This is a genomic window from Nonomuraea sp. B208 (assembly GCF_057536035.1).
On the sequence record NZ_BAAJOU010000019.1, the window covers coordinates 223,947 to 274,728 of the forward strand.

General features: G+C 74.1%; 54 protein-coding genes (1 of these 54 running past the window's edge). 26 read left to right on the top strand and 28 right to left on the bottom strand.

Translation table 11 applies throughout. The features are described from left to right. On the top strand, positions 1-7 hold the 3' portion of the coding sequence (locus AC27IY_RS14930; protein WP_487178290.1) for an L-talarate/galactarate dehydratase. It extends 1,121 nt beyond the left edge of the window; the window shows 7 of its 1,128 coding nt (coding positions 1,122-1,128); the start codon falls outside the window, past its left edge; its stop codon occupies positions 5-7. Further along, positions 4-672: a FadR/GntR family transcriptional regulator gene (locus tag AC27IY_RS14935; protein ID WP_487178291.1), complete on the top strand. Its 669-nt coding sequence runs from the start codon at positions 4-6 to the stop codon at positions 670-672. Before AC27IY_RS14930 ends, AC27IY_RS14935 begins: the two co-directional genes overlap by 4 nt. 13 nt (positions 673-685) lie before the next feature. On the opposite strand, the gene AC27IY_RS14940 is transcribed toward AC27IY_RS14935, so the two are convergent. From AC27IY_RS14940 to AC27IY_RS14965, 6 genes are read right to left on the bottom strand one after another with little or no spacing between them, the layout of a single operon-like run. Next, positions 686-1,687 (bottom strand): N-acetylglucosamine kinase, encoded by a 1,002-nt coding sequence (locus AC27IY_RS14940; RefSeq protein WP_487178292.1) that lies wholly within the window; start codon positions 1,685-1,687, stop codon positions 686-688. Beyond that, positions 1,684-2,955 (bottom strand): family 4 glycosyl hydrolase, encoded by a 1,272-nt coding sequence (locus AC27IY_RS14945; RefSeq protein ID WP_487178293.1) that lies wholly within the window; start codon positions 2,953-2,955, stop codon positions 1,684-1,686. Before AC27IY_RS14945 ends, AC27IY_RS14940 begins: the two co-directional genes overlap by 4 nt. Further along, positions 2,952-3,785, bottom strand: coding sequence for a carbohydrate ABC transporter permease (locus tag AC27IY_RS14950; RefSeq protein ID WP_364456061.1), 834 nt, complete (start codon positions 3,783-3,785; stop codon positions 2,952-2,954). The genes AC27IY_RS14945 and AC27IY_RS14950 overlap by 4 nt, the downstream gene beginning before the upstream one ends. Further along, positions 3,782-4,726, bottom strand: a complete 945-nt coding sequence (locus tag AC27IY_RS14955; protein WP_487178295.1) for a carbohydrate ABC transporter permease — start codon at positions 4,724-4,726, stop codon at positions 3,782-3,784. Before AC27IY_RS14955 ends, AC27IY_RS14950 begins: the two co-directional genes overlap by 4 nt. Before the next feature lie 2 nt (positions 4,727-4,728). Next, on the bottom strand, positions 4,729-6,069 hold the full coding sequence (locus AC27IY_RS14960) for an ABC transporter substrate-binding protein (RefSeq protein WP_487178296.1): 1,341 nt from the start codon (positions 6,067-6,069) through the stop codon (positions 4,729-4,731). 34 nt (positions 6,070-6,103) lie between these two features. Beyond that, a complete protein-coding gene (locus AC27IY_RS14965) occupies positions 6,104-7,324 on the bottom strand; it encodes an ROK family transcriptional regulator (protein WP_487178297.1) in 1,221 nt (406 codons plus the stop codon). A 172-nt stretch (positions 7,325-7,496) separates the two neighbouring features. Between AC27IY_RS14965 and AC27IY_RS14970 the strand changes: the two genes are divergently transcribed. The 4 genes from AC27IY_RS14970 (at position 7,497) to AC27IY_RS14985 (ending at position 13,519) form a co-directional block, all read left to right on the top strand. Beyond that, complete coding sequence (locus AC27IY_RS14970; protein WP_423447315.1) at positions 7,497-9,848, top strand: HelD family protein; 2,352 nt, start codon at positions 7,497-7,499, stop codon at positions 9,846-9,848. A 527-nt stretch (positions 9,849-10,375) separates the two neighbouring features. After that, positions 10,376-12,133 carry an apolipoprotein N-acyltransferase gene (gene lnt, locus AC27IY_RS14975; protein WP_487178298.1) on the top strand — a complete coding sequence of 586 codons (1,758 nt, stop codon included), beginning with the start codon at positions 10,376-10,378 and terminating at the stop codon, positions 12,131-12,133. After that, positions 12,126-12,890 (top strand): polyprenol monophosphomannose synthase, encoded by a 765-nt coding sequence (locus AC27IY_RS14980; RefSeq protein WP_487178299.1) that lies wholly within the window; start codon positions 12,126-12,128, stop codon positions 12,888-12,890. The genes lnt and AC27IY_RS14980 overlap by 8 nt, the downstream gene beginning before the upstream one ends. Before the next feature lie 92 nt (positions 12,891-12,982). After that, positions 12,983-13,519 carry an FxsA family protein gene (locus AC27IY_RS14985; protein WP_423471624.1) on the top strand — a complete coding sequence of 179 codons (537 nt, stop codon included), beginning with the start codon at positions 12,983-12,985 and terminating at the stop codon, positions 13,517-13,519. A 56-nt stretch (positions 13,520-13,575) separates the two neighbouring features. Here AC27IY_RS14985 and AC27IY_RS14990 read toward each other — a convergent pair whose 3' ends face one another. The 9 genes from AC27IY_RS14990 to AC27IY_RS15030 all read right to left on the bottom strand — a co-directional run bounded on the left by AC27IY_RS14990 (position 13,576) and on the right by AC27IY_RS15030 (position 21,145). Beyond that, positions 13,576-13,920 (bottom strand): RNA polymerase-binding protein RbpA, encoded by a 345-nt coding sequence (locus AC27IY_RS14990; RefSeq protein ID WP_091084968.1) that lies wholly within the window; start codon positions 13,918-13,920, stop codon positions 13,576-13,578. 125 nt (positions 13,921-14,045) lie between these two features. Continuing rightward, a complete protein-coding gene (locus AC27IY_RS14995; protein ID WP_487178300.1) occupies positions 14,046-14,666 on the bottom strand; it encodes a hypothetical protein in 621 nt (206 codons plus the stop codon). A gap of 116 nt (positions 14,667-14,782) precedes the next feature. Next, positions 14,783-16,216 carry an MFS transporter gene (locus AC27IY_RS15000; protein WP_344206247.1) on the bottom strand — a complete coding sequence of 478 codons (1,434 nt, stop codon included), beginning with the start codon at positions 16,214-16,216 and terminating at the stop codon, positions 14,783-14,785. Between the two features lie 64 nt (positions 16,217-16,280). Then, positions 16,281-17,078, bottom strand: a complete 798-nt coding sequence (locus tag AC27IY_RS15005) for a glycerophosphodiester phosphodiesterase family protein (RefSeq protein WP_344206446.1) — start codon at positions 17,076-17,078, stop codon at positions 16,281-16,283. Positions 17,079-17,117: 39 nt separating this feature from the next. Then, on the bottom strand, positions 17,118-17,657 hold the full coding sequence (locus AC27IY_RS15010; protein ID WP_423447305.1) for a TrmH family RNA methyltransferase: 540 nt from the start codon (positions 17,655-17,657) through the stop codon (positions 17,118-17,120). Further along, positions 17,654-18,244, bottom strand: a complete 591-nt coding sequence (locus AC27IY_RS15015) for a class I SAM-dependent methyltransferase (RefSeq protein ID WP_423471620.1) — start codon at positions 18,242-18,244, stop codon at positions 17,654-17,656. Before AC27IY_RS15015 ends, AC27IY_RS15010 begins: the two co-directional genes overlap by 4 nt. Before the next feature lie 11 nt (positions 18,245-18,255). Beyond that, positions 18,256-19,203: a VWA domain-containing protein gene (locus AC27IY_RS15020; protein WP_364456038.1), complete on the bottom strand. Its 948-nt coding sequence runs from the start codon at positions 19,201-19,203 to the stop codon at positions 18,256-18,258. Further along, positions 19,200-20,147, bottom strand: a complete 948-nt coding sequence (locus tag AC27IY_RS15025) for a DUF58 domain-containing protein (protein ID WP_423471618.1) — start codon at positions 20,145-20,147, stop codon at positions 19,200-19,202. Before AC27IY_RS15025 ends, AC27IY_RS15020 begins: the two co-directional genes overlap by 4 nt. Beyond that, the gene (locus AC27IY_RS15030; RefSeq protein WP_423447301.1) at positions 20,144-21,145 is read right to left on the bottom strand and encodes an AAA family ATPase; all 1,002 of its coding nucleotides are present in this window, start codon (positions 21,143-21,145) and stop codon (positions 20,144-20,146) included. The genes AC27IY_RS15025 and AC27IY_RS15030 overlap by 4 nt, the downstream gene beginning before the upstream one ends. A gap of 55 nt (positions 21,146-21,200) precedes the next feature. Between AC27IY_RS15030 and AC27IY_RS15035 the strand changes: the two genes are divergently transcribed. From AC27IY_RS15035 to AC27IY_RS15100, 14 genes are all read left to right on the top strand, one after another. Continuing rightward, positions 21,201-21,971: a hypothetical protein gene (locus AC27IY_RS15035; RefSeq protein ID WP_364456035.1), complete on the top strand. Its 771-nt coding sequence runs from the start codon at positions 21,201-21,203 to the stop codon at positions 21,969-21,971. Between the two features lie 52 nt (positions 21,972-22,023). Continuing rightward, complete coding sequence (locus AC27IY_RS15040) at positions 22,024-22,884, top strand: DUF2268 domain-containing putative Zn-dependent protease (protein ID WP_487178301.1); 861 nt, start codon at positions 22,024-22,026, stop codon at positions 22,882-22,884. 171 nt (positions 22,885-23,055) lie between these two features. Further along, complete coding sequence (locus tag AC27IY_RS15045; RefSeq protein WP_423447298.1) at positions 23,056-23,619, top strand: ClpP family protease; 564 nt, start codon at positions 23,056-23,058, stop codon at positions 23,617-23,619. A gap of 2 nt (positions 23,620-23,621) precedes the next feature. Then, positions 23,622-24,239, top strand: coding sequence for an ATP-dependent Clp protease proteolytic subunit (locus AC27IY_RS15050; protein ID WP_423447296.1), 618 nt, complete (start codon positions 23,622-23,624; stop codon positions 24,237-24,239). A 127-nt stretch (positions 24,240-24,366) separates the two neighbouring features. Beyond that, on the top strand, positions 24,367-25,383 hold the full coding sequence (locus AC27IY_RS15055) for an Lrp/AsnC family transcriptional regulator (protein ID WP_344206262.1): 1,017 nt from the start codon (positions 24,367-24,369) through the stop codon (positions 25,381-25,383). Further along, the gene (locus tag AC27IY_RS15060) at positions 25,380-26,312 is read left to right on the top strand and encodes a polysaccharide deacetylase family protein (protein WP_487178302.1); all 933 of its coding nucleotides are present in this window, start codon (positions 25,380-25,382) and stop codon (positions 26,310-26,312) included. Before AC27IY_RS15055 ends, AC27IY_RS15060 begins: the two co-directional genes overlap by 4 nt. Further along, positions 26,309-27,604, top strand: a complete 1,296-nt coding sequence (locus AC27IY_RS15065; RefSeq protein ID WP_423471613.1) for an MFS transporter — start codon at positions 26,309-26,311, stop codon at positions 27,602-27,604. Before AC27IY_RS15060 ends, AC27IY_RS15065 begins: the two co-directional genes overlap by 4 nt. Then, positions 27,601-28,371, top strand: a complete 771-nt coding sequence (locus AC27IY_RS15070) for an SDR family NAD(P)-dependent oxidoreductase (protein WP_423471611.1) — start codon at positions 27,601-27,603, stop codon at positions 28,369-28,371. Before AC27IY_RS15065 ends, AC27IY_RS15070 begins: the two co-directional genes overlap by 4 nt. Further along, positions 28,368-29,363, top strand: coding sequence for a ketopantoate reductase family protein (locus tag AC27IY_RS15075; RefSeq protein ID WP_423447290.1), 996 nt, complete (start codon positions 28,368-28,370; stop codon positions 29,361-29,363). Before AC27IY_RS15070 ends, AC27IY_RS15075 begins: the two co-directional genes overlap by 4 nt. Continuing rightward, positions 29,363-30,592 carry a M20 family metallopeptidase gene (locus AC27IY_RS15080; RefSeq protein ID WP_423471609.1) on the top strand — a complete coding sequence of 410 codons (1,230 nt, stop codon included), beginning with the start codon at positions 29,363-29,365 and terminating at the stop codon, positions 30,590-30,592. Before AC27IY_RS15075 ends, AC27IY_RS15080 begins: the two co-directional genes overlap by 1 nt. Positions 30,593-30,685: 93 nt before the next feature. Then, entirely contained in the window at positions 30,686-31,450 is a 765-nt protein-coding gene (locus AC27IY_RS15085) for a sulfite exporter TauE/SafE family protein (RefSeq protein ID WP_423471607.1), read from the top strand. Between the two features lie 44 nt (positions 31,451-31,494). Then, positions 31,495-32,469 (top strand): helix-turn-helix transcriptional regulator, encoded by a 975-nt coding sequence (locus AC27IY_RS15090; RefSeq protein WP_344206273.1) that lies wholly within the window; start codon positions 31,495-31,497, stop codon positions 32,467-32,469. Between the two features lie 60 nt (positions 32,470-32,529). Further along, entirely contained in the window at positions 32,530-33,141 is a 612-nt protein-coding gene (locus AC27IY_RS15095; protein WP_449954039.1) for a LysE family translocator, read from the top strand. A gap of 27 nt (positions 33,142-33,168) precedes the next feature. Then, positions 33,169-33,381 (top strand): hypothetical protein, encoded by a 213-nt coding sequence (locus tag AC27IY_RS15100; RefSeq protein WP_329578318.1) that lies wholly within the window; start codon positions 33,169-33,171, stop codon positions 33,379-33,381. Between the two features lie 22 nt (positions 33,382-33,403). On the opposite strand, the gene AC27IY_RS15105 is transcribed toward AC27IY_RS15100, so the two are convergent. The 8 genes from AC27IY_RS15105 to AC27IY_RS15140 all read right to left on the bottom strand — a co-directional run bounded on the left by AC27IY_RS15105 (position 33,404) and on the right by AC27IY_RS15140 (position 41,896). Then, positions 33,404-35,542 (bottom strand): peptidase domain-containing ABC transporter, encoded by a 2,139-nt coding sequence (locus tag AC27IY_RS15105; protein WP_487178303.1) that lies wholly within the window; start codon positions 35,540-35,542, stop codon positions 33,404-33,406. Next, positions 35,539-35,952 carry a hypothetical protein gene (locus tag AC27IY_RS15110; protein WP_487178304.1) on the bottom strand — a complete coding sequence of 138 codons (414 nt, stop codon included), beginning with the start codon at positions 35,950-35,952 and terminating at the stop codon, positions 35,539-35,541. Before AC27IY_RS15110 ends, AC27IY_RS15105 begins: the two co-directional genes overlap by 4 nt. Continuing rightward, positions 35,937-36,932 carry a TIGR04500 family putative peptide maturation system protein gene (locus AC27IY_RS15115; RefSeq protein WP_487178305.1) on the bottom strand — a complete coding sequence of 332 codons (996 nt, stop codon included), beginning with the start codon at positions 36,930-36,932 and terminating at the stop codon, positions 35,937-35,939. Before AC27IY_RS15115 ends, AC27IY_RS15110 begins: the two co-directional genes overlap by 16 nt. Then, positions 36,929-37,918 (bottom strand): MvdC/MvdD family ATP grasp protein, encoded by a 990-nt coding sequence (locus AC27IY_RS15120; RefSeq protein ID WP_449954031.1) that lies wholly within the window; start codon positions 37,916-37,918, stop codon positions 36,929-36,931. The genes AC27IY_RS15115 and AC27IY_RS15120 overlap by 4 nt, the downstream gene beginning before the upstream one ends. 102 nt (positions 37,919-38,020) lie before the next feature. Continuing rightward, positions 38,021-38,170: a putative ATP-grasp target RiPP gene (locus AC27IY_RS15125; protein ID WP_344206282.1), complete on the bottom strand. Its 150-nt coding sequence runs from the start codon at positions 38,168-38,170 to the stop codon at positions 38,021-38,023. Positions 38,171-38,294: 124 nt separating this feature from the next. Then, complete coding sequence (locus AC27IY_RS15130; protein ID WP_487178306.1) at positions 38,295-39,260, bottom strand: GlxA family transcriptional regulator; 966 nt, start codon at positions 39,258-39,260, stop codon at positions 38,295-38,297. Between the two features lie 9 nt (positions 39,261-39,269). Beyond that, the gene (locus tag AC27IY_RS15135) at positions 39,270-39,719 is read right to left on the bottom strand and encodes a hypothetical protein (RefSeq protein ID WP_487178307.1); all 450 of its coding nucleotides are present in this window, start codon (positions 39,717-39,719) and stop codon (positions 39,270-39,272) included. Between the two features lie 47 nt (positions 39,720-39,766). Next, positions 39,767-41,896: an MMPL family transporter gene (locus AC27IY_RS15140; protein WP_487178308.1), complete on the bottom strand. Its 2,130-nt coding sequence runs from the start codon at positions 41,894-41,896 to the stop codon at positions 39,767-39,769. Positions 41,897-41,972: 76 nt separating this feature from the next. Between AC27IY_RS15140 and AC27IY_RS15145 the strand changes: the two genes are divergently transcribed. Then, the gene (locus AC27IY_RS15145; RefSeq protein ID WP_344206289.1) at positions 41,973-42,449 is read left to right on the top strand and encodes a MarR family winged helix-turn-helix transcriptional regulator; all 477 of its coding nucleotides are present in this window, start codon (positions 41,973-41,975) and stop codon (positions 42,447-42,449) included. Positions 42,450-42,513: 64 nt separating this feature from the next. Here AC27IY_RS15145 and AC27IY_RS15150 read toward each other — a convergent pair whose 3' ends face one another. Both AC27IY_RS15150 and AC27IY_RS15155 read right to left on the bottom strand, forming a co-directional pair. Beyond that, on the bottom strand, positions 42,514-43,002 hold the full coding sequence (locus AC27IY_RS15150; RefSeq protein WP_364455993.1) for a hypothetical protein: 489 nt from the start codon (positions 43,000-43,002) through the stop codon (positions 42,514-42,516). A gap of 143 nt (positions 43,003-43,145) precedes the next feature. Further along, a complete protein-coding gene (locus AC27IY_RS15155; protein WP_487178309.1) occupies positions 43,146-43,937 on the bottom strand; it encodes a DUF1206 domain-containing protein in 792 nt (263 codons plus the stop codon). A 214-nt stretch (positions 43,938-44,151) separates the two neighbouring features. Between AC27IY_RS15155 and AC27IY_RS15160 the strand changes: the two genes are divergently transcribed. Further along, positions 44,152-44,619 carry a hypothetical protein gene (locus AC27IY_RS15160; protein ID WP_364455989.1) on the top strand — a complete coding sequence of 156 codons (468 nt, stop codon included), beginning with the start codon at positions 44,152-44,154 and terminating at the stop codon, positions 44,617-44,619. 7 nt (positions 44,620-44,626) lie between these two features. Here the strand turns inward: AC27IY_RS15160 and AC27IY_RS15165 are convergent, their stop codons facing one another. Beyond that, positions 44,627-46,357: an SDR family oxidoreductase gene (locus AC27IY_RS15165; RefSeq protein WP_487178310.1), complete on the bottom strand. Its 1,731-nt coding sequence runs from the start codon at positions 46,355-46,357 to the stop codon at positions 44,627-44,629. A 2-nt stretch (positions 46,358-46,359) separates the two neighbouring features. Further along, a complete protein-coding gene (locus AC27IY_RS15170; protein WP_449954012.1) occupies positions 46,360-46,932 on the bottom strand; it encodes a TetR/AcrR family transcriptional regulator in 573 nt (190 codons plus the stop codon). Positions 46,933-46,993: 61 nt separating this feature from the next. On the opposite strand from AC27IY_RS15170, the gene AC27IY_RS15175 reads away from it, so the two are divergent. Next, entirely contained in the window at positions 46,994-47,875 is an 882-nt protein-coding gene (locus AC27IY_RS15175) for an MBL fold metallo-hydrolase (RefSeq protein WP_487178311.1), read from the top strand. Between the two features lie 28 nt (positions 47,876-47,903). After that, positions 47,904-49,166 (top strand): NAD(P)/FAD-dependent oxidoreductase, encoded by a 1,263-nt coding sequence (locus AC27IY_RS15180; RefSeq protein ID WP_487178312.1) that lies wholly within the window; start codon positions 47,904-47,906, stop codon positions 49,164-49,166. Between the two features lie 15 nt (positions 49,167-49,181). Here the strand turns inward: AC27IY_RS15180 and AC27IY_RS15185 are convergent, their stop codons facing one another. Continuing rightward, positions 49,182-50,033, bottom strand: coding sequence for a hypothetical protein (locus AC27IY_RS15185; protein WP_487178313.1), 852 nt, complete (start codon positions 50,031-50,033; stop codon positions 49,182-49,184). 41 nt (positions 50,034-50,074) lie between these two features. Between AC27IY_RS15185 and AC27IY_RS15190 the strand changes: the two genes are divergently transcribed. Both AC27IY_RS15190 and AC27IY_RS15195 read left to right on the top strand, forming a co-directional pair. Continuing rightward, positions 50,075-50,368, top strand: a complete 294-nt coding sequence (locus AC27IY_RS15190; RefSeq protein WP_487178314.1) for a hypothetical protein — start codon at positions 50,075-50,077, stop codon at positions 50,366-50,368. A gap of 216 nt (positions 50,369-50,584) precedes the next feature. Continuing rightward, positions 50,585-50,782, top strand: a 198-nt coding sequence (locus tag AC27IY_RS15195; protein ID WP_487178315.1) for a hypothetical protein, incomplete at its 3' end; no start/stop codon positions are given.

The window sequence follows — 50,782 nt, forward strand, 5'->3', positions numbered from 1 at the left end:
GCCGTGACCAGCCGTACCCAGCAGCTCGTCGACACCCTGACGGCGCGCATCAGGGAGGGCGTGATCCGGCCGGGGGAGCGGTTGCCGACCGAGAACGAGCTGATCAGCGCCCACGGGGTGAGCAGGACCGTCGTCCGCGAGGCCGTCGCCAGGCTCAAGGCCGCCGGGCTGGTCGAGACCCAGCACGGGCGCGGCAGCTTCGTGCTGGCCCTGCCGAGCGCGACCGGCTTCGACCCGGCCCCGGCACGGACCCGGCAGGAGGTGCTCGACCTGCTGGACTTCCGGATGGGGATCGAGACGGAGTCGGCCGCGCTCGCCGCCGCCCGGCGTACGGAGGCGGCGCTGACGGGGCTGCGCGAGGCCCTGGACGCCTTCGCGGCGGCGGCGGGCAACCCCGGGGCGGCGGTCCACGCCGACCACCTGTTCCACCTGCGGATCGCCCTCGCCACCGGCAACCGGTACTACGCCGACCTGCTCGGCTCGCTCGGGCCCGCGATGATCGTCGTGCCGCGTGACCGGCTCGACCCCGGCCCGGCCGCCTTCGCCAGGATCGTCGCCGAGCACGACGACATCCACGCCGCCATCGAGCGGGGGGACGCCGAGGCCGCGCGGGCGGCCGTCCGCGTCCACCTGGCCAACAGCCGCGCCCGCCTCCTCCGCGACCCCCCGTGAGTCCCGCGGGTCCTCAGGACACGGCCTGGGCGGCGCCGGGGGGATCAGGGAGGGACGAGTGCCGGTAGTGGCCCCTGAGGCGGGCACCGGCCGCCTCAGGGGCGCCCAGCCGGTCCAGGCCGAGCAGCGCCGCGCCCAGCACCGGAGGCTCCTCCGCCACCACCGGGACCGCGAGCGGCATCCGCAGCGCGAACTCGCTCTCCAGCAGGGACGTCAGCAGCGGGTCCCGCGCCGTCAGCAGGCCGCCGCCCAGCACCACCTCGGCCGGCGTGCCCAGCAGGCCGAGCCGGCGCAGGCACACCTCCGCCATCAGCGCCACCTCCTCGGCCTGCCGCCGCACCAGCGCCGTGGCCACCCCGTCCCCGGCCGCCGCCGAGGCGAACACGCCGGGCGCCAGCTCGTGCAGCCGCCCGTCGTCCAGCCGGCCGGTGTGCAGCGCGAGGACCACCTCCGTCACCGTCCCCGTCCCGAAGTGCGCGGTGACCAGCCCGGCGAGGAGGGTCGGGACGCCGCGGCCGTCCTCGGCGCGCACGGCGTGCCACAGGACCTCCTCGCCGAGGTCGAGCCCGCCGCCCCAGTCCCCGCTGATCCGGCCGAGCGCGGGGAACCTGGCCACCGCGCCCCCGGGGGAGACGCCGACGGCGTTGATGCCCGCCCCGCACACCACCGCCACGCCCCACGGCGCGGACGCCCCCGCCCGCAGCAGCGCGAACGTGTCGTTGCGCACCACCACGTCCCCGCCCAGGCCCCGCGCGGCGAACTCCCGCGCCAGCGCCTCCTCCTCCTCGGGCAGGTCCGCCCCGGCCAGGCACGCCGACACCTGGTCGAACCGCCCCCCGCCACCGGGGAGGGCGGCGACGGCCGCCGTGACGACGTCCACGGCGGCGGCGACGCCGTCCCGCTGCGGCGCGAACGCCCCCGCCCGCGCCTCGGCCAGCACCCGGCCGTCCTCCGACACCACGGCGACGTCCGTCTTGCTGTTGCCGCCGTCCACGGCCAGGACGAGCCGCTTCACGCGTCCACCGGCCCGCGCGCCCACGGCAGGTGCACGCGGCCCGCCTCCAGCAGCAGCGCCGTCAGCTCCTCCGCGAGCTCGTCCTGCCCGACCAGCGGGTGGGCGAGCAGCGCGTCCCGCACCCGGTCCGCGCCGCCGCGCACGGCCGCCTCCAGGGCCAGCGTCTCGTACGCCGACACGTGCCCGATCAGCCCCGCGTACAGGGGCTCGACAGGCGGCACCGGCAGCGGCCGCGCGCCCGACGCCCCGACGACCGCGGGCACCTCGACGACCGCCTCGTCCGGCAGGAACGGCAGCGTGCCGCCGTTGCGCACGTTCACCACCTGCACGTCCCGCCGGTCGCCGAGCAGGGACGCGATGAGCGCCACCGCCGCCTCCGAGTAGAACGCCCCGCCCCGCCCGGCCAGCAGCTCCGGCTTGGTCACCACGGCCGGGTCGGCGTACAGCTCCAGCAGCCGCTCCTCCAGCGCCGCCACCTCCGAGGCCCGCGACGGCCCGGTCCGCTGCTCGCGCACCACCTCGTCGTGGGCGTAGAAGTAACGCAGGTAGTACGACGGCACCGCGCCGAGCCTGGCCAGCAGCCCCGGCCGCAGACCCACAATGGCGGCGAGTTCCGCGCCGTGCCGCTCCAGCAGCGCGGGCAGCACGTCCTCCCCGTCCAGGAACACCGCGCGCTCCCACGACAGGTGGTTGAGCCCCACGTGCCCGAGCGACACCCGCGCGGGATCGGCCCCCAGCCACGCGGCGAAACGGCGCTGGAACCCGATCGCCACGTTGCACAGCCCGATCGCCCGGTGCCCCGCGTCCAGCAGCGCCCGGGTGACGATGCCGACCGGGTTCGTGAAGTCCACGATCCAGGCGTCCGGGGCGTGCTTGCGTACGGTCTCGGCGATCGACAGCACCACCGGGACCGTGCGCAGTGCCTTGGCCAGCCCGCCCGCGCCCGTCGTCTCCTGCCCGACGCAGCCGCACCGCCCCGGCACCGTCTCGTCCAGCTCGCGGGCCGCCTGACCGCCCACCCTGAGCTGGAACAGCACCACCGCGGCCCCCGCCACGCCCTCGGCGGCCGAGGACGCGGCCAGCACCCGCGCCGGATGCCCGGCGTGCGCGAGCATCCGCCGCGCCATCCCCGCCACCAGCTCCAGCCGGCGCGGGTCCGGATCGATCAGCGCGAGCTCCGACACCGGCAGCTCCTCGCGCAGCCGGGCGAACCCGTCCACCAGCTCCGGCGTGTACGTCGAGCCGCCCCCGACCACGGCGACCTTCACCCTTTCACCCCCGTCAAGGTCACGCCCTCGATGAACACCCGCTGGGCCAGGAAGAACAGCACGATCACCGGCGCGGTCACCAGCAGCGTGGCCGCCATGGTGAGGTTCCACTGCACGCTGTGGAACGCCTTGAAGGTCGCAAGACCCAGCGACAGCGTCAGATGGTCCTGCTGCACGCCGGCGTACAGCAGCGGACCGTAGTAGTCGTTCCAGCAGTAGAAGAACTGGAACAGCGCGACCGCCGCCACCGCGGGCCGCGCCATCGGCAGCACCACCCGCACCAGCGTGCGCAGGTCCGAGCAGCCGTCCACCTTCGCCGCGTCGGTGTAGTCGCGCGGGATCGTGACCAGGAACTGACGCAGCAGGAAGATGGAGAACGCGTCGCCGAGCAGCATCGGCAGGATCAGCGGCCACAGGCTGTCGGTCAGCCCCAGCCGCGCCCACACCAGGTAGATCGGCACCGCGACGACCTGCGGCGGCAGCATCATCGCCGCGACCACCACGAGGAACGCCGCCCGCCGCCCCCGGAAGCGGAACCTGGCCAGCGCGTAGGCCACCGGCACCGACGACACCACGGTGAACAGCGTGCCGAGCGCCGCGTACAGCAGCGTGTTGCCCGCCCACCGCAGCAGCAGCGACCGGTCGAAGACCTCGGCGAAGTTCGCCCAGTTCCAGCTCCGCGGCCACAGGTCGCTGGTCAGCGCCTGCTCGTCGGTCATCAGCGCGGTGAGCGCCATGAACGCCACCGGCGCGAGGAACATCAGCGCCAGCGCGACCGCGAAGGCGTGCGTGGCGACCCACAGCAGCACCCGCCGCCTCCGGGCGCTCACGACGCCTCCTCGGCCCGGCGGAACTGCCGCAGGAGCACCAACGTGAAGATCATCGAGACGGCGAACAGCAGCAGCGCCAGCACGCAGGCGTACCCCATCGAGTAGTCGCGGAAGCCCACCTGGAACAGCCACTGCGGCAGCGTGAGCAGCGACTCCTCCGGATAGCCGGGCGAGAACGAGCTGCCGGGCGAGTCGGTCGCGCCCGAGGCGACCCTGGAGGCGATCATCGCCTGCGAGAAGTGCTGCAGGGCGTAGATGACGTTCGTGACCAGGGCGAACATCAGCACCGGCGCGATCGTCGGCAGCGTCACGCTGCGGAACTGCCGCCAGGCTCCGGCGCCGTCGATGGCCGCGGCCTCGTACAGATGCCTGGGCACGTCCAGCAGCGCCGCCAGGAAGATCACCATGAGCTGGCCGCAGCCCCACAGCGACAGCAGCGTCAGGCTCGGCTTGGACCAGTCGGGATCGCCGAACCAGTCAGGACCCCGCACCCCCACGAGGGACAGCAGGTGGTCCACCGGGCCGGTGCCGGGGTTCAGCAGGAAGACGAACGTGATCGTGCCCGCCGTCATCGGCACCAGCGACGGCAGGTAGAACACCGTGCGCAGCAGCCCCGCCCCGGCCTTGAGCCGGACCACGAGCTGGGCGAGCGCCAGCGAGAACAGCACCGTCGCCGGCACCATCACGGCCACCAGCCACAGCGTGTTGCGCGCCGAGACGCCCACCCGGGGATCGCGCAGCAGATAACGGTAGTTGTCGAGCCCGGCGAACTCGAGGGTGTACATGTCGTAGCGGTGGAAGGAGAAGTACACCGTGGACAGCAGCGGGTAGACGAAGAAGACCGACACCCCGGCGATCCACGGCGACAGCCACAGGAGGGCACGCGCGCCCTCGCCGCGCCACCACCGGGGACGCGGCGGCGCGGCGGGCAGGGAGGTCACGATCAGCCTCCGGACAGCTTCAGCTTGTCGTTGATCTGCCGGTCCACGTCCTTCAGCCCGGCCTCCAGGTCCTTCACCGAGCCCCGCTCCCACTTGGCGACGAACGCGGCGAACGCCTCCTGGTTGAAGACGCTGTTCACGCTGGCCGGCAGCGTCGAGGTCCTGGGATGCGCGAAGACGTCGAGGAAGGTCTGGAAGTTGGCGTCCTTGACCAGGTCGGGCGAGTCCATCGCGGCCTTGGTCGTGGGGACGTTGCGCAGCGCGTTCGACAGCGTCACCAGCGAGCCGGTGTCGGTCGTCAGGTACTTCACCAGCTCCCACGCCTGCTGCGGATGTTTCGCGCCCTTCGGCACGCCGATCACGGTCCCGGCGGTGAAGCCGCTGCCGTAGAGCTCGGGCCGGTCGTCGGCGACCGGCAGGGGAGCGGTGCCGTAGTCCAGGTCCTTCGCGTCGAGGGCGATCATCGCGTTGCGCCACTCGCCGTCCAGGACCATCGCGACCTTGCCCTTGTGGAACGGGTGCTCGGCGCTCCACTCGTCGCCCAGGCCCTTCCTGAACTTCTCCAGCTTGTCGTGGCCGTACCAGTCGACCAGCTCCTTCTGCCAGGTCAGCAGCTCGCGCCAGGCCGGGTCGGAGCCGATCGCCGAGGTGCCGTCGGCGTTGTACCACTTCGCGCCCACCATCGGGCCGAGGTGGCTCGGGCTGTTCTCGTAGTACTGGACGCTCGGGATGAACCCGGCGACCTTGATCGTGCCGTCGGTGTCGCGGACGGTCAGCTTCTTGGCCAGGTCCGCCAGCTCGCTCAGCGTCCGCGGCGGCTCGTGGCCCTTCATCAGCGCCTTGTTGTAGTAGAGGCCGTAGGCGTCGGCCAGCAGCGGCAGCGTGCACTGGCGGCCCTCGAACGCGGTGTAGGAGCGGGCCACGGCCGGCAGCACCGACAGGTCGATCCCGTCCTGCGCGATCACTGGCGTCAGGTCCTGGAACGCTCCCGACCTGCACCACTGGGCGACGTTGTCCGTCGTGAACGAGGCGGCCACGTCGGGGGCGTTGCCGCCGCGGATCGCCTGGGTGATCTGGTCGTCCTGGACGCCCTTGGTGGCCTTGACGGTGATCTGCGGATACTTCTGGTTGAACCTCGCGATGGCCTCCTCGAACGCCTTCACCTCGGCGTCGGTGGAGAAGCCGTGCCACAGCTCGACGGTGGCCGCGGGCAGGGCCTGCGAGGCCGATCCCGAGGGCCGGGGAGCGCCGAGCGAGGGCCCGGCCTCCTTGCCTGCGGTGCAGGCGGTCAGCGCGGCCGAGCACAGCAGTGCCGCGGCGGCCGCCAGAGGGACGAAGCGCACGGGGGGTGCCTCCTGCGGTGGGGGTGACGGGGGGTCACGAGGGGACGGTGGAGCCGAACACCTCCTCACGCACGGTGTCGAGGGCCAGGTCGAGCGCGCCGGCGAGCACCGGGTTGCCCTCGACGCTCGACAGCCGCACGCGGGGCCGGGGGATGGTCAGGGCGTGCAGCTCGTGCTCGACGAGCTCGCGCAGCGTCTCGCCGCCCGACAGCACGACGCCGCCGGTCAGCACGATGAGCCCGGGATCGACGACCGAGGTGACGGCGGCCAGGCCGACCGCCAGCCGGGCGGCGATGTCGCGCAGCCCGGCCCGCGCGTCGTCGGCCCGCTGCCCGGTGCCGTCCGCGAGACGTACGGCGTTCGCGACGGCCTGGCGGAAGTCGGCGCCGCGCACGCCGTACGAGCGCAGCAGCTTCAGCACCGCGGGCCCGCCGGTCAGCACCGCGGGCCCGCCGGTGAGCGCCTGGTAGCCGTGGTTGGCGTAGCGGCCGGCCTCGCGCGCGGTCGGCGCGCCCGGCGTGGGCATGTAGCCCACCTCGCCCGCGCCGCCGGTCGCGCCCCGGTGCATCCGGCCGCCGAGCACGATCGCCGAGCCGATGCCCTCGTCGGCCCACAGCAGCACGAAGTCCCGGCTGTCGCGGGCCGCGCCGTGCGCCTGCTCGGCGAGCGCGACGAGGTTGACGTTGTTCTCGACGTCCACCGGCACGCCGAGGCCGGCCGACAGGGTGGGCACCAGGTCGGGGATCTGCCAGCCTGGCACGTCCTTGGCCGCGGCGTATCCCAGCCGGCCCGTCGCCGGGTCGATCGCGGCCTGCACGCCGATGACGACGCGGCGCAGCTTGTCCGGCGGGTTCGCGCCCGCCAGCGCCGCGCCCAGCCGCTCCACCAGCTCGCCGGCCGGGCGGCGGCGGGTCGTGGGCAGCGTGTGCTCGCCGACGACGGTCCCGGTGATGTCGGCGATCCGCGCCTCGATGCGGTCGGGGGTGACGTCGAGCGCGCCCGCGTACGCCGCCGCCGGGTTGATCCGGTAGACCTCGGCCGTCCGCCCCGGCAGGCCCTCCCGCACGCCGTCCAGCACCACCAGCCCGGCCTCCTGGAGCCGGGCGAGGAGCTGCGAGGCCGTGGGCTTGGACAGGCCGGTCAGCGCGCCGATCTCGGGACGGGTGAGCGGTCCCCGGTCGAGGAGTGCCCGCAGGGCCGCGCGGTCGTTGATGGCGCGTAGCAGACTGGGGGTCCCCGGAACCGGGCCGTCCACGGCGTCTCCTTCCTCAGGAGTTAGGAAACTTTCCTAACTCACGAGGAACATAAGGAGGCCGGGCGGGAACGGTCAAGAGGCGATACGAAGCCGTAACGGAGAGAGGAGAGGGAAGGAAAACCGAGCAGAGTGCCGCGACCGGCATGCTAATGTCGTCGTTTGTCGTAACAACATGCAGAATGGCCCGGAGTGTCCCATTAACCACATTAATGGTCAGGCGGCAACGCGTCAAACGGAGCTCGCCAAGGAGCAGGAGTACGTCACCGCGCTCTACGACCGGCTCGACGCCCTGCGCGAGCGCACCCAGCGGCAGCTGAAGGAAGTGCTGGCCACGGGCGCCGTCGGCACGATGCAGAACAGGTCGGAGCGCGACACCTTCGCCGAGATGTACGCCACCAGGCTGGCCCGGCTGTGGGCGGTCGAGCGCGGCCTGGTCTTCGGCCGGCTGGACCACCAGGAGGAGGGCCGGCTCTACATCGGCAAGCTCGGCCTCACCGACGACGACCAGCGGCGCCTGCTCATCGACTGGCGCGCCCCCGTCGCGCAGCCCTTCTACCGCGCCACCCCGGCCGCCCCCATGGGCGTCACCCGGCGCCGCCACCTGCAGACCAGGGGCCGCGCGGTGATCGGCGTCGACGACGACCTGCTCGACCTCGGCGCGCTCAGCGACGACGACCGCGCGACGCTCAACGGCGAGGCCGCGCTGCTGGCCGCGCTCGACGAGCGGCGCACCGGCCGCATGCGCGACATCGTCGCGACCATCCAGGCCGAGCAGGACCGGGTCATCCGCGGCGACCTGAACGGCGTCCTCGTCGTCCAGGGCGGCCCCGGCACCGGCAAGACCGTCGTGGCGCTGCACCGGGCCGCCTACCTGCTCTACACCCACCGCCAGCGGCTGGAGCGCCGCGGCGTGCTCATCCTCGGCCCCAACCTGACGTTCCTGCGCTACATCGAGCAGGTGCTGCCCTCGCTCGGCGAGACCGACGTGCTGCTGTCCACCGTCGGCGAGCTCTACCCCGGCGTGACCGCCACCGCCAGGGAGCGGCCCGAGGTGGCCGCGCTCAAGGGCGACCCGCGCATGGTCGAGGTCATCGCGAGGGCCGTGCGCGACCGGCAGAAGGTGCCGCGCAAGCCGGTCGAGATCGCCCTCGGCCGGATCACGCTCACCGTCGACCGGTCCATGCTGGACGCCGCCAGGAACAAGGCCGCCCGCTCGCGCCGGCCGCACAACCAGGCGCGGGCGGTGTTCGTCCGCTCGCTGCTGAACGCGCTCGCCCGCCAGCAGGCGCGCAAGATCGGCAAGGGGCTCATCGACGAGGACGAGCTGGCCGACCTGCGCGAGGAGCTGCGGACCGAGCCCGCGGTCAAGTCGGCGCTCAACCGGCTGTGGCCGTACCTGACGCCGCAGCGGCTGCTGCTCGGCCTCTACGGCTCGCCCGAGCGCCTCGGTTACGCCGCCGCGCACCTCACGCCCGCCGAGCGGGCGCTGCTGCGCCGCGAGGGCCCGGGGGCCGGCGAGTGGACCGAGTCGGACGTGCCGCTCCTCGACGAGGCCGCCGAGCTGCTCGGCGACATCGACGAGCAGGTGCTGCGCGCCACCGCGATGCAGGCCGAGGAGGAGCTGGCCGCAGCCCGCCGGGCCGAGGAGCACGAGCGCGAGGCGGAGCTCGCCTACGCCCGCGAGGTGCTGGAGCTGACCGGCCTGTCCGACGTCATGGAGGCCGAGCGGCTGGCCGAGCGTCAGCGCGGCGACGGCCCCTACCTCACCACCGCCGAGCGCGCCGCCGCCGACCGCACCTGGGCCTACGGGCACGTGATCGTGGACGAGGCGCAGGAGCTGTCGCCGATGGCCTGGCGGGCTCTCATGCGCCGCTGCCCCAGCCGGTCGATGACGATCGTCGGCGACATCGCGCAGACCGGCTCGGCCGCCGGGGCGCGGTCGTGGGGCGAGGTGCTCGACCCGTACGTGGCCGGGCGCTGGCGGCAGGAGCGGCTCACCGTCAACTACCGCACGCCGGTCGAGCTGATGGCGGTCGCCGCCGGCGTGCTCACCGCGATCGACCCGTCGCTGGAGGCGCCCACGTCGGTGCGCGAGAGCGGCGCCGAGCCGTGGGCCGCCCCGCTGGCCGCGCTGCCCGAGCTGGTCAAGGCCGAGGTCGGGGAGGGCGGCAAGGTCGCGGTCGTGGCGCCGGACGCGCTGCTCGACCGGCTCGGGGAGCAGGTCGCCGAGGCCGTGCCCGGCGCGGTCGTCGTCACGCCGGGCGCCGGCCGGGCCAGGGGGGCGGAGGCGCTGGACGCCCCCGTCGCGGTCATGGGCGTGGCGGACGCCAAGGGCCTGGAGTTCGACTCCGTCGTGGTGGCCGAGCCCGAGCTCATCGCGGCCCAGTCGCCACGGGGGCTCAGCGACCTGTATGTTGCTCTCACGCGAGCGACGCAGCGGCTCGGCGTCGTCCACGAGCGGCCGCTTCCCGCGGCCCTGCGCGGGCTTCCGGCCAGGCCGGGAGCACCCTCCGATGGGCTTTGATCGGCTTTACGGCGGCCGTCCCGCATGTCCCACCTGCGGAAACTTGATGTTCCCGCTGATCGGGACACGGTTGACATCTGAGGTGGAGTCGGTAGTTTGCTGCGCAGTCCAGCACGGGACTTGGCCGGTTGGCCGTCTCTGACATCGTCGGATCCTGCGTCCGTGACGGAGCGTGACTTCGTCCACACAGCCAGGTGCAGGGCCGTCGGTCCGTCGAGTCGGGGCACCCCAACCGGGCGGGGGGTTGGACCCGGGACGGGTCCGGGAGCCCAGTAGACAACGGAATTCCGCGCTCGCCGCCGACGAGACGGGTCCGGTCCGAAGGGTTTCCGGGCCCTCTTCCCGCTCCCGTGCGCCGGACCTGCGAGTGCGCCGGGTGGTCCCGTCGGCCGCGGGATCACCCTGCCGCCACCCGTCGCACATCCTGAAATCCCCTCGCGTGGGCGCGCGCTGGCATGAGCGCGGCCGCGGGGCGGTAGCGTTTTCGCGAGCAAGCAGGTGTTCGACGGTGGCTGAGGAGACCCGGAGTGGTTCAGGAACGCACGAGCCCGCGGCCCCTGACGGGCCCCGACCCCGCCGCCCCTTCTTCGCCGCCCCCGACGGGCCCCGGTCCCGCCTCCTCGTCGTCGGACCCCCAGCCGGAGGGCGCCCAGGCCCCCGGCGAAGGGGAGCCGTCCGCAACCGAGGCGCCGGCCGACGGAGGGAGCGGCGACTCCGGTCCGCCCGCCGCCCTGCCCGGGGAGCGCGCCTCCGGCCGCCGGGGCGGGACTGAGCGGGAGCCGCGGAGCCGGACGCTGGGCCGGGTGGGCGCGGCCGTGGCCGGTGGGCTGGGGTTGTTCGCCGCGTTCCCGCCGCTCGGCTGGTGGCCGCTCGCGTCCCTCGGCCTCGCGCTCGTCGTCGCCTCCCTGTACGGCGCCCGCCCGAGGCGCGCGGCCTGGGTGGGCGCGCTCGCCGCCGCGGTGTTCCTGACCCCGACCCTCGCCTGGGTGCGGACCATCGGCGACGACGTCTGGGTCATGCTGGTCGCCACCGAGACCGTCTTCTACGCCGTCATGTCCGCCCTGGCCGCCCTGGTGTTCCGGCTGCGCGCCTGGCCCTTGTGGTTCGCCGGCCTGTGGGTGGCGATGGAGTGGGCGCGCAGCCTGGTGCCGATCGGCGGTTTCCCGTGGGCGCGGGTGGCCTTCAGCCAGGGCGAGTCGCTGTTCACCGAGTACGCCGCCCTCGGCGGCGCGCCCCTGGTGTCGTTCGCCGTGGCCCTGTGCGGGGCCCTGCTGGCCCATGCCGTCCTGGTCCGGCCCCCGGCGGCCCGCCCGTGGCTGCGGGCGGCTCCGGCGTTCCTGGCGCTGGTGGTGCCCCTGCTGACGATGGCGGTGCCGCGCCCCGGCGACGAGGGCCGCTCGATCAACGTCGGCATCGTGCAGGGCAACGTCCCCGGCCGCGGCATGTACGTCCTGGGCGACGAGCCCGCCGTCGTGCTGCGCAACCACGCCGACGAGACCAAGCGCCTGGCCCAGGCCGTCCGCGAGGGCAAGCTGCCCAAGCCCGACATCGTCGTCCTGCCGGAGAACTCCACCGACATCGACCCCTACCGGGACGAGACCGCCCGCCAGATCATCCAGGACTCGGTGCGCGACGTCGGCGTGCCCACGCTCGTCGGGGCCGTGGTGGCCATCGGCGACGACCGCCGCGCCACCCGCAGCATCACCTGGGACCCGGCCACCGGTCCCGGCGCCTACTACGACAAGCAGAACCTGGTGCCGTTCGGCGAGTACACCCCGTTCAAGGACCTCGTGCTGGCTCTGTGGGAGCGGGCGAGCCTGGTGGGCCGCCAGTCGGTCCCCGGCGACCGGCCGGGCGACCTCAAGCTCGGCCCGGTGACGATCGGCGCGGTCAACTGCTACGAGGTGGCCTACGACGCCACCGTGCGCGACACGGTCCGGGCCGGCGGCACGCCGATCGTCGTGCAGACCAACAACGCCAGCTACGCCCTGTCCAACCTGCCGCCGCAGCAGCTCGCCATGTCGCAGCTGCGCGCGGTCGAGCACAACCGGGCCGTCGTGACCGCCGCGACCACCGGGATCTCCGCGTTCGTCACGCCTGACGGTAAGGTCTCCTGGCAGACCCGCGAGCTGGTCGCGGACATGAACGTGGTGAAGGTGCCCGTACGCACCGGCGAGACGCTCGCCACCAAGGTGGGCGCCTGGCCGGAGTGGGCGTTGATGGCGATGGGAGTCGCGGCGGCCGGGGTCGCCGCATGGCGGGGCAGGCGGCGAGCCGATGGGTGAGGGGCGACCGGACATGGAGACGTTCGGCAGGGTGCTCGTCGTCGTCCCGACCTACAACGAGCGCGACAACCTGCCCTCCATCGTCGAGCGCGTCCGGGCGGCCGTGCCCGAGGCGCACGTGCTCGTGGCCGACGACGACAGCCCCGACGGCACCGGCGAGGTCGCCGACGGGCTGGCCGCCGCCGACGAGCAGGTGCACGTCCTGCACCGGCCGGGCAAGCAGGGGCTCGGCGCGGCCTACATCGCCGGTTTCCGCTGGGGCCTGGAGCGCGGCTACGACGTGCTGGTGGAGATGGACGCCGACGGCTCGCACCAGCCGGAGGAGCTGCCGAGGCTGCTGGCCGCGCTGGGGGAGGGGGCGGACCTGGCGATCGGGTCGCGCTACGTCCCCGGCGGCCGGGTCGTCAACTGGCCGCAGCGGCGCGAGCTGCTGTCCAAGGGCGCCAACGTCTACACCCGCGTCATGCTGGGCCTGCCGGTGCGCGACGCGACCGCCGGCTTCCGCGCCTACCGCGCCGCCACCCTGGAGAAGGTGGGGCTGTCGGGCGTGGAGTCGCAGGGCTACTGCTTCCAGGTCGACCTCACCCTGCGCACCGCCCGCCACGGGCTGCGGGTGGTGGAGGTGCCGATCACGTTCGTGGAGCGCACGGCGGGCCAGAGCAAGATGAGCGGGAAGATCATGTCCGAGGCGCTGTGGCGGATCGGCCTGTGGGGCGTGACCGGCCTTCCGGGACGCCTGCGGCGGCGCGGCCAGTGACGTCCCCCGGTCAGGAACGTCCCGGGCCCGCCGGACGTTGTTCCTGACGTACGCGGTCCTGGCGTGCGCGTGCGGAATCGGAGATACGAACGATGCGGCTGCTGCTCCTCCTGAGCTTCCTGATCGTCCCCGTGCTGGAGATCTGGCTGCTCTTCCAGGTCGGGTCCGCGATCGGCGGGCCCGCGACCGTGGCCCTGCTCGTCGCCGGCGCCCTGCTCGGCTCCTGGATCATCCGCCGCGAGGGGCGGCGGGCCTGGCGGGCGCTGCAGGAGTCGCTGCGGTCGGGCCGGATGCCGGAGCGTGAGCTGGCCGACAGCGGCCTGGTGCTGACGGGCGGCGCGCTGCTGCTGATGCCGGGCTTCCTCACCGACCTCGCCGGTCTCGCCTTCGTGCTGCCGGTGACGCGGCCGGTGATGCGGCGCCTCGGGGTGTGGTTCTTCGAGCGGCGGATCAAGCGCCTGGCCGAGTCCTCCCCGTACGCCGGCATGTTCCCGCCGGGCCCGGGCGGGCCGGCGCCGCACGGCGGCCGGGTGGTCACCGGCGAGGTGATCAAAGAGGACGCCGGCGATCAGGGTCACAACGACCAGGGAGAGCCGCGAGGCGCGCTGGGACGCCCGCCGAGGGCCTGAACGCACGAAGAAACCCCCGGGCCGGAAAGGCCCGGGGGTTTCACCGTGAGAGGATGTCAGGCGCTCTTGCGGCGCTGGGCCCGCAGGACCGCCAGCCGCTCGTTGAGCACCTCCTCAAGATCCTCGATGGACCGCCGTTCCAGGAGCATGTCCCAGTGTGTCCTCGGGGGCTTGGTCTTCTTCGACTCCGGCTGCTCGCCGTCCACCCGCACCGCAGTCACGCCGCACATGCGGCACTCCCACGTCGAGGGGATCTCGGCCTCGGCGGCAAGCGGAACATCGAAGCGATGGCCCTTCGGACAGGTGTAGGACACCTCCTGGCGCGGTGCCAGATCCGTGTTACGGTCGTTCTCGTAGCTGGTTGCCCCGAGCCGGGTGCCACGAAGCGCGCGCTCGCCCATGTCTCAATGCCTCCTACAGGGCCCCCATGCGTGGGGGGACTGTCTCCCACGGTGTCTAACGCTTGGTACCGTGATGGGATTCCCACCCTCGGGGAGATCCAATCGCGCTGAAGGGCTCGGGTTCTTCAGACGGCCGCGGGGACGGCGGCGCGCCGCCTCATGACGGCCAGCGCGAACGCCGGCCACAGGGCGCCGGCCAGGATGAGCGCGCCGTGCGCGATCCGCAGCGAGTACGGCCCGAAGAACTGCGGGATGAACAGCGCGAACCCGAGCGCCAGCGGCGCCGCGCTCCACCGGGGCAGCGCCGCCGAGCGCCACACCGCGACCGCCGCCAGCGCCGTGCCCACGCCGAGCAGCACGAGCCCCGCGGCGAACATGGTCACCGCGACCGGCCCGTAGCGGAACTCCTCGGCCAGCTCCATCAGCGCGGGCGTCCCGTCGCGCAGGGAGCGCCGGGCGATCACGTTGAGCCCGAAGTCCTCGGCCCCGTAGTACGGCAGCGTCAGGCCCGCGCCGACCCACGTCACCACCGCCGCGCGCAGCGCCAGCCGGTCGCCGAGCACCTGGTGCAGGCCGAGCAGCGCGAGCGCGAGCAGGACGAAGCCGGCCATGGCCGCCGCATGCCCGGCGACCCAGCCGGCGGAGGCCATCGCGGCGGCGTCGTCCGTGGCGGGGCGCAGCAGCGGGTAGAGCAGGAACAGCCCGCCGGTCCCTGCGAAGGCGGCGGAGGTGAGACGGACGGGCATGCGGCGCTCCTTGATCGATGCAACGCTCTCTGACGAGAGCAATGCTCTCGCAGAGCGGTGACATGCGTCAAGAGCACTGCTCTCGATTGTGGGCGCCGTACGAAAACGTCCGCCGGTCAGATCCGGGCCGGCACCTCGTTCCCCGCCGCGCGGATCGCCTTGGGCAGGTTCGTCAGCGCCAGCAGCACGAAGCCGACCACGAAGAAGATCACCATCGACACGATGGCGATGCGGTAGCTGTTGGTGAGCTGAAGCGCGACGGTGACCGTCAGCGAGCCGATGAACGCCGACCCCTTGTCGCTGATCTGCAGCAGGCTGAAGTACTCGGCCTCCCGTCCCTTCGGGATGACCTGCGAGAACAGCGAGCGCGACAGCGCCTGCGTGCCGCCCAGCACGATCGCGATCGCGAACGCCATCAGATAGAACTGCAGCGCCTCGCCCTCGCGGACGAACACCGCCGTCGCCACGATCGCCGTCCACAGCACCAGGCTCGCCAGCACCGTCCGCTTGGTGCCGATGCGCCGTGCCAGCGCTCCCAGTGCCAGCGCCCCGAAGAACGCCACGAACTGCACCATCAGGATCGCGGTGATCTGCACGGTCTTGTCCAGCTTCAGCGCCTCGGAGGCGAAGGCCGCGCTGTTGCCGATCACGGTCTGCACGCCGTCGTTGTAGACCAGGTACGCCACCAGGAACAGCAGCGTCAGCGGGTAGCGGCGCAGCTCGGACAGGGTGCGGCCGAGCTGGCGGAAGCTGCCGCCGACCGAGCGCAGCGCCGTCGTCTCGTGCGCGGGCACCGGCCGGTTGCGCAGCCGCAGCAGCGGCACGATGGTGAACGTCGCCCACCACAGCCCCGCCGAGGCCATGCAGATCCGCACCGACTCGCCCTCGGTCAGCCCCAGGCTCTCGTGCTGCAGGTACAGCACCAGGTTGAGCGCCAGCAGCAGCCCGCCGCCCAGGTAGCCGATGGCCCACCCGCGCGAGGACACCCCGTCGCGCTCCTCCGGCGTGGAGATCTGCGGCAGGAACGAGTCGTAGACCACGATCGAGCAGCCGTAGGCCAGGTTGGCCAGCACGAACAGCACGCCGCCCAGCATGTAGCGGTCGCCGTCCACGAAGAACAGGCCCATCGCGGCCAGCGCGCCGACGTAGGCGAACCCGCCGAGCAGCTCCCGCTTGCGGCCGGTGTGGTCGGCGAGGGCGCCCGCGATCGGCAGCAGCACGATCTGCAGGAACACCGCGACCGTCGTGATCAGGCCGAAGAAGGCGGCCGGCCGGATGTCGGCGCCGAGGACGTCCACGTAGCCGAGGCCGGGGTTGGCCGCGATCAGGGTGTCGAAGTCGGCCGAGCACCGCTCGGCCGGCACGCCGGGGAAGTCCTGGGCGCAGGCCGCGCTCCGCGCCACCGGGATCAGGTAGGGGCCGAGGAAGACCGAGATGACCGTGGTGTAGAAGGCGGAGTTCGCCCAGTCGTAGAAGTACCAGCCGCGCTGCTCGCGCCGGCGCGCTGCGGGGGATTCGTCCAGTTCCGCGGGGGGTGCGGGTACGGGCATGATGTCGTGTCGCTCCTAGAGGGCCGGACCACTGGCCGGGGGTCGGGAGGATTGCCGGGCGCGGCTAGGCCGCGAGGCTGCCCGGATGCCACTGGCCGCGCCGCGTGAGCACCTCGCGCAGTCCGGTGACGTTGTCGGTCATGATGCCGTCCACGCCGAGGTCGAGCAGCTGCTCCATGCGGGCGGGGTCGTTGACGGTCCACACGTGCACCTGCATGCCGATGGCGTGCGCGGTGCGGATCAGGCGGCTCGTGGTGACGCGCAGCCCGCGGAAGCCTATGGGCACCTGGGCGCAGGGGACGCCCGCGCGCGACAGGCGGGTCAGCAGCCGGCCGTAGCCCGAGGTCGCGGCGGCGGCGCGCAGGGCGGCCACGCCGCGCGGCCCGAGCGCGGAGCACACGTCACGGCCCAGCGCCGCCTTGGCCAGCACCAGCCGCTCGTCGGAGAAGGAGGTCAGGCAGACGCGGTCGTAGGCGTTGGTGCGCCGCACCGCCTCGGCCAGCGGGGCGATCGCCGCCGCCTCCTTGACGTCGATGTTGAAGCGCGCCTCCGGCCAGGTGCCGAGCAGGTCCTCCAGCAGGGGGATCTCGTGGACGCCCGCGATGCGGGCCCGCCTGACCGCCCGGTAGGGCAGCTCGGAGATGCGCCCCCGCTGGTCGGTGACGCGGTCCAGCGTGTGGTCGTGGAAGGCCAGCAGCACGCCGTCGGCCGTCGCGTGCGCGTCGGTCTCGAGGTAGGTGTAACCGAGCCCGACCGCCCGCTCGAAGGCGGCCACGGAGTTCTCGGCGCCCTCCGCCGCGCCGCCGCGGTGGGCGAAGGCGAGCGGGCCGGGATGGTCGAGGAAGGCGTATCGACGGCTCAGCACGTCCAGAAGTATGCCCTTTCGGGATGAACGCTGAGGTTACGAATCGGCGAGATTCTGCCACTCCTGGCGGCGGGCCTCGGACAGCGCGATGGCGGCGGCCACCGCCACGTTGAACGAGCCCACCCGCCCCACCTGGGGGATGTAGCAGGCGCCGTCGACGGCGTCGAGCAGGGCGGGGGAGCAGCCGTGGTCCTCGCTGCCGACCACCAGGCACACGTCCCGGTTGAGGTTTGCCCGGTGCAGCGGCGCCGCCTCGGCGGTCAGCTCGATGGCCAGCACGGTGTAGCCGGCCTCCCTGGCGGCCTTGACGGCCTCGGTGGCGGGCACCGGCTCGTGCCAGGTGACCAGGCGCTCGGTGCCGAGCGCGGTCTTGCCCGCCTTGGGGTTGGTGGGCGGGGTGGCGTTGCCGGCCAGCCAGAGCTCGTCGACGCCGAACGCGGCCGCGCTGCGGAAGATGGAGCCGACGTTGAACGGGCCGGTGACCGACTCCAGGATCAGCCCCAGCCGGTTGCCGGTGTTCCTGCGCCAGGTGCGGTTGAGCCGCTTGACGTCGGTGGGGCGCAGCTGCCTTCTCATCGGGTCACCTTCAGTATGCGGTAGGCGGCCCGGCTGGCCTCGCGGGAGGCGTGCCAGCCCTGCTCGCCGAGCCAGCGCTGCAGGGAGTCCGAGCCGAGGTGTTTCTGGACGACCAGGTAGGCCACGCCGTCGGGCGTCAGCCGGGTGAGCCACCTGGTGAGCATGTCGTGCAGGGCCTGCTTGCCGATGCGGATGGCGGGGTTGGACCAGATCGCCCGGAAGCGGACGTCGTCCGGCACCTCGTCCACATGCACCGACCTTACTTTGTCAAGGCGCGCGGCCTGGGCGTTGCGGCCGGTCAGCTCGACGCTGCGGCGGTTGACGTCCACGGCCCACACGGTGGCCCGGGGCGCGCGGGAGGCCAGGGTCAGCGCGATCGGCCCGTAGCCGCAGCCCAGGTCGAGCAGGTCGCCCTCCTGGGGCGGCGGCGGGACGCTCTCCAGCAGCACCCGCGTGCCCACGTCGACCCGCTCCGGGGAGAACACGCCGCTGTCGGTCTCCAGCCGCAGGTGCAGGTCGGGCAGGACGAGGTCGACCGTGCCCGGCCGGCCGGCGGCGGTCGGCCGCTCGGAGAAGTAGTGGGCCACGTGGTGAAACGTTACGGGATGCGGGTACCGAACATGACCGCCGCGCCCGCCACCAGCAGCCCGGCCAGGATCGCGGCCACGATGAACCACTGGGTGATCTCCTGGTTGACCAGCTTGTAGCCGAGCGAGGTGCCGATCTGCTCGTAGACGTCGCGCAGCTCGGCGCCGGACTCGGCGGTGTAGGCGCGGCCGGAGGTGCCGTCGGACAGCGACTGGAGGGTCTGCTTGTTGACGGGGACGTTCACCGGGCGGCCGTCGATGTCGACGGTGCCCTCCTGGGTGCCGTACGCGATGGTGGAGACCGGCACGTGGGCCTGCTGGGCGGCCTCGATGGCCTCGTTGACCGAGCGGCCCGAGGTGTTGTCGCCGTCGGAGAGCAGGACGATGGCGGCGGGCGGCGGGTCGGTGGCGGCCTGCTGGTCGAAGGAGCGCAGCGAGTCGAGGGCGTTGAAGACGGCCTCGCCGATGGCGGTGCCCGGCCGGGTGGTGAGGGTGCCGATGCCGGTGATGACGGCCTGGTGGTCGGTGGTGGGGGAGATGACGACGTTGGCCGAGCGGGCGAAGGAGACGACGCCGACGTTGAAGCGGTCGGGCAGCTCGCGGGCGAAGTTCTGGGCGGCGGCCTTGGCGGCGGCGATGCGGGTGGGCTGGACGTCGTCGGCGTCCATGGACAGCGACACGTCGAGGGCGATCATGATGGTGGCGCGGTCGCGGGGGACGCGGACCTGGTCGGCGGGCTTGGCGGCGCCGATGACCAGCAGGGACATCATGACGAGGAAGAGCGCGGGGGCGACGTGGCGGCGCCAGCCGGGGCCGGCGGGGGCGACGAGGTCGAGCAGGGCGAGGTTGGTGAAGCGCACGGTGTAGCGGCGGCGGGCGAACATGGCCGCGACGTAGCCGGCCACCAGCAGCGCCACGAGGACGAACAGCCACAGCCAGGCGGGGGCGAGGAACGTCATGTCACCTTCCCGTGGGCCCGGGGAGCCACGTGGCTCATGCGCCGCTGGCGCAGGACGAACTGCGCGACGTCGAAGACCCAGTCGCGGTCGGTGCGCAGCACGAGGTGGGCGATGCCGGCCCGGCGCAGTGCCCGGCGGGTGCCCTCGCGCTGCAACTCCGCGGCTTCCGCGTAGGCTTGGCGGACTTTGGGCGTCAGGTGCACTTCGCGTACTTTCCCGGTCTCGGGGTCGGTGAACGCGACCCGGCCGACGTCGGGCAGTTCGAGCTCGCGGGGGTCGATGACCTCGACGGCGAGGACCTGGTGGCGGGCGGCGAGCCGCCTGACGGGGCGCTCCCAGGGGCGTTCGGCGTCGGGGTCGAGTTCGGGGCGGGCGTCGAGGAAGTCGGAGACGATCAGCCGCATGCCGCGCCGGCGGCGCGTCGCGGCCAGCACCTCGATGCCCTCGGCGAGGTCGGGCGGGTCGGGCACGGCCGCGCCGCGCGGGGCGTCCATGAGGGAGTGCAGGAGGCCGTAGAGCGCGGGGCGGCCGGTGCGGGCGGGCATGCGGTGGATGAACTCGTCGTGCATGACGAGCGCGCCGAACCGGTCGCCGAGCCGGCTCGACAGGAACCCGATCGCGCCGACGGCGGAGATCACCAGGTCGCGCTTGTCGGTGCCGGCGGTGCCGAAGTCCATGCTGGGGGACAGGTCGGCGAGCGCCCAGGTCTCCAGCTCGCGGTCGGCGATGAGGTCGCGGACGTGGGGGACGGTGGTGCGGGCGGTGACGTTCCAGTCCATGCGGCGCACGTCGTCCTCGCCGGGGACGTAGACGCGGCTGTCGCCCGCCTCGCTGCCGGCGCCGGGCAGCAGGCCCTGGTGGGCGCCGTGGAGCAGCCCGTCGAGCCGCCGGGTGACGGTGAGCTCCAGCCTGCGCAGCGCCTGCTCGGCGGTCGAGGCGCTCAACGGCTCTGGTTCCAGACGACGAGGGGCGGGGGGACGGCGTGCAGGATCTGCTTGACGACCTGTTCGGGGTCCACGCCGTCGGCCAGGGCGTCGAAGGTGAGCATGAGACGGTGGGCCATGACGTCCACGGCGACGTCGCGCACGTCGTCGGGCAGCAGGTAGTCGCGCCCGCGCAGCAGGGCCATGGCGCGGCCGGCGGCGACCAGGCCGAGGGTGGCGCGGGGGCTGACGCCGATCTCGATGGTGTCGGCGAGGTCGGCCAGGCCGTACTCGGCGGGGGAGCGGGTGGACATGACCAGGCGCACCACGTAGTCGGCGACGAGCTGGTGGACCGAGACCTCCTCGGCGGCCTGCTGGAGGGCGAGGAGCCGGTCGGGTTCGAGCACCCGCTCGGGGACGGGCGGGGTGACGCTCATCCGCTGCAGGATCTCCAGCTCCTCGTGGGCGGTGGGGTGGGGGACGCGGACCCGGAAGAGGAACCGGTCGCGCTGCACCTCGGGCAGCGGGTAGACGCCCTCGGACTCGATCGGGTTCTGGGTGGCGAGCACGATGAACGGCCTGGGCAGCGGGTGGGTGACGCCGGCCAGCGTGACCTGCCGCTCGGCCATGACCTCCAGCAGGGCGGACTGGACCTTGGCGGGGGCGCGGTTGATCTCGTCGGCGAGCAGGAAGTTGACGAACACGGGGCCGAGCTCGACGTCGAACTTCTCGTTCGACGGGTGGAAGACGCGGGTGCCGATGATGTCGCTCGGCACGAGGTCGGGGGTGAACTGGATCCGGGCGAACGTGCCGCCCACGACGGTGGCGAGGGTGGAGGCGGCGAGGGTCTTGGCGACGCCCGGCACCCCTTCCAGGAGGCAGTGACCGCGCGCGAGCAGGGCCACGATGAGTCTCTCGACCATGTGCTCCTGTCCGACGATGACCCGCCGGACCTCGTCGAGGCTCTGACGCAGCAGGGCCGCGTCGGATCCGCCTGGCAACTCTTCGGCGACGCTCATGACGCCATTCCACCAAACGCGCCGCAAACGTGCACGACGCCACGTCTGTGCTTTCATGGCAAACGTGGCAAGTCCGCTGCAGTACGGCGATCCGCCCCGGCTGGGGCCGTTCGTGGTGCAGGCGCGCCTGCACCAGGCCCCGGCCGGTTTCGTCTACCTCGGCCAGGCGTCCGACGGGCGCGCGGTGTCGCTGGCCGTGCTGACGCGAGGCGCCGCGTTCGACGCCGCGGCGCGCGAGCGGTTCATCACCGCGATCAGGGGCGCCGGGGCCGAGCGGGCGGGCCGGCGTCCCTGGTTCGGCTGGGCGGGGCGGCAGCGGACGGCCGTGCTGGACGGGGCGCCCGAGGTGCTGGACAGCGAGCTGAGCAGCGCGCCGTGGGTGGCGGTGCCGTACGTCCCGGGGCGGCCGGGCGCGGAGTGGTTCCTGCAGCCGGTGATGGTGGGCGGGACGCTCATCGGGCAGGCGCACGGGCCGGACTTCGTGCCGCACTGGCTGACCGACCGCGCGCCCGCGCTGCCGGGGCCGGTGACGCGGCGCCGCCCGCTGACCGAGACGCGGCGGCGGGTGCTGATGGCGGCGCTGGCGCTGGCGCTGCTGCTGGCCCTGGTGACGGCGATGCTGCTGCTCCTGGTGCTCGGGCGCAGCGACAGCGAGCCGCAGCCGCGGCAGCTGCCGCCGACGGTGTTCGTGCCGACGCCGCCGCCCGTGCCGGAGACGACCGAGCCGCGGCCCTCGCCGTCGCTGTCGCCGTCGCCGTCGCAGAGCGGGCCGCTCACGCCGGGCAGGTCGCCGGGCGACGACAACGGCGAGGGGTCCCCGCTCTGAGGCGTCTAAAGACGTTGACCCTCACGTGACGTGAGGTTCTAGCGTCCTCGTCATGGAGTTCATCGTGCATGACACCCTGACGACGATGGCCGCCCTGCTGCGGCGGCCCCTGGACGAGCGGCCGGCCGCGGTGGCCGACATGCTCGCGCCGATGCGCGCGGCGATCCCGATGCCGGGCGACATCGTGGACATCCACCACCAGGCGGGCGGCTTCCGCGTCGACGCCGACGACCCGCGCTACCTGCCCGCCGTCGAGCGGATGATCGAGGCCGACGTGCTCGGCCAGGTGCGGCGGGAGCTGGAGCGCGCCTCCGAGCGGCTGAGCGGCGCCGTGCAGGCCGAGTCGCTGCAGGTCATGCTCGTGCTCGGCGACCCGGAGAACGAGAACCTGATGGTGCGCTCCGGCGGCTACTACGGCATGGGCGGCTCGCCCGGCTGGCTGTTCCTGCTGGCCTGGCCGGACGAGCAGGTGATCGGGCGGATCGCGCACTGCGCGGTGCACGAGTTCCACCACAACGTGCGCTTCATGAACGTGGAGTGGAACCCGGTGACGGTGACCGTGGGGGAGCACGTGGTCGCGGAGGGGCTGGCCGAGGCGTTCGTACGTGAGCTGTCCGGGCCGGAGGCGATGGGGCCCTGGTCGAAGAAGGTGACCGGGGAGGAGTTCGACCGGGCGTACGAGCTGATCATGAAGGACTTCGACCTGCAGGGGATGCGGCACACGCCGGCGTACGTGCTGGGCGACGGCGCGATGCGCGACTTCGGCGGGGAGCCGCGCGGCGTTCCCGACATGGCCGGCTACGCGGTGGGGCTGCGGCTGGTGGACCGCGCGCTGGAGGCCACGGGGCTGACGGCCACGGAGGCGACCCTGCTCCCGGCCGCCGAGCTGATGCGGCGCGGCGGCGTGCGCTGACGGGCGTTTCCCGGGGCCCTTTGCACATGGGCGAAAGAATGTCGAGCTGAATTCGCCGAGGGTGGAATGCGCTTTTAGAGAAATGCGCCGCAAGCGAAAATTCGCCGTTATTCGGGAAGGCCGGGACTAGCGTTTTCCGCAGCGATCAACCGCACCAGGAAGGCGACCCCCATGACGGAGACCAAGCATGCGGCCTGGCCGGACCAGCTCGGCCAACGGCTGCTCAAGGAGCGCATCGTCGTTCTCGGCCAGGAGGTCGACGACGAGATCTGCAACCGGCTTTGCGGGGAGCTCCTTCTGCTGGCCGCCGAGGACCCCAAACGCGACATCACCCTTTACATCAATTCCCCGGGCGGTTCCGTGCAGGCCGGGCTGGCGCTCTACGACATGATGCAGTTCATTCCGTGCGACGTGGCGACGGTCGCGATGGGATTCGCCGCGTCGATGGGACAGGTGCTGCTGTGCGCGGGCGCCAAGGGCAAGCGCTACGCGATGCCCAACTCCCGCGTGGTCATGCACCAGCCGCTCGGGGGCATCGGCGGCTCGGCCAGCGACATCCAGATCCAGGCCGAGAACATGCGCTACACCAAGCGGCGGATGGCCGAGATCATCGCCCTGCACACCGGCCAGCCGCTGGAGCGCATCCAGGCCGATTCCGACCGCGACCGGTGGTTCACCGCGCAGGAGGCCCTGGAGTACGGCTTCGTCGACCACATCGCCGAAGGGATGAACTGAAGATGAGCGGGCGTTACGTGTTGCCGTCGTTCACCGAGCGCACCTCCTACGGCGTCAAGGAGCTCAACCCGTACAACAAGCTGTTCGAGGACCGGGTGATCTTCCTCGGGGCGCCGATCGACGACACCGTGGCCAACGACGTGATGGCGCAGCTGCTGACGCTGGAGTCGATCGATCCCGACCAGGACATCAGCCTCTACATCAACTCGCCCGGCGGGTCGTTCACGGCGATGTCCGCGATCTACGACACGATGCAGTACGTCCGGCCGGAGATCCACACCGTCTGCATCGGCGAGGCGGCCTCGGCGGCGGCCGTGCTGCTCGCGGCCGGCTCGCCGGGCAAGCGGGCCGCGCTGCCGCACGCGCGGGTGCTGCTGCACGAGCCGCACACCGAGGGCGGGCGCGGTCAGGGCAGCGACCTGGAGATCCACGCCAGGGAGATCCTGCGGATGCGCGACCAGCAGGAGGAGATCCTGGCCCGGCACACGGGGCGGTCGCCGCTGGAGATCCGCAAGGACATCGAGCGCGACCGGATCTTCACGGCCGAGCAGGCGCGGACCTACGGGCTGGTGGACGACATCTACGCCTCCAGGAAGCGGACCCTCGCGACCACCCGCTGATTCTCGTTCCCCCAAGGCGGCGCGCCTCCATGGCGCGCCGCCTTTGCCGTGCCTGAGGCCTCCGCAAGAGGGATAGCGTCATTTCTTTACTTGCGCTCGGGGGATTCCGTCAGTCAGCATGGTTCCCATGCAAGATGACGTCGAAGTCGATGAGCTGGACCGTGCCATAGCCGCCGCGCTCCAGCTCAACGGCCGGGCCCCCTGGAGCCTGGTCGCGCGGCTCGTGGGCGCGAGCGAGTCCACCGTCGTGCGCCGCGCCGCCGCCCTCGGCGAGCGCGGCCTCCTGCGCGTCATCGGCGTCGTCGACGTGCTGCGCTGCGGCCTCGGCGTGCCGGTGCTCAGCCGCTTCCGCTGCCGCCCCGGCACCACGTACGACGTGGCGGCGGCGATCGCGGCCCGCCCCGAGGCCAGGTTCGTGGCCGTCGTGTCGGGCAGTGCCGACTGCGTGGCCGAGTTCGTGGTGCCCACGCACGCCGCCATCGGCAGGGTGATGATCGCCGACGTGCCCGGGGGCGGCGACCGGGTCAGCGAGAGCGAGACGCACGCCGTCATGCGCACGTTCGTCTCCAACCACGACTGGAACCCGGGCGTCCTGGACGAGGCGGCCACCGCCGAGCTGCGCGACGCGGCCGAGCCGCCGTTCGAGGACTTCGTCGGAGAGGGCCCGCCGGACCGCCTGGACGAGCTGGAGCAGGCCATCGTCCAGGCGCTCGGCGAGGACGGCCGCCTGCCGTACAAGACGCTGGCCAAGATCGCCGGCAGCAGCGAGTCCACCGTCAAGCGGCGCGTGGAGTCCCTGGTGCGCCGCGGCTGCCTGCGCTTCCGCACCCTCACCGAGCCCGAGGTGCTCGGCTACGCGCTGGAGTTCATGCTCTGGCTGGAGGTCGAGCCCGGCCTGCTGGAACGCGCCGGCCGGCAGCTCGCCGCGCACCCCGGCACCCGCTACCTGTCGGCCACCACCGGCCGCTTCAACCTGGCCGCGCAGGTCGCGCTGCGCCACTACGGCGCGCTGTTCCGCTACCTCACCGACGACGTCGGCTCCCTGCCCGGCCTGCGGGCCGCCGACGTCACCCTCCAGCTCACCACGCTCAAACGCGCCTGGACCCCCACGCCGGCCGCACGATCAACGGAGAACCCCGCATGACCGCAACCCCCGACGCCCCGATCCCCGACGCCCCGACCCCTGACGTCTCGCAGCCCTGGCAGTGGGACGAGCAGACCTGGCGCGGCCACGTCGCCCGGGTGCGCGCCGGGCGCAGCCTGCGCCCCGGCTCGTGGCCGGGCGGCGCCCGCGCCGCCGTGGCCCTGTCCTTCGACTCCGACCACGAGACCATCCCGCTGCGCGACGGCGAGACCCGGCCGGGCAAGCTCTCCCAGGGCGAGTACGGCGCCCGCGTCGGCGCCCCGCGCGTGCTGCGCCTGCTGGAGCAGCACGGCATCCCGGCCTCGTTCTTCATGCCGGCCGTCTCCGCGCTGCTGCACCCCGGCGAGGTGCGCGACTACGTCGCCGCCGGCCACGAGGTCGCCATGCACGGCTGGATCCACGAGCGCAACATGCTGCTCAGCCCCGCCGACGAGCGCGAGCTGGCGTTCCGCGCCGCCGACACCCTGGAGAAGCTGTCGGGCACCCGCCCGGTCGGCATCCGCACCCCGTCCTGGGACTTCTCCGACCACACCCTGGCCATCACCCGCGAGCTGGGCCTGAGCTACGACTCCTCGCTGATGGCCGACGACGAGCCGTACGAGCTGCTGGCCGACGGCGAGCCCACCGGCGTCGTCGAGATCCCCGTGGAGTGGATCAGGGACGACGCCCCCTACCTGATGATGGACCGCTACGCGGCGCTGCGGCCGTACACGCCGCCGCGCCAGGTGGCCGGGATCTGGCGCGACGAGTTCGACGCGGCCTACGCCGAGGGCGGGCTGTTCCAGCTCACCCTGCACCCCCACATCATCGGCCACCGCTCCCGCATGGCGGCGCTGGCCGAACTGCTCGACCACATCGCCGCCCACCAGGGCGTCTGGTACGCCACCCACGCCCAGGTCGCCGAGCACGTCTGGAAGCACGCCCGATGAGCACCACCGCCACCGCCGCCCCGACCACCCGGCTCAACCCCGCGCAGCGCAAGGCCATCGTGGCCGGCGCCATCGGCAACACCGTCGAATGGGTGGACTGGGCGATCTACACCACATTCGCGTCGGTGTTCTCCGCCAAGTTCTTCCCCACCGGCGATGCGACCGCCGCGCTGCTGTCCACGCTGGCCGTCTTCGCCGTCGGCTTCCTCATGCGGCCGATCGGCGGGGCCATCCTCGGCGCGTACGGCGACCGCCACGGCCGCAAGAAGGGCCTGACGCTGACGATCTCGCTCATGGCGGGCGCCTCGTTCGTCATCGCGATCTGCCCCGGCTACGACACCATCGGCATCCTCGCCCCGATCGTGCTGGTCCTGGCCCGCCTGGTGCAGGGCTTCTCGGCCGGCGGCGAGTTCGGCACCTCCTCAGCGTTCCTGATCGAGTCGGCCGCGCGCGGCCGGCGCGCCTTCGCCGGGTCCTGGCAGCAGGTGTCCGTCGGCGGCGGCGTGCTCATCGCCTCCGCGCTCGGCTTCGTGCTCACCTCCACCCTCGACGAGGCGGCGCTGCACAGCTGGGGCTGGCGGGTCGCCTTCGGCCTCGGCGGGCTGCTCGGCCTGGTCGGGCTCTGGCTGCGGGTCTCGGTCCCGGAGACGGAGGCGTTCGCCAAGGCCGCCTCCTCCGGCCGCACCCGTCCCAATCCGCTGGTGACGATGCTGCGCGAGCACCCGCGCGCCGCCCTGCGCGTGGCCGGGGTGACCATCGCCGGGACGCTGATCTACTACGTGTGGGTCAGCTACATGCCCACCTACGCCCACGTCGCCACCGGCATCCCGCTCAGCCAGGCGCTGCTCGCCAACACCATCGCGGTGGTGATCTTCCTGGTGCTGCTGCCGTTCGGCGGGCTGCTGTCGGACCGGATCGGGCGCAAGCCCACGATGCTCGCCTTCGCGGTCGGGTTCCTGGCGCTGGCCTGGCCGGCGTTCCAGTTCCTCGACGGCGGGTTCGGCTCGCTGCTCGCCATCGAGATCGTCGGCATGGTGCTCATCGTCGGCTACTCCGCGAACTGCGCGGTGATCATGGCCGAGCAGTTCCCGGCCGAGGTGCGCACCACCGGGATCGGGCTGCCGTACGCGCTGTCCGTGGCGATCTTCGGCGGCACCGCCCCCTACGTCACGACCTGGCTGGCCTCCAACGGCCACCGCGACCAGGTCTGGCTGTACGTGGCCGCCGCCGCGCTGGTCGGCGTCGCCGTCTACGCCACGATGCCGGAGACCAAGGGCAAGGAGCTGACGTGAGCGAGCACATCCTGGTGACCGGGGCGGGCGGCGGCATCGGGGCCGCGATCTGCGAGCTGTACGCCGGGCAGGCCCGCGTGACCGCCGCCGACCTGCGCCCCGAGCCGCTGGCCGAGCTGGCCCGGCGCACCGGGGCCGCGGTGCTCACCGCCGACCTGGCCGACGCCGAGGCCGCCGAGGCGCTGGTCGGGCGGGCCTGGGAGGCGTACGGGCCGGTCGACGTCGTGGTCAACGCGGCCGGCATCTACCCGGCGACGCCGTTCCTGGAGATGACCGCCGCGCAGTGGGACCGCGTGCAGCACGTCAACGTGCGCGCCCCCATGCTGATCACGGCGGCGTTCGGCCGGGCCTGCGCGGCGAGCGGCCGCAGCGGGTCGGTGGTCAACATCGCCTCCGGGGCCGCGCTGCGCGCCCGCCCCGGCGCGGCGCACTACTGCACCTCCAAGGCGGCGCTGGAGATGCTGACCAAGGCCGCCGCCGTCGAGCTCGGCCCGCTCGGCGTGCGCGTCAACGCCGTCAGCCCCGGCTTCGTCACGGTGGACAGCGCCGCCAACCCGGTCACCGAGGAGTACGCCGCCGCCGTCTCGGCCAACCCCCTCGGCCGGCGCGGCCTGCCGCCCGACGTGGCGCGGGCGGTGCGCTGGCTGGCCGGGCCGGAGGCGGAATGGGTGACCGGCGCGGTGCTGCGCGTCGACGGAGGGGCCTCGGCGGGCACGACCGCCCTGCCCCTGCACTGGACGGGAACGAGCGAGGTACAACAACCATGACCTACACCGTTGTGGGCGGCGGCGCCATCGGCGGCACCATCGCCTTCCACCTGGCGAGAGGCGGGCACCGGGTGCGGCTCGTGGACGCCGACGCCGCGCACGTGGCCGCCGTCCGCGAGCGCGGCCTGGTGCTGCGCAGGGCCGGCGGCGACGAGCGGGCCGAGGTCGACGCCGCCACCCCCGATGAGACGTCAGGGCCGCTGACGAAGGTGCTGCTGTGCGTCAAGGCCCAGGCCACGGCGACCGCCACCGCCTGGATCGCGCCCCGCCTGGCCCCCGGCGGCTACGTCGTATCGGTCCAGAACGGCCTCAACGAGCCGCTCATCGCCGGGCACGTCGGGCGGGAGCGGGTGATCGGCGCGTTCGTCAACCTGTTCGCCGACGTGGTCGAGCCGGGCGTGATCCGCGACGGCGGGCCGGGGGCGTTCGTCATCGGCGAGCTGGACGGCTCGGCGAGCCCCCGCGTCGACCACCTGGTGGCCGACCTCGCGCCGCTCGGCGCCAAGGCGACCGGCAACGTGCTCGGGCACCTGTGGTCCAAGCTCGGCTTCGGCGCCATGCTGACCGCGACCGCACTCGCCGACGCCCCCATGGCCGACCTCATCGACCGGCACCGGCCGCTGATGCACGCGCTGGTGGCCGAGGTGTTCGCCGTGGCCGGGCGGCTGGGGCTGCGGCTGGAGCCGTTCGACGCGTTCGAGCCCGCCGCCTATCTTCCCGAGGCCCCCGAGCGGGTACGTGAAGAGGCGACGGACCGTCTGACGGCATGGCTGCGCACGCAGCCGAAGGACCGCAGCGGCATCTGGCGCGACATCGCCGTCCGCCACCGTCCCGTCGAGGTTCACGACCACTACCGTGCCGTCCTGGCCGAGGCAGAGGCCGGGCAGGTGGACACGCCGCTGCTGCGCGGTGTGCTCGCCCGCCTGGCCGACGTCGAGGCCGGACGCGCGCCGATGGGCGAGGAGCACCTCGCCGCGCTGGAGGGCGCCTGATGACCACGCAGAACGAGGCGGCGAACGAGGAGAGCGACAAGGAGGGCGTCGCGGTGAAGCTGCGCGACTGGATCGGCGGGCATCGCGAGGACCTGCTCGCCGACCTGGCGGCGTACGTGTCGCTGGAGACGCCCAGCAACGACAAGGCGCTGCTGGACGCGGGCCTGCGCTGGCTCGACGGCTGGCTGGAGGAGCGGCTCGGGCCGCCGTCGGCCACCCACAGGGTGGACGGCGGCGCGAGCGGCGGGGCCGGGGGACGCGGCGAGCCCGCCGTGTACGGTGACGCCCGCGTCAACGACTACCCCGGCCACGGGGACGCGCCGGTGCTGCTGCTGGCCCACTACGACACGGTCTGGCCCGCCGGGACGCTGGCGGGCTGGCCGTTCACCGTGGACGGCGACCTCGCCACCGGCCCTGGATCGTTCGACATGAAGGCCGGCCTGGTCCAGCTCGTGTGGGCGCTGCGCGCGCTGGACGCCGCCGGGCTGCCGCGCCCGCCGGTGCGGCTGCTGCTCAACGGCGACGAGGAGATCGGCAGCCCGCTGTCGCGCCCGCTCATCGAGGAGTCCGCCAAGGGCGCCGCCGCGGTGCTCGTCTTCGAGGCGAGCGCGGACGGGGCGCTGAAGACCGCGCGCAAGGGCGTCGGCATCTTCCACCTGTCCATCACCGGCGTCGAGGCGCACGCCGGACTCGAACCGGCCAAGGGCGCGAGCGCCATCGACGAGCTGGCCAGGGTCGTGCGCCATCTGCACGACCTCGCCGACCCCGACGCCGGGACCACGCTCAACGTGGGCGTCGTCTCGGGCGGCACCGGCTCCAACGTGGTCGCCGGGGCGGCCCACGCGGAGGTGGACGTACGGGTGGCCAGCCAGGCCGAGGCCGCCCGGATCGGGGCGGCGCTCGCCGCGCTGCGGCCCCACGACGAGCGGGCCTCGTTCGAGCTGCGGGGCGGCTGGAACCGGCCGGTGATGGAGCGCGGCCCCGGCACCGCGCGGCTGTTCGGCCTGGCCCGCGAGGTGGCCGACGGGATGGGGATCGAGCTGCGGGAGTGCGCGGTGGGCGGGGCCAGCGACGGCAACTTCGCCGCCGCGCTCGGCGTGCCCGTCCTGGACGGCCTCGGCGCGGTGGGCGACGGGGCGCACGCCCGGCACGAGCACGTGAGCGTCGGCGGAATGCTGGAACGGTCCGCGCTGACCGCCGGCCTGCTCCACGCCCTGGCCGCCGGCTGATCCCGGAGGGGCCCGGATGGGCCCCTCCGTCACCAGCCGAAGGGGCACTTGTACACTCTTGGGGTTTCTCGGGGGAAATCGGGGGAGTGGCGCGTGCCGCTGGAGCAGATCCTGGTGCTGCTGGCCGCGGCGGCCGCCGCCGGCTGGGTCGACGCCGTCGTGGGCGGGGGCGGGCTCGTGCAGCTGCCCGCCATCATGATCACGGGGCTGCCGCCCGTGGAGGCGATGGCGACCAACAAGCTGTCGTCGGTGTTCGGCACCGCCTCGGCGGCCGTGGCCTACGCCCGCTCGACCAAGGTCGACCGGCAGGTGGCGCTGCCCGGAGCCGGGCTGGCGGTGCTGAGCGCGGGACTCGGCGCCTGGGCCGCCGCCGCGATCTCCACCGAGGTGCTGCGCCCGGCCGTGATGGTGGTGCTGCTCGGCGTGGCCGCGTTCGTGACCCTGCGGCCCTCGCTCGGCGCCCTGCCGCAGCCGCAGCTGCGGACCGACCGGCGGGTCGTGGCCGCCATCGCGGTGGCCGGCGTGGGCATCGCCTTCTACGACGGGATCATGGGGCCGGGCACGGGAACGTTCCTCATCATCGCCTTCACCACCATCCTCGGGCTGGACTTCGTCTCCGCGTCGGCCTCCGCGAAGATCATCAACGTGGGGACGAACATCGGCGCGCTGCTCGTCTTCGGCCTCCAGGGGCACGTGCAGTGGGCGCTCGGGCTCGGCATGGCGGTGTGCAACGTCGCCGGCGCCCAGCTCGGCGCGCGGATGGCGATCAGGCGCGGTGCGGCCTTCGTCCGGGTCGTGCTGCTGTGCGTGGTCGTCGCCATGGTGGCCAGGCTCGGCTGGCAGCAGTTCGCCGGCTGACCTTTTTCCTCCTGAACACGGCAAGGGGGCGGCAATACAATGGAATGGTGCGTGCCAGCCGGTTGCTCTCGCTGCTCCTGCTCCTGCAGACGCGGGGCCGGATGACCGCGCCCGAGCTGGCCGCCGAGCTGGAGGTCTCGGTCCGCACCGTCTACCGCGACGTCGAGGCGCTGTCGGCGGCCGGCGTGCCGGTCTACGCCGACCGCGGCCCCGCGGGCGGCTACCAGCTCCTCGACGGCTACCGCACCAGGCTCAACGGGCTGACCGCCGAAGAGGCGTCCTCGCTGTTCCTGGCCGGGCTGCCGGGACCGGCCGCCGAGCTCGGGCTGGCCGACGTCGCCGCCACCGCCGAGCTGAAACTCCTCGCCGCGCTGCCGCCCGAGCCCCGCTCGCACGCCTCGCGCATGCGCGAGCGGTTCCTGCTGGACGTGCCGAGCTGGTACCGCTCCGGCGACGACGTGCCGCACCTCGGCGAGGTCGCCGAGGCGGTGTGGGACCAGCGGCCCATCCACATCACCTACCGGCGGTGGGGGCAGAAAGAGGTCGACCGGGTGGTCCACCCCTACGGGCTGGTGCTCAAGGGCGGCTCCTGGTATCTCGTGGCCGCGCCGCCCGGCGGCCCGCCCCGCACCTACCGGGTCGCGCGGGTGCTGACCCTGGAGACGCTGCCCGGCCGTTTCCAGCGGCCCGAGGGCTTCGAGCTGGCCGCGTTCTGGGCCGGGTACGCCAAGGAGTTCCGCGAGCGGATGTACACCGCCGAGTGCGTCGTCAAGCTCGCGCCTGGGCGGGGGGAGCTGCTGGCGTACACGCTGGGCCGCGACGTCGTCGAGACCGCGCTGGCCGCCGCCGGCGAGCCCGACCCGGAGGGCTGGCTCACGCTCACCCTGCCCGTCGAGTCGATCACGCACGCGCGCTGGCTGCTGCTGCGCATGGGCGCCGACGTCGAGGTGCTGGAGCCGCCCGAGCTGCGCGCCCTCATGCGCGAGGCCGTCGCCGAGCTGCACAAGCTCTACGGCTGACCGGACCGCGGCCGGAAAAGGGGCGGCGCGGGACCGTCCGGCTCTGTCACGATGCCCGCCATGCACCTACTCGCGTTCGCCGGCGCGTGCGTCCTGATCGCCATGGTCCCCGGGGTCAGCACCGCCATCATCCTGCGCCAGACCATCCGCTCCGGCCGCGGCGGCGGCCTCGCGGCCACCCTCGGCAACGAGACCGGCATCCTGCTGTGGGGCCTGGCCGCCGCGTTCGGGCTGTCGGCGCTGCTCGTCGCCTCCCAGCTCGCCTACGACGTCATGCGCGTCGCCGGCGCGGCCGTCCTGGTCGTGATGGGCGTGCAGGCGCTCCGCCAGGCGCGCAAGGGCGCCCCGGCCCCCGAGGTCGCCACCGCACCAGGACGGCGGGCCGCCTACCTCGCCGGGCTCGGCACCTGCCTGGCCAACCCCAAGGCGGCGGTGTTCGCGCTGTCGTTCCTGCCGCAGTTCGTCCCGCAGGGGCAGGAAGGGCCCGCCACCCTCGTCACCCTCGCCGTCGTGTGGGTGCTCATCGACCTGCTCTGGTACGCCCTGCTCATCTGGGCCGTCGCCAGGGCCGCCGACTGGCTCGGCCGGCCCGCGGTGCGCCGCCGCCTGGAGCAGATCTCCGGCGTCGTGCTCATCGGGCTCGGCGTCCGGCTGGTCGCCGAGTCCCGGTGACGACCGGCCTGGACTACCTTTAGGGGCATGAGCGACGACCTGGCGACCCTGATGCGGCAGACGCAGGACGACGACCCCCTGCTGGCCCTGCGGGCCACCACCGCGCTGCGCCGCGAGCTCGAACGCCTGGAGGCCGGCCAGGTCCGCCGGGCCCGCGTCGCCGGGCTCGCCTGGTCGCAGATCGCCGACGCGATCGGGGTCAGCAAGCAGGCCGTCCACAAGAAGTACGGCCGCCGCTGACCGCTCTCCTCACCGGGCCCCCTCACCGGCTCGCGCTCTGGGCCGCCACCAGGCGGGCGTACCCGCCGCGCAGCGCCAGCAGCTCCTCGTGCGTGCCGCGCTCCACGACCCGCCCCCGGTCCACCACCAGGATGAGATCCGCGTCGCGGACCGTGCTCAGGCGGTGGGCGATGACGATCCTCGTCTGCGCGAGGCCGCCCAGGTTCGCCTCGATGGCGGCCTCGGTGGCGCTGTCGAGGTTGCTGGTGGCCTCGTCCAGCAGCAGCACCTTGGGGCGCGGCAGCACCGCGCGGGCCAGGGCGAGACGCTGGCGCTGGCCGCCCGACAGCCCGCCGCCGTCGGTGAGCATCGTCTCGTACCCCATGGGCATGGCCATCACCTCCTCGTGCAGCTCGGCCAGGCGGGCCGCGGCCACCACCCGCTCGAGGGGCGCGGCCGGGTCGTTCAGCGCGATGTTCTCCCTGATCGAGCCGTTGAACAGGGACGGGTCCTGGGTGACCACGCCGAACTGGCGGCGCAGCGTCCGCAGGTTCAGCTCACCGGCCGGGACGCCGTCGTAGCGGATCTCGCCCTCCACCGGCAGGTGCAGCGCCAGCAGCAGCCGGGCGAGCGTGGTCTTGCCCGAGCCGGACGCCCCCACCAGCGCCACCTTCTGGCCGGGCCGGATGGTGACCGAGACGTCCCGCACCGTCCACGGGCTGCGCGGGTCGTGACGGAAGCTCACCCCGCGCAACTCGATCGCGCCGCGCAGCCGCAGCACCTCGATGCCCTCGCTCGGCTCCGGCTCCGAGGCCAGGATGTCCGACAGCCGGTCGAAGTGCGCGCCCGCCTGCTGCAGGCTCTGCAGCCCCGTCATGAGGGAGCCGAGCGGGGTCAGCGCGGCCAGGGCGATCGCGTTGAGCGCGATGAGCGCGCCCACCGTGAGCTGCCCGTCGAGCACCCGCCAGGCGCCCAGCCACAGCAGCCCGAGCGGCGCCATCACCCGGATCGCCGCCAGCGACGACTCCAGCAGGCCCCGGGTCAGCCCGGTGCGCACGTCCGCGTCGACCTGCCTTGCGAAGTACGCCGACCACTGCTCCACCGCCCGGCGTTCGGCCCCCGACGCCTTCAGCGTCTCGATCCCGTTGATCGTCTGGATGAGGCTGCCCTGCGAGGCCGACAACGCGTTCAGCTCCTGCCGGGTCAGCGTGGCGACCCGGCCGGCGGTGACCAGCATGAGGACCGTCTGCACCACGGCCACCCCGGTCAGCGCCAGCCCGAAGACCGGGTCCCACAGGTAGACCACCACCAGGTAGCCGACCGCGAGCGGCCCGTCCAGCAGCGCCGCCACCACCTGGCTGGTGAGGATGTCGCCGAGCTGCGCCACGCTGGCCGCCCGGGTCACCAGGTCGCCCTTGCCGCGCTGGGTGAAGTACCGGTACGGCAGCGCCACCAGATGCTTGACCACCCCCTCGGTCAGCTCCTGGTCGGCCCGCGCCCGCACGGCCACGAGCAGCGCGCTGCGCAGGTAGCCGATGGCGAGCTGGGCCGCGCCCGCCAGCAGCACCGCGCCGCCCAGTAGCGTCAGCACCTCCACGCCCCGCGACGGGACGATCAGGTCAAGCAGGAGCTGGGAGAACAGCGGCAGCGCCAGCCCGAGCACCTGCAGCAGCAGCGAGGCGGCCACGATCTGCGCCAGCAGGCCCTTGCGCCGCCGGAACAGCGTCCGGACGAACTCCCTGCGCCAGGCGCTCGCCATCGACGTCGTGCCGCGCTCGAACCCCTCGCCGGGCTCGAACACCAGCAGCACGCCGGTGAACCCCGCGCCGAACTCCTCGGCGGTCATCCTGCGGCGGCCCGTCGCCGGGTCCACGACGTCCACGCGGTCCGGCGACCAGCGCTCCACCACCACGAAGTGGCTGAACTCCCAGTGCGCCACCGCCGGGAGCGGCACGCGGGCCAGGTCCTCGGGGGCCAGGGAGAAGGCGCGGGCCTTGAGCCCGTGCTCGCGGGCGCCGTCCACGATGGCCTTGGCGCTCAGGCCGTCCCTGCCGACCTGGAGGCGTTCGGCGACCTCGTGGAGGGTGACGCGGCGGCCGTGATGGCACAGCACCATCGCCAGGCACGCGGCGCCGCACTCGGTGGTGGTGTTCTGCAGGATGACGGGCAGGCGGCGGATCACGCGGCGGCTCCCGCGGCGCGCAGGGTCAGCACGGTGAGGACGACGGCGGCCGCGAGGATCGCCATCACGATCAGCCACAGCACCAGGAACGACGGGCCGCCCACCGTGGGCCCCGTCTCGGCGGGGCCCCGGCCGGCGGCCCTCCTCCGTAACGCCTCCTCCCGGTAGATGCCCCGCCCGCCCGTCCCGGGCCGCGCGCCTTGAGGAGCGGGGGCCGGAGCAGGGGGAGAGGGCGGCGAGGCCGGGAGTGGCGGGGGAGCGGGGGCCGGAGCAGGGGGCGAGGGCGGCCGGGCTGAAGGCGGCGGGGCCGGGGGCGGCGGGGCCGGGGGCGTCGGGGACGGCGGGGCGGCGTGGCGGGGGTGGTGGAGGGGACGGGTGGCGTCGTACGGGTCGCTCATGACCAGTGCCATTCGACCTTGGCGGCCGCGCGCCGCTCCGCCAGCCACCGCCCGAACGCCGCCCGCCCGGCCGCCGCCAGCGTCTCCGGGTCGTCGCCCGCGGCGGTCCTGGACAGCACGGCCCCGGTCAGGAACTCCCTGGAAGCCAGGGGCACCGGTCCCACGACGTCGCCGGGGGCCGCGCCGCGCAGCGCCTCGGGAAGCTCGTGCTCCCAGCGGGTGCCCACCGTCACCACCGCCTCCTCGTGCCCGGCCGCCGCGCCGGCCAGCTCGCCGGCATCGGCCGCGACGACCTGCGCCGGCCCGGTCACCCAGACGGCCCGCACCCGCGCGAAGTCCGCCCGGTGCGCGGCCAGGTGCCGCGGGGCCAGCTCGGCCTCCTTGTCCGCGCGGAAGCGCCGCCGCCGCGCGATCCCGGCGAGGTAGGACTCGAACTGCTCGCCCGACATGCCCGCCGCCGCCATCCAGGCCAGCGTGGCCGCCCGGTCGTGCAGCCCGCGCCCCCGGCGGAACGCGTCCGCCGTCGCCTGCAGGTCCGCCGCGCTCACGGGCACGTCGTCGCCGCCGGCCTCGTCCAGGGCCGCCGCCAGCAGGCACTGGTCCACGATCTCCTGGTACGGCGAGGCGTCGCCCCTCGACAGCGTCCGCAGCATGGTCAGCGCCTGCGACACCGACACGTGCACCCCGTCCACGCTGACGAGCTGCCCGGCCGCCCAGTGCGTCGAGTGGTCGACCAGCCACGGCACCCCGTCCTCGGCGGGCGCGGTCACCGCCACGGTCCCGCCGCCGGGGTGGTCGAGGAGCAGGTCGTAGTCCACCACCGGCGTCCCCGGCCGCTCGTCCACGACGAGCTGCGCCGCGACCGCCGGATGCCGCGCCGCCCATTCGCGGGCCGCCGCCCGCGCGGCGGACACGGCGGAGCGGCGGCGCGGCAGCGAGCGCAGCAGCTCCACCCCCGACTCCAGGGCCTGCGCGAAGGCGCTTCCCGTCACGGTTTCCCTCCATCCATCAGCCAGGCCGCGATCGTGTCGCTGACCGGCAGCCCGGCCCACAGTTCGACGAACCCCCACGCGCCGTTGGAGTTCAGCTCCAGGAACACGTACTCGCCGCCGGGCGTGACGATGAGGTCCAGGGCGGCGTAGGTGAGGCCGACGTCGGCGACCAGCCGGGCGCAGCGCCGCGCCACGTCCTCGGGCAGCTCGTGCGGCCCGTACCGGACGCGGTCGTTGTCGTAGTGCCGCCAGTCGTCCCGGGCCGTGGCGGAGGCGGAGACGTCGATCTCGGCCGCGAGCGCCCGCTCGCCGACCACGATGACGCGCAGCTCGACGGCCTTGTCCACGTACGGCTGCAGGATGACGGGCTCGTGCCGCAGCCGGTGCCGCGAGGTCAGGTGCCGCCGCCCGACCACGGTCGTGTACGCCCGGTGCGGCTCGCCGTCGATCCTGAACCGTTCGGCCGCGATCTGCTTGGCCACCAGGCGTCCGCCCGCGGCCTCGTACGCGGGCGCGAGCCGCGCCGGGTCGTTGGTGTAGATCGTGTCGGGCACGGTGAAGCCGAGCGCGGCGGCGCGCGCCAGGTGGAAGACCTTGTTGTGCGCGCGCAGCTCGTCGGCGCGGGTGCCGGGCAGCCAGCGGGCGCCGAGCAGGCTCCACACGCCGTCGAGCATGACCTCGGCCTGCAGCCGGGCGTGCTCCCGGTGGCTGTCCTCGCTCACCTCCGCGGCCGCGCGCGGCCCGCTCGGCCGGCTGCGCCACACCGCGGTGACCTCCGACAGGTCCACGGTGTGCTCGCCGGTGTCGAGGAGCAGCCGCCGCCGGTCGCCGGCGAGCTCCGCGGTGATCCGGCTCGCGCCGGGGAAGTCGCCGTTGTCCCACCAGAGCACGGGTACGCCGGGCCCGTCGTCGCCGAGCAGCCGGGCGCCGCGCCGCAGCAGCGCGCCCAGCACCTTCTCGGCGGCGCCGTCCCCGCGCGCGCTCATGATCATTATCACTGCCGGTCCCGTCCAGAACGTCCTCACGAAAGAGCGCGGTGGGACGTCGCCGTCCCACCGCGCGGTTCAGCTATCGGCTCTCGCCGGATCTCAGATCAGCCACCACTCGTAGGGCACGTCGTCGAGGGTCCAGGCGCTGGCGGTCCACTCCTTGCGCCGGCCGCCGGCCACCTCGCCCAGCTCGGCCTGCGAGAGCTCGGCCCCCTCGAACGGCAGATCGTCGATCGTGATCTTCGACATGACTCACTCTCCTGGCCGCGTCACCGCGGCCCTCCGGGTTCCCGGCGCCCAGGGTGAGCGCCGGTCGTCCCGAACGTTAGGGATGAGCACTTGAGACTGACTTGTGATCCACTACGGGTCCTTCTCAGTGGCCGCCGTGGACCTGGCGGTAGCGGGAGGGCGCGATGCCGTACCTGGTGGTGAACGCCTGGCGGAGGGTCTCGGCGGAGCCGAAGCCGCAGCGGGCCGCGACGGCCGGCATCGGCAGGGACGTGCCGGCCAGCAGGTGGGCGGCGGCCTCCAGGCGGGCGTGCCTGACGTACTGCGCGGGTGTGCGGCCGAGATGGGTGAGGAACAGCCGGGTCAGGTGCCGGACGCTGATCCCCGCGCGGGCGGCCAGCGCGGCGGCGGACAGGTCGTCGTCGAGGCAGGCGAGGACGTGCTCGACCACGCCGCGCACCACGTCGTTGCCGGGCGGCGGCGCGGCCGTGAAGATGCTCATCTGCGCCTGGTTGCCGGGGCGCTGCAGGTAGATCACCAGGTGGCGGGCGATCAGCCGGGCCATCTCGGCGCCGTGGTCCTCCTCGATCAGCGCGATCGACAGGTCCAGCGCGCTGGTCACCCCGGCCGAGGTGATGAGGTTGCCGTCCCGGATGTAGATGGGGTCGGCGTCCACGGTCACCTCGGGGTGGCGGGCGGCCAGCTCGCCGGCGTAGCGCCAGTGGGTGGTGACGCGCCGCCCGTGCAGCAGGCCGGCGGCGGCCAGGATGCCCGCGCCGGTGCAGATGGAGGCGATGCGGCGGCTCTCGCGCGCCAGCCTGCGTACGTGGGCGACGATCAGCGGGTTGCCCGCGGCCTTCTCGTGCCCGAGACCGCCCGAGACGAGCACGGTGTCGAACGGGCCGGTGGCGCGCTCCAGCGGGTGGCCGCCCTGGAGGCTCAGCCCGGTGGGCAGGCTGATGGAGTGGCCGCCCGGCGTCAGCAGCTGGGTGCGGTAGGGGACGCGGGCGCGGCCGTACTCGCTGACCATGCCGAGGCTCGTGGTGACGCAGGCGATGTCGATCAGCTCGGCGCCGTCGTAGCCGACGACGGCGACCCGGCGCACGTCCATGAGACGAATCTAGTTCGCTTTCCCGGCGGAAGCGGCGTAACGGCTCATGACCGGGTCCACGGCGACCCGGACCGGCCGGCACACCGTCTGCCCGTGCTCACGGAACAGCACGTCCCGCGCGACGAACCGGCCGAGGTCGGCCCGTACGTGCCAGAAACGGCCGTCCACCAGCAGGCCCCTGACCCGGGTGGGGATGCCGCAGGCCCGGGAGACGGCCTCCAGCACCGCCAGGCGCTGGCTGCACGAGCCCCGGGCGCGGAGCAGGGTGCGGGACGTCGGCTGCTCGTCGTCCAGGGCGTACACGGGCCGCACCCGTGCGGTGATGAGCCGGTGCGCGGCGATCAGCAGGTCACGTCCCGCCGCCCCGGCCGCGCGGGCCTCGGCGGCGAGCGCGAGCACCCGCGGATGGCCGTGGTCGAGGATCGGCGTGGCGGCCAGGTACGGCGACAAGTCGCTCATGGAACGGGAGCATAGGGACGCTCCCGCCCCTGGAGAAGGGCGGCGTCTCAGGGACGGCGCTCGTCGTCCGAGCGGGCCAGGGCGGGCACCTTCGCCGGGTCGCCGGCTCCGGCGTCGGCCCGCCGGCCGAGGCGGCTCGGCCACCAGGCCCGGCCGCCGAGCTCCCGCACCAGCGCCGGGACCAGCAGCGACCGCACCACCAGGGTGTCGAGCAGCACGCCGAACGCCACGATGAACGCGATCTGCACCAGGAACGACAGCGGGATCACCACCAGCGCGGCGAACGTGGCGGCCAGCACCACGCCCGCCGAGGTGATCACCCCGCCGGTGGTGACCAGGCCGCGCAGCACGCCCTCCCGCGGCCCGTGGCGCCCGGTCTCCTCGCGTACGCGGGACATGAGGAAGATGTTGTAGTCCACGCCCAGCGCGACCAGGAAGACGAACCCGTACAGCGGGACGGAGGCGTCGCTGCCGGTGAAGCCGAACAGGTGCGTGAAGACCAGCGCCGAGACGCCGAGCGTGGCGAGGAAGTTCAGCGCCACCGTGGCCACCAGGAGCAGCGGCATCACCAGCGAGCGCAGCAGCAGGACCAGGATGAGCAGGATGATCACCAGCACCACCGGGACGATGATGAGCGTGTCCTCCCGCGCGGTGTCGGTCGTGTCCAGGCGCTGCGCCGTGTAGCCGCCGACGATGGTGCCCTGCTCGCGGTCGAGGGCGGCGCGCAGGCGGGCGACCGTGTCGAGGGCGGCGTCGCTGTCCGGCGCGTCGCGCAGCGTGGCCTCGACGAGCACCTTGCCGTCCACGACCGTGGGGGCGCCGCCCGGCCGGCCGCCCGCGCTGACCGCCTCCGCCTCCGACACGCCTCTGACGGCCTCGGCCGCGGCCACCACGTCCTCCACCCGTTCGGCCGGGGCGACGATGACGGCCGGCTGGCCCGAGCCGCCGGGGAAGTGCTCGCCGAGCGTCGCCTGGGCGGCCACCGAGGGGGTCTCGCCGACGAAGGTCTCGTCGAGGGGCACGCCCCGCGCCTCCAGCTGCGGTGCGAGCAGGGCGAGCGCGGCCAGCGGCAGGACGGTGGCGACCCAGAGCCGGCGCGGGCGGCGGTCCACCCAGCCTGCGACACGGCTCCAGATCCCGCTCGCCCCGGCCTCCGCCGAGCGCGGCCTGGCCGGCCACAGGGCGGCCCGGCCCAGCAGGACGAGGGCGGCGGGCAGGAACGTCAGGGCGCTCAGCGCGGCGCAGGCGATGCCGATCGCGCCGACCGGGCCGAGTGCCTTGTTGTTGGTCAGGTTGCTGAGCAGCAGCGCCAGCAGGCCCAGGGCCACGGTGGCGGCGCTGGCGAGGATCGGCTCGACCGAGCGGCGCAGCGCCACCTGGCCGGCGGCGTGACGGTCGCGGCCGGCGGCCAGCTCCTCGCGGAAGCGGGCGGTCAGCAGCAGCGCGTAGTCGGTGGCCGCGCCGATCACGAGGATGGACAGGATGCCCTGGACCTGGCCGTCGACGCGGACGATGTCGCGGTCGGCCAGGACGTACACGACGGCGCAGGCCAGGCCGAGCGCGAAGACCGCGCCGACGATGATGACCAGCGGCAGCAGCACGCTCCGGTACACCGCGAGCAGGATGACCAGCACGGTCACCAGCGCCACCAGGAGCAGCAGCCCGTCGATGCCGGCGAAGGCGCCGGCCAGGTCGGCGCGGGAGGCGGCGGGGCCGGCGAGCTGCGCCCGCAGCCCGTCCACGGCCGCCGCGTCGCCGATCCGGTCGAGGGCGTCGCGGAGCTCGGAGCCGGAGAGCTCGGGGTTGAGCTGGACGACGCCCTGCAGGGCGCGCCTGTCGTCGGAGGGGAAGGCGGGGGAGGGCGTGCCGGCGACGTCCCGCGCGCCCTTCAGCGCGGCGATCGCCCGGGTGGCGGCGGCCTGCTGCGCCTCGGTGAGGGTGGCCTCGCCCCCGCCGGCCGTCCACACCACGATGACCGGCTGCGCCTCGCCCTGCCGGAACTTCTCCTGCTCCTCCAGCACCCGCGTGGACTCCGCGCTCTGGGGGAGGAAGGCGGCCTGGTCGTTCGTGGACACCTCGCCGAGCTTGCCGGCGAACGGCCCGAGGCCGCCGCCCACCGCCAGCCATACCAGCACCAGCAGCGCCGGGACGAGCCAGCGGACATGCCGCCGCGCCATCGTGATCACCTCTCCGTCACGACTGATAACTCAATCACTGAGTCTCTCAATTATTGAGTTAATGTAGCATGGGCGCATGAACGGCGACACCGCAGGGGGCGGGGATCTCGGGCTCCAGGCGTTCGCGGCGCGGCTGCGCCGCATGACGGCCGAGTTCAACCGCATCGCCCACGAGTTCGCCAACGAGCACGGGCTGCACACGACCGACGTCCAGGCGCTCATCATGATCTACGACGCGCCGACGCCGATCACCCCGAGCCGGCTGCGCGACGAGCTCAACCTCACCTCCGGCGCCGTCACGGCCTGCCTCGACCGGCTGGAGCGGGCCGGGCACATCCGCCGCGTGCGCGACGCGCAGGACCGCCGCGTGGTCCACCTGCACTACCTCGCCACCGCGCAGGAGTTCGCCGCCGCGTTCTTCCGGCCGCTGGGCCGCAGCACCGGCAACGCGCTGGCCCGCTTCGGTCCCGACGAGCTCCGCACCGTGGCCGCCTTCCTCGACGCCATGAACGAGGAGCTCGCCGTGCTGCGCTCGGCGCCCCGCTCCCGCTGACCCTGTCCTGCTGCTCTCTTCTTCGGGTGCGGGGGCGGGAACGGTTGCGTTCCGGGGCGCCGGATTACCGGGGGACCAGCGGGCGGGCCGTCGGGCGGATGCGGCGGGCGCGGTGGGCGGCCAGCTCCCTGACGATGTTCGTACGCGGCAGCCCGCGCGGCGGGGCGTCCTTCCCCGCGGCCATCAGGTCGGCGTACAGGCGGCGGCCCTTGACCCGCACCATCTCGGCGTAGCCGGGGTCCACGAGGTCGAGCAGGGCCGCGCCGAGCATCCACCGCGAACGCCAGCGCGCGACGGCGAGGCCGCGTTCGGCGCTCGTGCCGGCCGCCTGCAGGTCGGCGCGCAGGTCGCCGACGGCGGCGATGAGGTCCTGGATCGCCCGGCGGGCGTGCTCCTGGCGCACCGCGTGCACTCTGGTCCGCCAGCCGATCGCGAACGTCGCCGCCGTGCACACGGCCAGCGCCACGACGGCCGCCACCGGGATGCCCGCCGCCGAGATCCCGGCGGCGCCCCAGGGGGCGGCCGTGTCCGTCCAGGTGATGTCTGCACGCATGTTCGGAACCTACGGCCTGCGGCCTCAACAGTGGATCAAGCGCACGTGCGAAAACGATCAACTTAGCGGCGCGGCCGGTCCCGTACAGCACGGTGTCCCGCGGGGGAGCTCCGCCCGCGGGACACCCGATCCTGGCGTTCCGGTCAGGTACGGCGCCAGCGGGCCTCGCCCAGGCAGTACACGCCGAACAGCAGCAGGCCCAGCGCCACCACCACGAGCAGCCACGGGCCGACCGGAGTGTCGGCGAACGCCCTGAGCGTGGCGTCGATGCCGCCCGCCTTGTCGGCGTCGTGGGTGACGGCCGCCTGGATGACGAACACGCCGGCACCGGCCGCGATCAGCCCGCGGGCCAGGTAGCCGGCCAGACCGAGCCGGTCCATCATGGCGCTCGCCTTCGCCGGCATCGGCTTGAGGTTCTCGCGGAACTTCTTCTTGAAGCCGTAGTGCATCCAGTAGACGCCCAGCGCGATGATGCCGAGCCCGACCGCGCCGACCAGGAGCGGGCCGCCGGGAAGGTCGAGCAGCTTGCCCGTGATGTCCCTGGACTTCTCGTCGTCGGAGTTCGTCTCGCCGGTCAGCAGCATGGTCAGCAGCGCGAAGCAGATGAACGCGTACACCGCGACGCGGCTGATCGCCTCGACCCGGTCCTTCGCTTTGTGGGCCTTGATGGCCTCACCGACCTGCCAGACGATCAGGGCGGCGAACCCCACCACCATGATCCACAGAATGACCGAGCCGAACGGCAGCGACGCCACCTCGCTGATCGCGCCGTTCTTGTCGGCCTCGCGGCCACCGTTGCCGCCGAAGGCGATCTGGATCGCCAGCACGCCGATCAGCGCGTACAGCACCGCACGGCAAACCAGGCCGACGCGCGCAAGCCTGTCCACGGCCGGGCTGTCGGTCGCCCGTCGCGCCAGGGTCTCCGTCTCGCTCATACAATCCTCCGGTCATGCGTTGGAAGACCAACGAAGTTCCCCGTAACGGGGCGCCTAGGCGTTTTCCAGGTCAGGACGCCCGGCGGGGGCGTGGAAGGGCATGATCGTGAACGGCGCACGGGGACGGCCCCGCGGACGTAGGATCTGCGTCCGGAGAGCCGTCCCGACGTCGGGACCGCGTCCGGAGAGCCGTTCCGTCGGGAGGGGAGCCCGCATGACCGTGACCCCCGCGCAGCTGCGCGCCCTCGCGAGCCGCGCCGACGCGCTCGCCGCCGAGGTGCGCGAGCTCTGCCTGAGCGCTCCCGCAGGGACGCCCGAGCGCGACCACCTCGGGGCTGCCTGGCAGGCCGTCGAGCGGCTGTCGGCCGGCGCCGACGACCTGGGGCGCGCGGCCGGCGACCTCGCCGCGCTCCAGGCCCGGCCGTGCGGCATGCCGTGGGGCGTCTGCCCGGAGCACGGCAACACGCTCTCCACCCGCGCGGGCATCTCCACCTGCCGGGTCTGCCGCCGTGAGTGGCCCCACGACCGCTTCGGCCGCCCGTGCGAGGAGCCGGTGACCTGGAAGGTCATCGACGGCGCCGGCGCGGAGACGCGGATGTGCGACGGCCACGTCCTCGGCGCACGCGCCGTCTCAGCGGGCGCCACATTCGTCCGCCTGGAACAGGCGGACGCCCCCCTCTGACCCGGCCTCACCCGCCGATGGCGTGGGCGACCTCCTCGGGATGGGTGAGCTGCGGGTGGTGGCCCGCGCCTCGGATGACGGTGACGGTGGCTCGGGGGAGGGCGTCCAGGAGTCGCCGTCCCTCCGGGGTGAGCGGATCGCGGTCGCCGATGACGACGTGCAGCCGCCCCTCGTGCTCGCGCAGCCGCTCCCGCAGGTCGGCGCGCCACTGGCGGTTGCCGGCCGCCGCCAGGGCGTGGGCGACGCGGGACGCGACGCCGGGACGGCGTAGGTCGGCGGCGCTGGTCCGGAGGGCGTCCGCGTGCGTGGGGTCCCCCGTGAGGCGCCGGGCCAGTGTCCCGGGGCCGGCCTGTCTCAGGTACAGGCGGGTGGCGGGCGCCCACGACGCCGTACGCCGCTGGAGGAAGAACGGCGCGACCAGCGTGAGCCGGCCGGGCGAGGACCCCGCCTCCAGCGCCGCCGCCGCGCCGATCGAGTGGGCCACCACGTGGTCCACGCCCCCGGACACCAGCGCCGCCACCCACGACCCCCAGTCGCCGGGCCCGCCGCCGCTCAGCCCGAGCCCCGGCAGGTCGGCGACCCGTACGTCCCCCAGCGCGGCCGCCACCCCCGCCCACGTGTCGGCGTTGACCGGCAGGCCGGGCAGCACCACGGCCGGCGCGCCCGCCGGGCCGAGCTCGAACGTCCGCACCCCGCCCACCGTCGTGAACCGCCGCCGCCCGTCCTCCGGCGCCTCCCCGAACCGGTGCGCCGCCAGCTCGTCGGCCCACCGGCGGATCGCGCCGGCGGTGTCCGGCCGGACGAGCCCGTGCCGGGCGGCGAACTCGTCCGCCGGCCCCGTGGGATAGCGCTCCTCCGACAGGAACGTCAGCGTCTCGGGATCGGTCCTGGTGAGGCGCGGAGGCAGCCGCCTGACCAGCGCCACCGGCACCCGCAGCCGGGGCGCGGGCACCTCGTAGTGCCGGGCGACGAGCGTGAGCAGGTCGGGAAGGGCGGGCGTGCGCTCGTCCAGCACCCAGTACGCCCGCCGCGCCGCCCCCGGGTCCTCCGGCAGCAGGGCCATGAACCGCGCGAGGTGACCCGCCTCGACCACGGGCACGAACGTCCGCCCGCTCCCGGGCAGCGCGGCCAGCCGGCCCCGCCAGATGTCGGCGACGCTCGCCGCGAGCCCGAGGTACTGGCCGGCCTCGCCGATCACGCTGGACGGGTTGACGATCGACCAGGGCACGCCCAGCTCGTCCGCCTCCGCCTGGAGGACGGCGTCCGCCTCGGCCTTCGACGCCTCGTACGCGCCGAGCGCCGCGTACGCCGCCCGCCGCCGCTCCTCGCTCCACGCCCCCGGGTCCTGCCCGCCCACCCGGTAGCCGGACACGTGGACCAGCCGCCGCAGCCGGGGCAGCCGCGCCGCGAGGGCGACGATCGCCCGCACGCTGTCCACGTTGGCCCGGCGGGCCTGCTCGGCCGTCATCCCGAACCGGTAGGCGCCGGCGCAGTTGTAGACCTCGGTGACGTCGTCCCAGCTCCCGTCCGCCAGCAGCGACGGGGCCGCGAAGTCCGCGCGTACGCGGGCCGGCGCCGGGTCGTGCCCGCGTCCGGCCAGCCACCGGGCCAGCCGCTCGTACGACTCCTGACTCCGGGTGGCCACGCTCACCCGCGCGCCGGCCCGGCCCAGCTCCAGGACCAGGGAGCGCCCGACGTACCCCGCCGCCCCGAACACCAGGGCATGCCGCTCGCCCATGCTCAGGCCGCCAGCAGCACGGCGAGGGCGTGCGCGGCGCAGCGCATCGGCTCCACCGACCGCTGGGCCCGGGAGACGATCATCGCGCCCTCGACCGTGCTCACCACGGCGGTGGCCAGCGTCCTCGCCTCGGCGGGGGAGCGGCCGTGCGCCGCGAGGTGGGCGGCGACCGGCTCGATCCAGGAGTCGAAGGCCCGCGCGCACGCCTCACGCAGCCGTTCGCTCTGCCCGCCCATCTCCAGGGCGACCACCGACACCGGGCAGCCGAGCTGGAAGTCGCTGTCGGCGAGCATCCCGGCCAGCACCTCGACCACCTGTCCGACGACCTCGCCGGGCGGCCCGCCGGGCGCGTCGGCCAGCAGGGCGCGGAACCGCTCGGCGGCCAGCTCGATCGCCTTCTCGCCCAGGGCCTCCTTGCCCTCGGGGAAGTGGAAGTACAGCGACCCCTTGGGGGCGCGGGCGTGCTCGGTCACGGTGGCGAGGCCGGTGCCGCTGTAGCCGCGTGCCTGGATGAGCTCCAGCATCGACTCCACCAGCCGGGCGCTCGTCCGGCCGCCCTTGGTCTGCTCGGTCATGGCGACATAATAGACCGGTCTATATATTTTTTGCGAAACGGAAACAGGGCAGAATGCGGACGTGCGCGACGACGGCCTGCTCATCCACCGCTTCCACGTCGGCGACCTCGCCTGCGCGGTGATCAGCGACGGCCAGCCGGGACCGCCCCTGGAGCCCGAGCTGTCGTCGTTCTTCACCCCCGGCAGCGGCGTGCCCGAGCCCGAACTGGCCGCCGCCGTCGCCGCGGAGGGCCTCGGCAGGCGTACGCTCACCTGCGGCTACAACTGCCTCTGCGTCGAGACCCCGGACGGCCTCGCCGTGATCGACACCGGCCTCGGCAAGGACTTCCTCGGCTACGGCCCCTACTTCCGGCCCCTCGTCGGCAGGCTCCCCGACGGGCTGCGCGCGGCCGGGCTGCCGGAACCGGCCGCCGTCGTCCTCACCCACCTGCACGAGGACCACGTCCGCGGGGCCGTCTGGCCCGGCGAGCCCGCCTACCCCGGCGCCGTCGGGCACGTGCACGCCGCCGAGCTCGCCTTCTGGTCCTCGGCCGCCGAGAGCGCGCTCCCCGAGCAGCGGGGGCCGGCGCACGAGGCCATCCGCGTCCTCGGCGAGCGGCTGCGGACGTTCACGTACGACGCCGAGATCCTGCCCGGCCTCCACACCGTCGAGGCCGCCGGGCACACGCCCGGGCACACCGCCTACCTGGTGCGTTCGCGCGGCGAGCGGCTGCTCTGCCTCGGCGACACCTTCTACGACCCGCTCCAGCTCCGCCACCCGTCCTGGCGCACCCCCTGGGACTGGAACGCCACCCGATCCGTACGCAGCCGCCGCCGCCTCCTCGCCCTGGCCGCCGCCGAGAACCTGCTCGTGCACGCCTACCACCTGCCCTTCCCCGGCCTCGGCCGGATCGAGCGGCACGGCGACGCGTTCCGCTGGCGCCCCACCGTCGTCGCGGCCTGATCCGGAGGCTCACGGGTAGGCGGAGCCCATGAGCGAACGACAAGCGCCCGTCATCGTCGTCGGCGCCGGCCTCGCGGGCCTGGCCTGCGCCGTCCACCTGCACGAGGCCGGCGTCCCGGTACGGGTCCTGGAGGCGTCCGACGGCGTCGGCGGCCGGGTGCGGACCGACGTCGTGGACGGGTTCCGGCTCGACCGCGGCTTCCAGGTGCTGCTCACCGGCTACCCCGAGGCGCGCCGCGTCCTCGACCTCTCGGCCCTGGACATACGGGCGTTCGCCTCGGGACTGCTCGTCTGCGGCGCGGGCGTCCGCTCCCGGGTGATGCTGCCGTGGCGGCATCCCCGCCACGCGTTCAGCGGGCTGCTGTCGGGGATCGGCACCCCGCGCGACAAGGCCGTGCTGGCCGCGATCACCGCCCGCGACATGGCCTTCCCTGCCTCCCGGCTGCGCCGCGGCCACGACCGGACCACCCTGGAGGAGCTGTACGCCTGGGGCATGTCCGACGCGATGATCGACGGCCTGCTGCGCCCGTTCCTCGCCGGCGTGCTGCTCGAACGCGGCCTGGAGACCTCCAGCCGGGTCTTCCACCTGCTCTGGCGCTCCTTCGCGCGCGGCAGGACCGGCGTGCCCGCGTTCGGGATGGGCGAGATCCCGCGCCAGCTCGCCGACCGGCTGCCGCCGGGGACCGTCACCCTCGGTGCCCGCGTCACCCGCATCGCCTCCGACGGGGTCGTGATCGAGAGCGGCGGCACGTACGACGGCGCGGCGGTGGTGGTGGCCGCCGACCCCGGCGCGGCCGGCCGGCTGCTGCCGGGGATCGAGGTCCCGCGGATGCGCCCGGTCACCACCTTCTACCACGTCGCGCCGCGCTCGCCGCTGAAAGAGCCCGTCCAGGTCATCGACGCCACCGGCGCGGTCACCGACACGATCGTGCTCACCGACGCCGCGCCCACGTACGCGGCCGACGGGCGGGCGCTGATCTCCACGTCCGTCCTCGGCGTCACCGGCGACGAACGGCCGGTGCGCGAACGGCTGACCGAGATCTACGGCGACACCTCGTCCTGGGAGCACCTGGCCACGTACCAGGTGCCGGAGGCGCTGCCCGCGATGCCGCCGCCGCACCCGCTGCGCAGCCCCGTCCGGCTGCCCAACGGCGTGTACGTCTGCGGCGACCACCGCGACACCGGCTCCCAGCAGGGCGCCCTCGTCTCGGGGCGGCGCGCGGCCCAGGCCGTGCTGTCCGCCCTCCGCGCACCGGCGCCCCGCCGCGCACCGGCCGCGCGTCAGCACTGAGCGTGGCCGCTGCCGTCAGCGGAGGACGGCGACCTCCTCGCCCGGCTCGCTCGCCGCCGACAGGGCGGCGACGCGGGTGCGCGTCACCGCGTACGGGCCCGGCGTCGTCCGCCCGTCCAGCGTGATCCGCGCGACCCCGCGGCTCCCTGCCGCGACGTAGTAGTGCCGGCCGGAGGGCGCCCGCCACCACGCGCCGGCCACCACGTCGCGCCGGAGCCGGCTGCAGTCCCAGGTGCCGCTCCGGCCCCCGGTGCGCAGGGCGGACGTACGCCCGCGAGCAGTGCTGAACAGCACGCCCCGCACCACGCTCCCGCCCCTGGCGTCGGCCAGCCGCAGGCAGATCCAGCGCCCGCGCGCCCCCTCGGGCAGCGCGCCGCGCCAGAACTCCCACGCCGCCGCCACCTCGGCGCCGCCGGCCGGCCACTCGGCCGCGCAGCCGAGCCCCTTCCAGACGCCGAACCCGTCCAGCGGGCCGCCCTCCGGCGGCCGGTAGCGGGCCTCGGCGGGGGAGATCCCGCCGAGATCGAGCATCGTGTACGGCAGTCCGGGCGCGATCTCCGGCGCCCGCAGCCGCAGCACCGGCCCCCGCAGGCACCGCCCGCCCGCCGCCGGCACAGTCACCGGCGCGGTCACCCCGCCCTCGATCCCGACCGGACGCCACGCCGGGGACCGGCCGGCCAGCGGCGCGGCCGACAGCTCGCGCACCCACGGCGGCACCAGGTAACGGCTGCCCGCCGCCGTGACGCGCAGCGTGAGCGGGGGAGCGCCGCCGGGCCGGGCGCGCGGCGCGGGGAACACCTCCAGCCTGCCCGGCCCGCCCGCCTCGGTGTAGCGGGCGACCTGCTCGCCGTCGCGCGCCAGCACCACGGCGCGCGCCGTCCACGCGCCCGGCGTACAGGAGCTGCCCGGTGCGCCGCCCCCACGCACGCAGGGCGCGGCCGACGAGGGCGGCGTCGCCGGTGAGCGCGCCGCGCGGCTCCCACGTGGACAGGTCCAGCTCGGTGCCGCGCCGCCAGGCGCCCGGCGCGGCCGACACGACGGCGGGGCCGGGCGGCTCGCCGGCCGCGCCGACGGCGACGACCTCGGGCGCGCCGAACACCACCGCCACCGTGACCGCCACCGTGACCGCCGCCGCCAGCGCCGCCGTGACCGCGCCGGCGACCAGCCGGGCCCGCGGCCGGCCGCCGGGCAGCCGGCCGTAGCAGCGGGCGAGCGTCGGGTCGGACGAAGGGCGGAACATCGCCGCCGCGCCGTCGCCGAACCGCCCCTCCAGCGCCGCGACCTCCGCCAGCGCGCCGCCGGGATCGGCCACCCGCGCCCGGGCCAGGATCGTCGCCACCTCGCCGGCGGGCCGCCCCTCCAGCCGCAGCAGCGCGTACGCCGCCCGCGCCCCCGGCCGCAGCGCCATCAGCTCCTCGGTGAAGGCCGCGTCGGCGCCCCGGGTGGTCGCGGGCACCACCTCCAGCCACGCGAGCCGCCCGGACCAGGGCAGGATCCGGGCCCGCAGCGCCCGCCGCAGCACCGTCCGGCGCAGCCGCGCCTGGTCGCGCCCGCGATGCCGGGCCAGCGCGGCGGCGGCGAGCCGGTGCGCGAGCACCAGCCTGCGCTCCTCCCCG

What these genes read in the sequence shown, in the direction of transcription:
- AC27IY_RS15125 (WP_344206282.1), bottom strand. Translation starts at nt 38,170, where the DNA reads ATGTCGAAGATCACGATCGACGATCTGCCGTTCGAGGGGGCCGAGCTC.
- AC27IY_RS15075 (WP_423447290.1), top strand. Translation starts at nt 28,368, where the DNA reads ATGACCTACACCGTTGTGGGCGGCGGCGCCATCGGCGGCACCATCGCC.
- AC27IY_RS15180 (WP_487178312.1), top strand. Translation starts at nt 47,904, where the DNA reads ATGAGCGAACGACAAGCGCCCGTCATCGTCGTCGGCGCCGGCCTCGCG.
- AC27IY_RS15035 (WP_364456035.1), top strand. Translation starts at nt 21,201, where the DNA reads ATGGCAAACGTGGCAAGTCCGCTGCAGTACGGCGATCCGCCCCGGCTG.
- AC27IY_RS15065 (WP_423471613.1), top strand. Translation starts at nt 26,309, where the DNA reads ATGAGCACCACCGCCACCGCCGCCCCGACCACCCGGCTCAACCCCGCG.
- AC27IY_RS14980 (WP_487178299.1), top strand. Translation starts at nt 12,126, where the DNA reads ATGGGTGAGGGGCGACCGGACATGGAGACGTTCGGCAGGGTGCTCGTC.
- AC27IY_RS15100 (WP_329578318.1), top strand. Translation starts at nt 33,169, where the DNA reads ATGAGCGACGACCTGGCGACCCTGATGCGGCAGACGCAGGACGACGAC.
- AC27IY_RS15055 (WP_344206262.1), top strand. Translation starts at nt 24,367, where the DNA reads ATGCAAGATGACGTCGAAGTCGATGAGCTGGACCGTGCCATAGCCGCC.
- AC27IY_RS15145 (WP_344206289.1), top strand. Translation starts at nt 41,973, where the DNA reads ATGAACGGCGACACCGCAGGGGGCGGGGATCTCGGGCTCCAGGCGTTC.
- AC27IY_RS15030 (WP_423447301.1), bottom strand. Translation starts at nt 21,145, where the DNA reads ATGAGCGTCGCCGAAGAGTTGCCAGGCGGATCCGACGCGGCCCTGCTG.
- AC27IY_RS15080 (WP_423471609.1), top strand. Translation starts at nt 29,363, where the DNA reads ATGACCACGCAGAACGAGGCGGCGAACGAGGAGAGCGACAAGGAGGGC.
- AC27IY_RS15130 (WP_487178306.1), bottom strand. Translation starts at nt 39,260, where the DNA reads ATGGACGTGCGCCGGGTCGCCGTCGTCGGCTACGACGGCGCCGAGCTG.
- AC27IY_RS15110 (WP_487178304.1), bottom strand. Translation starts at nt 35,952, where the DNA reads ATGGCACTGGTCATGAGCGACCCGTACGACGCCACCCGTCCCCTCCAC.
- AC27IY_RS14985 (WP_423471624.1), top strand. Translation starts at nt 12,983, where the DNA reads ATGCGGCTGCTGCTCCTCCTGAGCTTCCTGATCGTCCCCGTGCTGGAG.
- AC27IY_RS14970 (WP_423447315.1), top strand. Translation starts at nt 7,497, where the DNA reads ATGCAGAATGGCCCGGAGTGTCCCATTAACCACATTAATGGTCAGGCG.
- AC27IY_RS15120 (WP_449954031.1), bottom strand. Translation starts at nt 37,918, where the DNA reads ATGAGCGCGCGCGGGGACGGCGCCGCCGAGAAGGTGCTGGGCGCGCTG.
- AC27IY_RS15170 (WP_449954012.1), bottom strand. Translation starts at nt 46,932, where the DNA reads ATGACCGAGCAGACCAAGGGCGGCCGGACGAGCGCCCGGCTGGTGGAG.
- AC27IY_RS15160 (WP_364455989.1), top strand. Translation starts at nt 44,152, where the DNA reads ATGACCGTGACCCCCGCGCAGCTGCGCGCCCTCGCGAGCCGCGCCGAC.
- AC27IY_RS15045 (WP_423447298.1), top strand. Translation starts at nt 23,056, where the DNA reads ATGACGGAGACCAAGCATGCGGCCTGGCCGGACCAGCTCGGCCAACGG.
- AC27IY_RS15090 (WP_344206273.1), top strand. Translation starts at nt 31,495, where the DNA reads ATGGTGCGTGCCAGCCGGTTGCTCTCGCTGCTCCTGCTCCTGCAGACG.
- AC27IY_RS15150 (WP_364455993.1), bottom strand. Translation starts at nt 43,002, where the DNA reads ATGCGTGCAGACATCACCTGGACGGACACGGCCGCCCCCTGGGGCGCC.
- AC27IY_RS14995 (WP_487178300.1), bottom strand. Translation starts at nt 14,666, where the DNA reads ATGCCCGTCCGTCTCACCTCCGCCGCCTTCGCAGGGACCGGCGGGCTG.
- AC27IY_RS15020 (WP_364456038.1), bottom strand. Translation starts at nt 19,203, where the DNA reads ATGACGTTCCTCGCCCCCGCCTGGCTGTGGCTGTTCGTCCTCGTGGCG.
- AC27IY_RS15155 (WP_487178309.1), bottom strand. Translation starts at nt 43,937, where the DNA reads ATGAGCGAGACGGAGACCCTGGCGCGACGGGCGACCGACAGCCCGGCC.
- AC27IY_RS15140 (WP_487178308.1), bottom strand. Translation starts at nt 41,896, where the DNA reads ATGGCGCGGCGGCATGTCCGCTGGCTCGTCCCGGCGCTGCTGGTGCTG.
- AC27IY_RS15010 (WP_423447305.1), bottom strand. Translation starts at nt 17,657, where the DNA reads ATGAGAAGGCAGCTGCGCCCCACCGACGTCAAGCGGCTCAACCGCACC.
- AC27IY_RS15135 (WP_487178307.1), bottom strand. Translation starts at nt 39,719, where the DNA reads ATGAGCGACTTGTCGCCGTACCTGGCCGCCACGCCGATCCTCGACCAC.
- AC27IY_RS14990 (WP_091084968.1), bottom strand. Translation starts at nt 13,920, where the DNA reads ATGGGCGAGCGCGCGCTTCGTGGCACCCGGCTCGGGGCAACCAGCTAC.
- AC27IY_RS15040 (WP_487178301.1), top strand. Translation starts at nt 22,024, where the DNA reads ATGGAGTTCATCGTGCATGACACCCTGACGACGATGGCCGCCCTGCTG.
- AC27IY_RS15060 (WP_487178302.1), top strand. Translation starts at nt 25,380, where the DNA reads ATGACCGCAACCCCCGACGCCCCGATCCCCGACGCCCCGACCCCTGAC.
- AC27IY_RS15050 (WP_423447296.1), top strand. Translation starts at nt 23,622, where the DNA reads ATGAGCGGGCGTTACGTGTTGCCGTCGTTCACCGAGCGCACCTCCTAC.
- AC27IY_RS15095 (WP_449954039.1), top strand. Translation starts at nt 32,530, where the DNA reads ATGCACCTACTCGCGTTCGCCGGCGCGTGCGTCCTGATCGCCATGGTC.
- AC27IY_RS15165 (WP_487178310.1), bottom strand. Translation starts at nt 46,357, where the DNA reads ATGGGCGAGCGGCATGCCCTGGTGTTCGGGGCGGCGGGGTACGTCGGG.
- AC27IY_RS15000 (WP_344206247.1), bottom strand. Translation starts at nt 16,216, where the DNA reads ATGCCCGTACCCGCACCCCCCGCGGAACTGGACGAATCCCCCGCAGCG.